The sequence below is a fragment of the Paraburkholderia sp. CNPSo 3274 genome, from assembly GCF_024206475.1.
GTDB lineage: Bacteria > Pseudomonadota > Gammaproteobacteria > Burkholderiales > Burkholderiaceae > Paraburkholderia.
Genome location: NZ_JAMBPR010000058.1, coordinates 1 through 56,397 on the forward strand (window position 1 = coordinate 1; position 56,397 = coordinate 56,397).

Below are 56,397 nucleotides of genomic sequence, written 5' to 3' on the forward strand. Positions count from 1 at the left end.
CTGTGAGAAGTCCGCAGAGCAACGGGATGGCCGAAAGCTTCGTCAAAACGATAAAGCGTGACTACGTCTCATGGATGCCCAAGCCTGATGTCAGAACCGCACTGCAAAACCTGGCTATCGCGTTTGACCACTACAACGAATCGCATCCGCACAGCGCCTTGAAATACTGCTCGCCACGCGAATTCCGCCAGCGCGCAACTTCACCAACCGAAGCGTGACCGCGTGTCCGGTCATGCAGGGGCAAGTCCATTTTGAGGGGCGATCATGCACCAGTAGCCACAGGTGAATCGAGCTTCCGGAAAGCGTTTACGGTCGTCACGCTTGGACCGGAGTTCGGTTTCGACCGTTCGAGCGGATTCTTCGAACTGGTGAAGACGAACCCATTTGCGCCGCAACTCGCGACTGTTCATAACGTGATGGCGCTGCCCGGTGCTGTTGCTTTCAAGGCGAATGGGGAGATCGTCGGAGCTTTGGGAATAGGTGGCGCGCCGGGTGGCGATAAAGACGAAGTCTGTGCGGCCGCTGGTGTCGCCAAGGTCGCGGATCAGTTGCCACATTGAACGCGGGCAAGGTTGCGCCTGCCTCACCACCTGGCAAACGATAGTCATCGTTGTTGGTGCATCGTGCAGCACCGGTGCGAAAAGTCCTGGCAGAATTTCAAGCATTCACCCGCAACTTTGATTCGAATGCACATTCGCGAGTACCTTGGAACGACGCGACCGACCGCGCACGAGAAGGTTACTTTTAGGCTGCGTGCTGTCCGACGCGTCGTTTGAGCTTGTTCGACGCGTGCGATCGTCCATGGGAATGTGAGTGCGTGACAGTAAGTCTCTGCCGACTGGTGATTGGGACTTGATGGAGGGAACCGTCGAGTGCGACTATGCGGTCGGAGTCCTGCAGGCTATGGCGATCGAGAGGCACGAATATCAAACGATATTGAGTGGTACGGGGCAACCTGGGATGTCGGATGCACGGTGTGTTGACTGCCGAATGTCGCGATTCTCGTTCTGCCCCGATCGGCTGAGCGGAAAGGCTGTTTGGAGGCAATTGCCCTCATTTAGCACACGACTTGATGATCGTAACGAGCCGAATAAAAATACGGCTCGCGCAGAGGTAGGCCCAGCGCAAACGTTCACTGGCGGCTCGCTGCCACTACGGTTGCGCTGCACAGTGAAATTAGGAGGCCGCAATGCGGAACTTTATTTGCATTTCTGTCGTTGTGACAGCGTGCGCAGTTTCAACCACGGTGTTTGCGCAGAGCAGTGGGACGTCGGATCCAGGCGACGGGCGTATTGAGCGACTGGAGTACGGCGGCTATGCGAATGCTTCGAGCTACGGCGAATCGGAAGAAAGGCCCTCTCAGGGTGGATCGCAGCAACACGTGCTTTTCGTTTCTCAACGTGGCCGCGGGAATGCTTACCACGGCGAGAACTGCCTCGGCCCAGTCAGCTTTTGCAATACCTTCTTTGGCCACTGAGAGCGCTCGGGAGTTGCCGTGCCGTACGATCCTTATTCACGGTCTTCAGCATGTCGTCGCTTTATAGAAGCTGCAGCGACAACGGCAATAACAGGCTCGTTGACCCGATTCGCATTTTCCGAAGGTAGCGCACCCGACATGCAGGTTGTGCAACCGGTGAACGGCGACAAGACTGCAATACGTATGCTTCGGGTTCATGTTCCGGACTCTCTGCTCACTGATCTGCGAAGACGTATCAACGCGACCCGCTGGCCAGAACGCGAAACGATTACTGACGCTTCGCAGGGTATGCGACTCGTGACGATGCAAAGCCTTGCGCAGTACTGGGCAACGTATTATGGCTGGCGCAAGGTCGACGCACGCCTCAATGCACTGCCTCAATACGTGACCGAGATCGACGGACTGGACCTTCACTTCATTCACGTTCGTTCAAAGGAGCGCGACGAAGCACGTCGCAATTCCGGTCGCGGTGAGTGTGTTTCTGGATGCAATTTACGCGGCCCCAAAGAGTTGGACTGAAAAAGCGTATCCAAAGCTGATTCACTATAACCGGCTGCCGAAAGGAGGACACTTTGCGGCTTGGGAGCAGACCCAAGCGTTTGTGGAAGAGGTTCGGGGCAGTTTCCGGCCGTTACGTTGAAACAGGCGTTAGAGATTTTCTGGGTTCCATCGCAGTTTTGCGCAGTCTAGCGCATGTTCGAGATTATTCGATTTATCAGGAGTTCTGTTATGAAATTTAAGCCATACATGATCGCGTTATTGACTTTGGGGGCCTTGACAGGGATCGCGCCCGTATTTGCACAAACGGATGCACCTGGATCCGGCGCGGCTGTGCCCAGCAAGAAAGAGATGCGAAAGGAGAATCACCAGCTCGAAGCAAAGGTAAGGCATGAACTCACGCAAACGAAGCACCTCGACTCTTCCGGGATCACTATATTGGCGCGCGGTGGGAAGATCACGCTCGAAGGCGATGCGCCCGACGACCAGCAGATAAATCTGGCTGCGACCCGTGCTGCTGGCGTCGCCGGCGTGACGGGCGTGAAGAATAACCTGCATGTTAGAGCAGCAGGTAATTAGCGAGGAGCGCGGACAACTCGCAGCGGGCCGGTTAACGGACGGCGTCGGCCAAGGCCAATTTGAAGCGAAGGCGGGCGCCGCCGTGCCTTGAGAAATTGTCAGCATGCGATGCATCCGTCATGGGCGTCGGTGATTGACCGGCAGATGGGCACGCCCATTCCGATGCCGTTATCTTTCGTTGTAAAAAAGCTCTCAAAGAGGCGGTTCATATGCATCTGCGCGACACCCGGGCCACTATCCTCGATCGAACATTGAAGCGTGTCGGCATCCGTTGTATCGGTTCCGATCGTGATCTTTCGCTTCGGGCTTTGCGACTGTTCCATTTGCTGCATCGCGTTGACAGGGATATTGACGATGATGGATCGTGAAGAACGGATTGCAACCCGTCTTCTCATGCACCATTTGTGCGAGCGGCTCTGCGGTCGCGCTGTCGCAGCGAATGGAATCGACCACTAGTAGCGTGACGCTATCGGGCGCAGGCGATGCATAAGCTCAATGCTCGGTCGGTGGCCGAACTCGTCAAGAAGTTGCAGCAGGTGCAGGGGACCCCGCAGAACGCCATCCAGGTCCAGGTACATCCCCGTCAATACGAACTGTCACAAGAATCATCCGAAGGTGTGATTGATCCCCCTTTGGCGGGCCTGTATTTTGCTGAAAAATTCTACCTTTCTGCATCATTTCGATGACCACCGGACCCCAGATAAAACCAGCGCGCTCGAGTGCAACGATCGCAATGGTAGACGACGATGAATCCGTCCGAATGGCGCTGTCCAGTTCGCTGCGTTCGACGAGCTGGAACGTCATTGCCTACGCGTCCGCCAATCATCTTCTGGACGATGCGCACCGGTCCAAACTGAATCTCGTCGTTGCCGATATCCAGATGCCGGGCATGGACGGCTTTGCGCTGCTTGAATCGATCAAGCTGTGGAAGCGCCCAATTCCTGTCATTTTCATTGCGGCGTACGCGAGCCGGGAAGTGCTGGAGCGCGCAAAACGTAACGGCGCGGCAGGCTTCTTGTCGAAGCCCGTGGATGACGCACGACTTCTCGCACTGGTCGGCGAAGTGCTGAAGAAGTGACACGGCCGAACGGCGCCGCTATGCCGGCCACCCGCTCTCGCCATCCGAATGTATTAGACGCGCACGCGCCTGCATAAGACACACACCTGATCGGACGATACCATCGCGCGGCTGACGCGCTTACGCTTGGATCGTCGGCCAGCAAAACACTTGTGAGGTGCGAGATGGGTCAGCTTTATATGTGACGACAGGGGCTGTGTCGAAAGCGATCGCCAAGCTTGAGGAATGCGTTCAGACCCGCGTCTTGCTGTGGACAACGAGATCCGTCTCTTTGACCGAAGCCGCGCAGTCGCACTACGTGACGTGTTGCCGCTTGCTCGAAGAACTCGACGAAGCGAACCGGCAGATCGCACTCGAGCATGAGGTCAATGGCGGCAAGCTGCGGTTGGTCGTGCACCCCATGCTGGTGAGCGGAACGTTTTCGCGACTGTTGCGGCGCTATCGCGCCATCGCGCCTCATGTGAGTCTGGTGGTGTCCGTCCAGGACCACGCCACGAACCTGTTCGACGGACTGATTAGGCGCTGCGAACGATCGCTATGTAGGGCAGGGTTGGCATAAAAGGGTCGCCTGTTATTCGCGGAAGGAGAACCACCATGACCAACGTTGGCATTGACGTTGCCGATGCAGTTCGCCAGGCGCTGGAACGACGAACGCTTGCCGCAACATCGGGAAACGGGGAGTGTAAGCCTCCTTCAAATCAGCGCGAGGTTGCAATTCAATGCTAGGTGGCCCGGCAGCTCCAATTTCGGGCTTCACTCCTTGGCGCCACAGGTGGACTTACCGAACATACAATCGAAGGTGTTCTGGGGTTCTCGACAACGAATCGGTCGAAGCGACTTCTGAAAACGTGCTTCGCGGCGGCATTGCACGAATCGTGGAAGCCAGGGAGACTTCTCTGTTTGAACTTGACAATATCGTGCGCGGCTACGGCGAAAGCCTCTATCGCAAGCGACTTCGCTGACAGCGGGCGTGTCTTCCGCCGAAAGGGGTGGTCAGCCTGCCGTCAACTGACAATCGCAAATCGAACTCGTCGAATTTTTTGGAGGCGAAGAATGATGACCCGAAGTGAAGACGAAGACACTGTCCGCACGGCAATCAAGGAGTTCTACCGTGCATTTGCCACAAAAGACGTTGCGCTGTTACGATCGGTCGTAACCGAGGACTGGGAGTACATCCCGGGGCCACCCGGCGCGGCGCCGGGAGCCGATCAAATGGCAAGCGCGTTCGCACGCCTGGCTATCGCACTTCCCGATATGAAAATCGTAGTTCTCGATCTGCTGCTCCATGGGGATCGTGTCGGCGTTCGCGCTGAAGTCAGCGGTACGCAATCTGGAGAACTACTCGGCATGACGCCGAGCGCGAAGCAGGTCAAATTTGCCATCCACTCTTTTCATCAGATGCGGGGCTCTTTGATCGCGAAGACATGGCATCTCGAAGATTGGCTTACCGTGTTCCGGCAACTTGGGCAGTTACCCACGAACCTCGATTCGCATTTGATCTGACGATCCCCTGAACTTCGCACTAAGCAAGCCCTCTATTCGCATCGCGGCCATATCGCCCGAAACTGGCTCCAAATCGTATCGCATCAAACGGTCAAGTCATGACTACATTCTGCCGCGCTCCGCGCGCGTCCCGAGACAAAGCGAGGCCGGTCTTCGCGAGTGACGTGCTCGAACCGAAACTGGCCGGCAAGGCCGCAAGCGATCATCCCCGACGAAAGTCTAGCTGAAGCGACGGCGGCGTTCGTTGATCGCGCAGCGACTGCAGAAGCTGAACCGGCGCGGCCTTCGCATTGCAGCCTGAACAGGGCGAGCCCTTCCCTCGGGTCTCGATCAGCAGCCCACCGACACGCCAATCGTTGTTTGCGGGGTCTGCGCGAGCCTCGGCCCCAATTTCAGCGTTAGCAGACTGCTTGTGCCTGCCGCCATTCATCTAATTCCCAACCCGGAGGAATTTGGGTGCCAGGCCCGGGTCAGGCAGGCGCGGCCGGCCGGCCGGGAAATCGTCAGTTGCCCGAGGGCATGGCGCGCCGCGCGTTGGCTGTCCTTCGCGAGCGCTATGCCCTCGGGCCGACGCTGGCGTGCGAGAAACTGCGCGAATGCCGCGGTATCGCTCTGTCGGCCGAGACGATACGCGCGCTGATGATTGCCGCCGGTCTGTGGATTCCCCGCAAGGTCAATAGGGCGGCAGCCAGGGGCGCCAGTTTGTACCTCCAGTGAATGCCAGAGATGAAATCAGCGGAGGACGACACCAGAATGGCAAACGGCGATGCACGCGATGAGACGCGCGTCGCGTATGCAGCCCGAGGCGCGGATGCTGGCACAAATGTCTCACGATCGTTCAGAAGCCCCGCACCCGTCACCGACTTCGCCGCAGTCTGTGCACCGTATCTGACACCGTGCGCAAGCGTGTCTGCGAGATAATCACCCTCAATGATGGACAGTACGCCCGTACTCGCGGCTGTCCTGTCAAACATTGCAAGCACGGGAACGCCGGGCTGGTGCCGAGTCTGCGCGAGAAGGCTTCTTGTCACACCGCCAGTCACGAACAAATAGGCCGACAAGGTGAACGTCGATCGCTCCGAGTGCGGAAGAGCAGTAAAGACGGCCGTCTGATACGAGCACGACTGCACGTACACAACGCAGTTGCGTCTCCAACTCTGGCAGCGAAGCCCCGACTTGCTGGCACGATTTGCCGGCGAGCGCCGCAAGCTCGGTCTGACGCCGCGAACTGACGCTATCCAGAATCCGGTCAATCGATGCAACCAGATCATTGCCGATCAGCTCCTCGCGACCGGTTATCGCAACCTTCGCCGCGTCCAGTTCGACAAAAAATGGCTCGGGCACGCGTGATCCGGAAATGCAATCAACGCAGAAGGGTGGCAACTGGTACTTCGGGATGAAGATGCATATCGGCGTGGACGCCGACTCGGGCCTGGTCCATACGGTCATTGGAACCGCGGCCAATGTTCACGACATTAACGTAGCCCAGGCGTTGCTACATCGTAAAGGAACCGACGTGGTAATTATTCAGCCCGGCATCGGCGAAGGCGCGTTGCCAGCGAAGGCGTGAGCAAGCGCCTCGCAGAGAGCGCGAGCGTGCTTGCGGCTTGCGCCGCGCGGCGTCAGTGACCGGCCTATCGTATGAAGAAGTACTCAACCCCGCAACCATCACAGGGTCGATTTAAATCTGCCGCCTGCCGGGCACGGTGAGTGTCACCATCCTTTGCCCGCTGACGATCCTCGACCGGATCGGGATCGGCAACCTGGTGCGCGAGAAGTACCAGTTTTCGTAAGCTCTTCACCGCGGCTCACGGAAGGGGAAACGCAATGGATATGTCAGCCATCACCGCCATGAAGGCAGCTTCCGCGTCGGCTGAAGACGCGCATTAGGAGTAACCCGCCTTGCGCCGCGTGCTTCGCGAGGACGCCCGCACTCACGGATTATTGAATAGCGGTCCGCCTCGCGGTTCCGGGTACCACTCGACCGCCATACTTGGCAGAGTACTTGCACTCTTCGCAATGCAGATATCGCCTGTTCGCCAGATAGCGAGAACCCTTGCGGAGTCCGCGGGAAGGGAGAGCGATTATAGGCTGATGTCACTCGTATCTTCGAAGGCCCCACCATGTTCAATATCCCCCTTGTTCCCCTGGACGGCTCGCCCCAGAGTTCCCACGTCATTGATCTGGCAATCCGCGTGGCAGCGTCAGGTACGGCGACCGTACACCTTCTATGCATTGTCGACCCATCCGAACAGCAGGTGCGTCTGAAGCGCAACGCCCAGGTGATCTACCAGGACCTCGTCGACCAGCATGGCTTCACGGCCAGCTACGAGAGCGTCAAACGCTTCGTGTGAGCCCTGCGCCACGTTGATTCTGAACAGTTCGATCGTCTCGAATGCGCCGCTGGCGAAGAGGCGCAGGTGGACTACGGCGAAGGCGCCCCCACTCGAGATCCGAAGACGGGCCGCTACCGCCGGCCACGCCTGTTCGTCATGACGTTGAGGTATTCGCGACGCAGCTTGAGGCGCGTGGTCTGGAAGTCCAGCGCAGCTACCGGCTCAAGGAAACCGCCGAGGCGCTTGCGCAGAAAACGAAAGAGGAATAAAACTCGACCTCATCCTGCTTCACCCGGTGGGGGATTTTACGCGACCACAACCGGGGGAGTTTCAACTGACCGTCCGGGGAATCTCGCCGTTGTACAGCACTTCTGCGCTGGAAATCCGGCCGACGTTGTCGTCGAACAGGCCCGGCTGCTGAACGCCGAGGTCATTGTGATGGGACACCATCACTTATCGCGCCTACGGCGTTTGACCAACCCGTCGACATGAGGGATTGTCATCAACAAGTCGCCATGCTCAGCTCTGGTTGAAGCTCGTGAGAATTGATAACCCCATTTTCCCCAAAATCCGAAATGCAGTCGCTAGACATCAGATTTCGCTGTTTCCGCTCGGCTTGCGCTTATGGATCCTGGATCTTCTGGCGCAGACCAGGCGGACATTCACAGCAGGCAAACACGCCGCAGATCCACCGTGCGGCGATGGACCTTTCTGTTGAGCCATGAAACAAAGGTGTATTCGTCATAGGCAGTACTGCCTATGAAGATCCAGTTGTGCGAAAACGTAAGACATAGCCACCTCCACAAATCATGCCCGCCATTGCGGGCCTGGCCTCTGCCTGTTTATTTGGCGTGGCGCGCCCTTTTCGCAAATACGGCGCGAGGGGGCGGGGTACGAACACGCCATCACGAAATCATCGTGAGATCTGCGTCTCGCACGACCGGTTGCGGGAGACGTATCACGTCACCGGCACCCGCCTTCGCTGGCGCCCGAAAGAACTCCGTACAAAAGTCGACGAACATCCTGAGCCGCGCCGGGATCAGTTCCCGGTGAGCATAGAAAAGGCATATTTCAACGGTGCTATCCGATGCCGTGCATTCCGGCAGGACGTGCACGAGATGTCCCATATCGATATCTTCGCGAACCATGGTTTCAGGCAGCGTGGCAATGCCGGTTCCGTTGAGCGCCGCCGCGCGCAGCACCACCTCGTTGCCCTCCATCGACGACATGGGCGTAATGCTCACTTTCCGGCCGCCCTCACGCAGAACGATGAATTCTCCACCCTTCCTTCTCGTTTCCGGATCGATCAGCAGAAAATGATTGGCGAGATTCGCAGCGGATTCCGGTGCACCGTATTGCTCGAGATACCCGGGAGCGGCCACGAGAATGCGAGGCGACCGCGATAGCGTCCGGCGAATCACGGTGGACTGCTCGACCAGCTGAGGCGGAAGAATGGCGATATCGAAACGGCCGTCGAACAGGTTCGTGACGTGATCCTGAACGGAAACCACCAGACTCACATGAGGCGCGATGGCGCGACAGCGCCGTACCAACCGTGAGAACGCCCCGTTCACCAGCATGGGGTGCACGACAAGGCGCAGCTTTCCGCCATTGACCTCATGCTCCAGCGCGATGCGCCGGTTCTCCTCGTCGAGTTCTTCGAGCAAACGGCAGCAGATCAGGTAGTACGATCGCGCGGCGTCCGTCAAGGAAACGGACCGCGTTGTCCTGAGCAGGACTCTCGTCTGGACGCATTCTTCGAGTCTCGCGATCGCTTTCGACACGGATCCGGTGGTCACATTCAACGATTCGGCGGCCTTGCTGAAGCTCTGATACCGCGCAGCGGCGACGAATGCACGCAACATGTAAAGCTGATCCATCTCACCTCGCGAGTGTTTTGCCCTGGCCGACGATTCAAGCGTAAGCGAGTAAGCCGCGCGGCGGTATCGTTCGATATGATGTGATGCCTTATGCAGGCGCGTGCGCGTCTAATCCATTCGGATGGCCTGAACGAGCGGCCGGCATAGCGGCAGATTCGTCAGGCCATACACCGCCCGATTTTAGGGCGTTCGGCCACGTCACCCCTTCGGCAGCTCACTAACCAGTGCGAGAAGTCCCGCGTCATCCACGGGCTTCGAGAAGAAGCCTGCCGCGCCGTTACGTTTTGCGCGCTCCAGCACTTCCCGGCTTCGCGTACGCGGTAATGAAAATGACGGGGATTGGACGCTTCCATAGCTTGATCGACTCGAGCAGCGCAAAGCCGTCCATGCCCGGCATCTGGACATCGGCAACGACGAGTTTCAGTTTCGAGCGGCGCGTATCGCCCAGAAGATGGTTGGCGGACGCGTAGTCGATGACGTTCCAATTTGCCGAACGCAGCAAACTGGACAGCGCCATCCTGACGGACTCATAGTCGTCCACCATGACGATCATTGCGGACGAACGCGCTGGTTTTATCTGGGGTCCGGTGGCCATCGAAATGATGCGGAAAGATTGAATCTTTCTGCAAAATACAAGCCCGCCGAATGGGCAGCAGCAATCACACCTTCGAATGATTCTTGTGCCAGTCCGCATTAACCGGGCGAGATCCGCGCGCTGACGCAGGCAGCCATCGCGCAGCGAATGGGCAAGTGCCTATCTGGCGGTCCGAGGAGCAGGCTGCACCTGCTGCAACTTCCTGATGAGCTCGGCGACAGAGCGCGCATTGAGTTTGTGCATGGCCTGCGCCCGATGGATCTTGACCGTGACCTCGCTTAGGCACAGGAGGTCAGCAATCTGTTTGTTCAACAGACCCTCCGCCACCATCCCGATCACTTCGCGCTCGCGGGCGGTCAGTGAATCGTAGGCTTGACGAATACCCGCAACGAGCCTCGCCTGGCGCCGCAATTCGCCATCGCGCTTGAGCGCCGCGGCGATCGTATCGAGCAAATCCTGATCCTTGAATGGCTTTGTCATGAAATCGAAAGCGCCCGCTTTCATCGCCTTGACAGTCATGCCGATATCGCCATGTCCCGTCAGGAAGACGATGGGAAATCGAATGCTTTCTTTGAAGGCTTCCTGCTGAAGCGTGAGACCGCTCTCGCCTCGTAGTCGAATGTCGAGAATGAGACAGCTCGGCACGTCTGGCATTTTCACGGCGAGGAATTCGTCAGCCGATTCGAACGCCCGAACCTCGATGCCCACTGACATGAGCAAACTGGTTAGCGCACCTCGAATAGACTCGTCGTCGTCGATCACGTACACGAGCGAGTCCGGTAGTTGTTCACTTCGCGTCCCAACGCTATCGTGTTTCATCGCTCGATCTTCGAAAAGTTCGTGATGGCGAAAAAGTGCCGATGCTCGCCATATGGTAAGCAATAGCGAGGCTTGTCGCTACCGCTGGCACACTGTGAGCACTGCTTTCCTTTGAAGCAGGCGCCCCCATAAATCATGCTTGTCAGATCGACCCCTTATGGCACACCACGCGTGAGAGCTACACGGGTTATACCGGCGTATGAGGGACCGCATGCCGGCAAGATGCAGCTTCAGCCATTCGGAGAATGGTCAGCCTCGCGCTGCACGCCTAACCTAAATTACCAGCGGGTCATCGCGCTATCGGCATCATCGGTCAGAGCGGGTGCGCAAAATGAAATTCGCTATTGTGGTGCTTGATGGTGTACAGGCCACGGACGTGGCAGGCCTGCTCGACGTGTTCTCCGAAGCGAACCGTTTGCTCAGCGAGTCACGTCAGAATGGACCGAACCCGCTTCCCGATAACTGGAGGATAGATTCCTGATGTCGATTATTGAGGCCGCTCAGCTTTCGCACTGCGTAGTCGCCCCAGTCTTGCTTCCTGCTTCCGAACGATAGCGGCCGGGACTCTGACCAAACACCCTTTTGAAAGTCGAACTGAAAGTTGTTTCGGAGCTGACACATGTTGAGTGAAGAGAACAATTGAATTGCCTCGGGCCATGATGTCTTCGCGTCGAAACTCGTCCAGAATAAAATGCATCCCCGCTCGGCCTGCTTCCGTGGCCAGTTTTCAACGAGTGTCGACAAACCGCACTTTCACGCCATCGAAAACATCGATCGTGAAGCGCACAGACGGAGAATCCAAATGAGTCTGATCGATCACGCAATCACTTCAAGTCAAGCAAGCGCTAAGCACCACGATCCATCGTTGGCGGATAAGCCGGCTCCGAAGGTTGCGATCATAACGTGCATGGACCCTCGTCTGAATGAACTGCTACAACGCCTCGATATCAAACCCGCCGACGCGGACCTGATTCGAAATGTTGGGACAGTTGTTACGGACGATGTCGTCCGGTCGCTCATGTTTTCAATTCACGTTCTGGGCGTGAAGGAAATCATGATTGTTGGCCACACGGGATGTGGGAGCGAGATGTTTACGGACGAGTCGTTCGAGAAGCATCTTCACGAACGCACGGGTGTGTTGGCGGTGTCACCCGCAAAATTCCACTTCTATACCGACGTAAATGAAGCAACAAGGAAGCAGATGATGAAGCTTCGTTCTCATCCGTGGGTGCCGTCGGAGATCGTCATTCGGGGCTTCGTCCTGAATCTCGCAACAGGGGAACTGAAAGAAGTTGCCACGAAAGATTCGACTCTCTAAATACACGAGTCTCGGATGTCCCCGTGATGGCCAGAAATGAGCACGAGATGTCCCGAACCCGTCGTAAGTAGACCGTCAGCGAAAACCCGCGAAACGTTGAGTGTGCATATCAGCGCTCACAAGATTGCTGATCCTGGAGTCGCACGAAGCTGGTGGCAGGAGCGAGCGGGTTTTGCACAAGTTGACGCGCTATTTTATTGGAGAGATGTATGAGCGAAGCAGATCATGGCGTCGCGCGTGTGCGCGAGCTGAGTCATTTCATCAATGGTCAACGTGCCGCTGGAACGAGCGGGCGGTTTGCCGACGTATTCGACCCCGCCGCGCCGGCTCCGGCGTGATGCAACTGGTAGCGTGAACGGAGATATCACATGGTGAATTTTAGGGACGACATAAGTCGACTTTTTCGACAAAAAGATATTGAGGCGATGCGAAAGCGAATTGATTTATCGAGCTTTGAGTCGGTTAGCCTGCATGCCACCGACATTCTCGATCGATTGATCCAAGGCGACATGCCTTGTGATGGCCAATGGGCCGCCGAAAAGATCGCCCTTTTTAGGCAGTGGATCGATGAGGGTAAGAACGCTTGATGCAATTGCGGAGCGGCGTCGAGACGCCATGTCCACGGTGGCGCGCGGGGGACGAACCGGAAGGGCCGCCGTCGCTCTCGTTCACGATGATCACGGTCAACGCCGCCGAACATCCGCTGATGAAGCGTTTTCACAAGCCTGGCGACGAGAAGCGCTCTGTCGTGATCATCCCACCGACCGCGTACGAGGACTGGTTGTCGTGCCGGAATCCTGATGAGGCTCGTTCGTTCTAAACCTGTTCCCCCCGCCGATTTGATGGTGGCCGAGGCGCACCCACTGCCACCGTGCAAATCAACCGCGAAGCCTGCGGACGACGCGCAACACTAGCGACAGGCGGCCGTCGCAGTTCGACCCTCCGGCGACATTCGGTCTGTCCGCTTTCCGGCATGCCGGCTGCGTGAGGCGTATTCAGGCTCGTCAGCTTAGCTACGATCGGACCGATCGAAGAGCGCAAGGCGCCGCCTCTTCGGACGGTGCAACAGTCAGTGCGCCCCGGTCGGACCGCTCGCTCGCGATTCGGCAGTTGAGGGCCGGAGCGCTTCGCGCCAATCAGCTAGCGCTAGGCGGGCATCCGTAAACGTTTAAGGCATCCAATCCGGGCCGAGCGTCAGCCGTAGACCAACTCGGTGCTCTGTCCGACCTCGATAATATATCCATCCGGATCGCGGATGTAGCAGCGCGTCTCGCCGTACTTGGGGATCGGCTCCGAGATGAACTCCGCTCCTCGACTTTTCCATAATTCATAGCACGCTTGAATATCTGCAACGCGGAAATTCAAAAAGCTGTTGAGGTGATTCGGGTCGGGGACGCTGAGCGTTACCGTCGGCTTATCCGGGGTCGGCCCGCCTCCAACATTCAGAATCATCCAGATATTCGCAAGCTGAAGGTACCCAGGCGCGTTGCCGTCACCGAGGCTCAGAATACGAGCGCCGAAGACCTTTTCGTAGTATCGAGCCGATCGCTCGATGTCGGCGACGGTGAGAAAATGCGCGATGCTGATCCCTTCTCGCGGGGGCATCTCATAGCTCTTCTGCTCGATTTGTACGCTGTTCATTGAGGACTCCGATTCCGATATAGTGCTCTCGAGTATGCGCCTCAAGTCTCCCGCCTATGAAATTGAACGGGAATTCCGGCATTTCTAGCTCACTAGGTGGTGCAAGTCCCTTCGGCCACAAACCGCCGTTCACGTGCGTCGTCGGTCGGACGTTCACGCGTCGGCTTCACCCCGTAAACGGCCATGCAGAAGAGATATGACGCCACAGCGCGGGTCGACTCCTGGTCATCCTGATTGAGTAGCGGCCCGCTTACGAGGCCGGGAGGTACATCTGGTCGGCGGTTCCCGCTGGGATGCCAAGTTCGGTGGCGACCGCGGCGACCCCCTGCTGGGCGACTTTGAGGTCCACCCGACCGTCGGAAGTGAAATACGGGCGGACGTACCGCTCGTAGTATTGCTCCGCTTCCTCGTTGGTCAGTCGGCCCAACATCGAAGTGATGTATTTGACGGCCAGACCGGGTTGTTCGGCGATCGTCTTGAGCGCCCGCTTGTTGGCCCGCACCAATGCCTGCAGGGCCGGATCGTCAAGTGAGATGCGCGCAGGATCCACGGCGAGTCCCACGGTGGGGATCTGGAAGTGGTCACCCACCCAGCACAGCACCGAAAAACCCTCCTCGAGGGCGACCTGTTCGGGCGCTAACGTGCTGCCCACGTAGGCGGCGTCAATCGAGCCGTCGCGAAGGCGTCGCAGGTCCATCTGGTAGTCCCCCGGGATCCGTTCCACGCATTCCAAGTCGCGATCGGGGTCCATCCCGTGCTTGCGCAGCACGATCCGCGCGAAAACCCCGGGGGCGGTGCGAGCCCCGTGGACCGCCAGTCGGCGGCCTCGAAGACCGTCCATGGATTGCACCCCGTTGGCGCCAAGGAACCAAAAGAGCGGACGATGGGTGTTGACCGCGAGGGCCGTCCATTGGATACCGTCGGTCAGCCGCGACAATAGAGTTCGGCCCAGACCGATGGTTGCGCCGGCGCGCACGCGTTCAATCTTCCACACGGCTCCGTCGCGGAGGGCGACGTGGATACCTTCATCTTCGAAATATCCCTCTTGATCGGCCACATGCGCGATCAGCTCTTCGTGAGTACCACTCCCCATATGAGTCAGGTCAATCGAGTGCATGGCAATTAACACCTCTGTCAGGTCAATCAATCGCATTGGCAAAATAACTGCTCTCCGAGTCTCGGACGATTCGCGTGCTCGTTGTGTTCACTCCATGCCAAATCCCCCACTCACCGGAATGTAGTGGCCGGTGGTGAAACCCGAAGCGTCACTTGCCAGGAACGCCACCGTATTGGCCACCTCGTCGGGACGGGCGAGCCGTCGCATCGGTATGGACGCCGCGATCGCCTCCAGCCGTTCGGGCGAGACCAGCCCAGTCGAAGTAGCGCCCTCCACGGTGGTCGGTGCGACGAGGTTGGCGGTGATTCCGTGCGGTGCCAGTTCCAAAGCGACGTACCGCACGAACTGGTCCAGGGCAGCCTTGGCGGTGCCCAGGGTAATCATCCCATCACGCGGATGACGCGACAGCAGGGTACTCATATAGATCAGCCGCCCATGGCCACGAGAAATCATTCCCGGCACAACAGCCTTCGTTGCCAGGAAGGCGGCACGCAGCTCAGTGTCGAGCTTGCCACCGAGTTGCTCCCAGCTCAGGTTGGCGAACGAGGTAACGTCATACGGCGTCAACGCGTTGTGCACGAGAACGTCGACTTCGCCCCACCGCTGCTCGATTTCATCGACCATGGTCGCGACATCGTCAGGCTCGGTGACGTTGGCTTTAATCGCCACGGCTTCTCCACCGGCTGCGACGATAGTCGCGACCACGTCCTCGGCTTGGGATGCGCTGGCGCGATGGTTGACGACCACCTTGTACCCGTGTTCGGCCAGAACCACCGCAACAGCCGCGCCAATGCCCCGGCTGGCTCCCGTGATTAGCGCGACTGCCATGAGATCACCTCCACCTTAACGCTGGCCTGGTACTTTTTCCCGGAGCGTATACGCCGCCCCACATCGAGTAGCTGAATTCTAGGATATTCCTAAAGTGAAGCCCAACACCAACCATGGATAAACTGTCTTGTCCATCTAGAAAATATCGGGTTTGCCGCGATGCGTTACGGGCCAACCCCAATCTCTTCGCGCCTGCCTTGCTCGGGAAGTAGCGCAGCCTGAATAAATCGTTTGCGCGGCGCTACTCTTCTCCTCAACTAATTCCCGCTGCTTCCAGGACAGCTGAACGGGGCGTCAATGCCAGGACCTTTGCAGACTTTCCTTAACACCTCTTAAACTCTGCGCCGGAATCCGTTTCGAGTCATACGTGCGTACAGACAGCGAGCGCATGCAGCGATGCCTGATTAGCGGGCAGGGAATGATTTCTTGTTTTCGAGAAGATGATATTTTCGGCTCTTTTGAATTTGGAGTGGGTGATGCGACTCACGAGGCATGCGGGTTGAAGCCGGAGAAGTCGAGCTTGCCGGCAACGAGAAAGAGGACCGTGCGCATTGTCGTGAAGCGCGTGTAACCGCGAGCCTTTCGCTTGGCCGCTTGAAACAAGCCGTTGATGGCTTCAATGAAGCCGTTGGTCTGGCGGGTCTGAGTCCAGGCGACGATGCCGTCGAAGTGCCGACGTATCAGACGCGCAACGTCCTTCATTGGCTCGACTTTTGAGCGCATGACATTGGTGCACCACTGCCGCAACATCTCGGAGACAACATGGATTTGCTTGCGTTCGAGAATCTCGCGCAGTTGCTCGCGATACAGCCATGCGCGGGCGGTGCGCCTGGTGGCGTACTGCCTGACAAGCGCCTCGAGGTCGGTCAATTGCGCAAGATTCAGTTTGTTGGCGTCCTTGAGCAGCGTCCAGCGCATCCCTTTGAGTTCCGGGTCGGCTTTCTGTTGTTGGCGGCGCACCATATCAAGCGCCTTGGACGCATGGGCGACGACGTGAAACTTGTCGAATGTCACTCGCGCATTGGGCAGATGTTCGCTCACGCCCTTAATGAACGCGGGCGACATGTCGATGCTTGCGGAGGTGACTTGCTCGGGCGTGCCGTTGTGCTGGCTAAGGTACGCCGCAAAGCGCTCAATCGTCTTCGCGTCGCGGCCGGGCGTGACGAACACGACGCGGCGCGCCTGCATATCGGCGACCAGCGTCAGATACTCGTGGCCGCGCCGGTACGAGGTCTCGTCAATAGCTACCGTGCTCACGTCCGACAGGTTCGCCGACGCGAGCGCGAGTTCCACATAGCGCGAACAGATGGCATGCACCCGGTGCCACGACAGATTGACGATGCGCGCCACAGCGGCAAACGGCATCTGCTGCGCCAGCATCAGCACCAGCGCTTCGAACAGCAACGTGAAGCCGTCGAGTTGGCCAACCCAATTCGGCTGCGCGAGCCGTACCGAGCCGTCTGGCAAGCGCACGCGCGGCACCCGCACTTCCAGATAGCACTCGTGCTGGAAGAAATTCAGGTGGCGCAACCGCTTGATTTGCGTGTCATGCACTGGGTGCTCACCGGCAACCCCGGGGTAAGCGAAGCGGCTGCCAGCGACAAAGTCCACGGCAATCGTGAGTTGTCGTTTGGCCGTATCAAAGTCGACACCTTGCACGTACCACGGTGCCTTGATTCCCAAGGCGGCTTCAAAGAGTTGATTCGTCACTCGCATCGTCCCGCATGTCTGATTGCAGCATTCTGCCGCAACCAGCCATGCGCCAGCTTGTCGATTCAAAGCCCCTCAAGGGTTCCCTGCGCCGGGCTCACGCCCGCCCTTGACCCGCCAAACCGCCCACTCGGATTTCAAAAGAGGCATATTTTCGATTCAGTCACAAACAATATCTGCACGTGGCATTTCGAACGGAGATAGCATACCCAGGTATGTGGCGGTGATGCGCTAGTCTGTCGCGGGTCACCCTTTCGTAGGATGGTGTATTGCATAACCACGCGCTATGCTTTTCGTAAATGATTGATGGGTGATATGGGTTAATCGTATTGTTACGACGTCGCATGCATGGATGTGCTGTTCGTCTTGCGCGATGTTTTTTGTGGTGCACCAAGCGCGGTCTTCCATGTTATCCGATCGAGACATGGGGCTGACTCGTCGCCTTAACTGTTGCGCTACATTGTGAGATTAGGAGGCCGCGATGTGGAAGATTATTTGCATCTCTGTCGTTGCGACTGCGTGTGCCGTTTCAAACACGGTGTTTGCGCAGAACAGTGGGGCGTCGGATCCAGGCGGTGGGCGTAATGAGCAGCTGGAGTACGGTGGCTATGCGACTGATTCGAGCCATGGAGGATCGGTGGAGAGGCCCTCTCAGGGTGGATCGCAGCAACATACATCTTCCCTTTTTCGGCATGGCGGCGGGGATGCTTACCACGGCGAGAACTGTGCCGGCCCAGTCAGCTTTTGCAATATTTTCTTTGGCCACTGATCGCGGTCAGGAGTTGCCATGCCGTACGATACTTATTCACGGTCGTCACCAAGCCGCCACTTTATAGGGTAGCGTTATGATAAACGGCATCAACGATGAGCTCACTCTTGTGGCCCGTCTTCTTCTCGCGACACTATTTCTGATTTTCGGCTGGAGAAAGCTGAGGGACTATTCGGGCACGGTAAGTCAAATGGTGCAGCTTGGCGCTCCGATGCCAGTACTGGCTGCTGCCATAGCGACCTTCATGGAGCTTCCGGTTGCGTTCGCGGTCGCTGTTGGCGCGTTCACGCGTCTCGCGGCTCTACTCATGGCTTTATACACGCTGGGAACTGCGTTGATAGGGCATCGCTATTGGACAGTGAAAGGTGCGGATAAAGTCGACAGCATGGATGGCTTTTACAAAGACCTCAGCATAATGGGAGGCTTCTTGCTGTTGCACATTAATGGTGCGGGAAAATATTCCCTCGATATGATATATGGCATCGCCGCGCCATAACCTGTGTGCTATAGGGCCGAGGATGCAACGTCACGTCGCGTTTGTCCGGTGCCAGACAGATGATCGACGAGTTCATATCGACAGCCGTCCCAACGAAGCATAACCTCTTCTTCAACGGTCATGCGGCGCCACCAGTCCTGCGCTTCCGCTGCGCGCTCGTCCATAAAGCCCGACGCGGACCCAAAGGACGAATCCGAGAATTCTTGGCCGGCGGCAATAACTCGATTACTCTTTTCATTGCCATCGCGCGGACGGCCAGAATGCCCAGTCATTCCCCCTGTGCACCGGTGACTGTCGAAGAAGGCGAGCGAAAATATTCAGCCGCCGCTCCATTTATTGATGTGTCGAAGCGATCGTCCGCCGGCAGCGGCGACAGTCGGCGCGGCGATGGCGGCGCCGATCAGCCGTTGGGGGAGAATCCGCGATGAGCAATGAGTCAGGGCTGGGAGGCGGTACGTCCTCCCGTCAGTCGACAGGGGATGGCAGCCGTCTCGACGACGGCGCGCTCGCCGATGACCCGACCGTGCGCGACCATCCGCGTTACCACCAGATGTTTCCGGCCCTCACGGGTGCCGAAGTCGACAGGGTGCGTCGCTTCGGCAGCCTGTCCCGCTACGTCAAAGGCGAATTGCTCTATCGTGCGGGAAGTCTCTGCCCGGGAATGTTCGTCCTGCTGTCGGGCAAAGTCCGGATAGTCGGGCGCGACGGCCTCGGCCACGAACGGATCATTCACACCTATACGCAGCGCGGCGAGTTCACCTCGGATGTTACCCAGCTCTCGAGCAAGCCCGCCGTTGTGGACGCGCATGTCGTCGAAGATGTCGAAGCGGTGTTGGTGCGGCCCAACGAACTTAGCGCCCTAATGATCGCTGAAGCCGATCTTGGCGAAAAGATCATGCGCGCCCTGATTTTGAGGCGTGTCCTCGTGATCGAGCGCGGACAAGGGGTCGTTCTTGTCGGCTCGTCCAATCACCCACAACTCCTCGCGTTGCAGAATTTCCTTCGCCGCAACGCTTTTCCGAATTTGACGCTCGATGCGGAGCAGGACGCCGAAGCCATCGCGCTACTCGAGCGCCTGACGCCGCAGCCCCACGACTTTCCACTCGTCGTTTGTCCGAACGGCACTGTGCTGCGAAACCCCGATGAGGGGCAGCTCGCCTCTTGCCTCGGACTGATTCCCGAGTTCGATCCGACGCACGTCTACGATGTGGCGATTGTCGGCGCAGGCCCGGCGGGACTCGCGGCGGCCGTCTATGCGGCATCCGAGGGATTGTCGGTCGCGGCGTTCGACTGCCGCGCACCCGGTGGCCAGGCCGGTACGAGTGCGCGCATCGAGAACTATCTGGGTTTCCCCACCGGCATCACGGGTCAAGCTCTCGCCGGCCGCGCGTTCGTCCAGGCGCAGAAGTTCGGCGCACATATCGGCATCCCGTGCGAGGTCAAGGCGTTATATTGCGACAAGCAACCGCCTGTCGTGGAGCTTGCCGATGGCCGCCGCATTAACACGCGCACTGTGGTCATCGCCAGTGGCGCAGAGTATCGGCGACCTGTCGTCGAGGACCTCCCGCGCTTCGAACGCTGTGGCGTTTATTATTGGGCGACGCCGATCGAGGCGAGGCTGTGCCGCAAGGAGCCGGTGTTGCTGATCGGTGGCGGCAATTCCGCGGGGCAGGCGGCGGTGTTTTTGGCATCACACGCCGAGCATGTGCATATGTTCATTCGAGGGGCGAGCCTCGAGCACAGCATGTCGCACTACCTGGCCGAACGCGTCGCATCGCTGCCGAATGTGACGCTTCATACGCGTATCGAACTGACCGTGCTTGAGGGGGATGCGCGTCTCGAGCGCGTGTACTACCGCGGTGCCGACGGCATTGGGGGAAGCATGACGGGACATCACCTGTTCATATTCATTGGCGCGGAACCGAATACTGGCTGGCTCAAGACATGCGGCGTGTCGCTCGACAGCAAAGGGTTCGTATTGACAGGGACTGATCTTGCGGAAGCTGGCGTGCATTCGATGCCTTTGCAGACGAGCGTCGAGGGTGTTTTCGCGATCGGCGACGTTCGTTCAGGATCGACCAAGCGTGTTGCGTCGGCAGTGGGTGAGGGCGCGGCGGTGGTGGCGCAGATTCATGGTTTCCTGGCCGGTGCGCGCTGCAGACTTGAGGTTGTTTAAAAGCTGGAGCGCCCGTTCGCGTAAATCCTGGACACCGGTCGTGAGTCAGCCTGGGGGTGACCGGTTTCGGTGGACGGTTATCCAGTTGAATTCTGCCTGGGTGAGTTTGCTCCATTTGGATGTCGCGGCTCACACGCGCCGGATGCCGGTAACTCCATGCGACTATCTCGGTCACGTAGTCGGCCAATTCCAATCAGTCCGATGAACAGAGCGAATGTCGTCTATCGGGGCACATTGCAGATGTGACCTATGATGGCCTCAAACGAAGCCTGAATGCCAAGGCCTGTGTTAGCGCCCACTTAACGGAGGGGACGAATACGGAGGCTAAAGAACAGGTAGCGAGCTACATATTTTGGACCAAGATGTCCAAGGCTGACGGAGAGTGAGGCAGCTATCTCGCGACTTTTGAAATTGTCGACAACCCGACCTACGATGAGCAGCTCTTGGCGAAGGACGTTGTCCTCCTGGATCACCGTTCATTGCGCCTTTTTGGCCCAGCTGGAGTGGATCAGCTCGCCGCACCGGCTGACAGGCAATCTACCCTGAGACTTTCGCAACATGAGTTCACCTACCACTGCACAACGCATCGGACAGTTCGCTTTTGACGCGCACGCCAGTCATCTCACGCCGCGGTCCCGGACTGTATTCAAGCGAAACATCCTCGATAGTCTGGGCTGCGCGATCGGCGCGCTGCCAGGCAAGCCGTTCAAGGCGCTTCGCGAGCAGTTTGACGAGTACGGGCGCTCCGGTTCGTGCACTCTGATTGGCGGTGGTACCTCGTCGCCCGATCAGGCCGCGTTGTACAACTCGGGCCTCGTGCGCTATGTTGATCTGCTCGACAGCTACATGTCGCCGGGCGGCCTCTGTCACCCCAGTGACAATTTCGGCACGATCCTCGCTGCCGCCGATCATGCGTCGGCAAGTGGCGAGGAATTCATGCTCGCACTCGCCGTGGCGTACGAGATCGGCTGCCGCATCACCGCGATCGTTCCGGTCATGGCGAAAGGGTTCAATCACGCGATCCAGCTGGCGATCTCGTCGGCCGCGGGTTCGGGCAAGCTATTCGGGCTCAATGCTGAGCAGATCGGGCATGCGGTTGCGATTGCGACGGTCGACAACATCTCGCTGACCTGCGTCCATTCAGAACCCGTATCGCAATGGAAGGGATTCTCACCGGGCATCACCGGCATGCGCGCGATCTATTCGGCCTCCCTTGCCAAGCGTGGCTTCACGGGCCCGCTTCGTCTGTTCGAAGGGCCCAACGGGCTGGTGCGCATGTTCGATCAGCAGCTCGAAGTGGACTGGGGTGACCACAGGCTGGAGGTCATTCATGAGACGGTGATGAAAAAGTATTGCTCGCTGATTCATGGTCAGCCGGTGCTCGAGGCGACGCTCGATCTGAAGCGCCGCAATGGGGTGAAGAGCGAAGAGGTCGAGGAGGTCGTGTGCGACATCTTCCAGACCGGCTTCGATATTGCGGGAGGGGGCGGCTTCGGCCCGAAGGACGATCCGCAGACCAAGGAGCAGGCCGACTACAACCTCAAGTACCTGATCGCGGCGGCGCTGCTCGATGACGAGGTGGGGCCGGCCCAGCTTGAAACGGAACGCGTCCAGGCGGCTGACGCGCAGGACCTGCTCAAGAAAGTAACGGTGCGGCCGGACGCCGCATTCAGCGCTCAATATCCGCACGCGTTGAACACCAGGGTGACGATCCGGTGCAAGGATGGGCGGATCTTCTCAAAGGAACATGTCGGCTTCGAAGGTGGGCTGGAGAATCCGCTCACATGGGAGCGGACGGTCGAGAAATTCCACTGGCTGAGCGAGCCCTATGCGGATGAAGCGCTTCGAGGCCAGATTATCGAGCTGGTCTCCACACTGGATGAACACCCGATTAAGGAGTTGATGCAACTCCTGGCGAAGGTCGGTCCAGAATCACGATATCCGGCGAAACATCCAGGGATTCAGTAGCCACGAAGGTCCTTGGGATGAGGGTGTATCGCGCATCCGATTGAACGACTAGCGATGGTGCGCAACATTGGATACCTTACCGTAACGCAGCGGCGGCTGCCCCAGGGCGCTTGAGTCATGGCGCACCCGTTCGGCGCGCCTAACGTATTGTTACCGACGTGGCGTCCTGTCCAGCGAAGGTGAAACGTCATGTTTCGATTCGTAAGGAGCGCGGCCGTGCTGGTTAGCCAGGTTGATCCGTGGGTTCAGACGATATGACTGTTATCGTCGGGATCACGATACCCGGATGCCAGAGCTAATACGACGCCCGTGGCAAATCGCGCAAGCCGTTATAGACAAGCCAAGTGTAGATATTCGCCTGGAAAGCGCGACTGCTAGCGCGGATCGACGAGATCCTGGGGCCCCCCGCGGGTCATCTTCTCCTTCTATAACCAAACGATGGCACCGCAGGACCACGGCTGCGCGAACGCCCCTATTTCAACCCTCGCTGCTTGCGATATACGTCAGTCGGTAGGCCGCCCCAGCCCCAGTTCTCCGTTTCCACCTCCTGGATGATCACAAAGGTTGCTTCGAGCGGCTTTTTCGGCACGTCGAGCAGCAGGCGGCTGACACCCTTGATGAGTTCGGTTTTTTCTTCTGCGGTGACCGAGTCGCCGCCCGGCTTGGTGCCCTCGCGGGTCACCTGGATCGTGACGATTGGCATGGCGTTCTCCTTGATCGTAGTTGACGAACCGGTCGCCAGCTGGCGGCGGCGTCCGGTCGTGCGGGATGGTGCCTGGTATTGCCTGATCGCGCTTAGTGCCCGGCGCTCTGGCCGCCGTCGACGTGCAGGATCTCGCCGGTGACGAACGGGGCGGAGTCGAGATACACGATCGCGTTGACGATATCGCTCATTTCGCCCATATGACCCATCGGATGGAGCGCGCCGAGTGCGGCGTGGGTTTCCTCCGGATGCATCGGCGACTTGATGATGCCCGGCGCGACTGCGTTGGCGCGAATGCCGCGTTTTGCGTATTCGATCGCGAGGGACCGGGTGGCTGCGTTCAGGCCGCCCTTGGTGAGCGAGACGAGTACCGAAGGCACGCCGTCGATCGCGTGGTCGGCCAGGGTGGTGGTGATGCTGACGACGTGGCCGCTGGAATGCTTCTCCATTTCAGCGATGGCAAGCTGCGTGATGTAGAAGAAGCCGTTCAGGTTCACGCCCATGACTGCCGCATAGTCTTCGGCGGTGTAGCTGGTAAAAGGCTTGGCGACGAAGATGCCGGCGTTGTTGACGAGCGTGTCGATGCGGCCAAAGCGGTCCACGGCCTCGCTGATCACGCGGCGTGCGGTTTCGGGGTCGGCGATGTCGCCGGCCACGGTCAGGATGTTGGGATCCTCCGATGGCTTGATGCTGCGCGCGGTGGCGACCACGCGATAGTCGAGTTTGCGGAAAGCCTTGACGACTTCTGCGCCGATGCCTCGCGACGCGCCGGTAACGACGATGACCTTTTGTGATGCGCTCATATACAACCTCCGAATCAATTAAGTGGGCTCTGGTGCCGCTCGGGCCCGTGGCTCCGATAGGGAGCTAAACTAGGCGCTTTGGCGTCGAGTTCGAATACCCGCCAGGGACAGACACTTGTGATTCGGAGGAACAAATCAGGCGCGACGGGCGCGGACGCCTGCTTTCCCTCGCGAAGCAGCTGTGGTCTGACGCGCGTCGCGATCCGCGTCGTTATGCCGAGGCGGCGCGTCCGGCCTTTCGCGTTTTTCGCGCGAGCCGTTCCATCCGGTAAAGAATGTTTTTCGCGCCAGTCGATTGACCATCTGTTCTCGCAAGTTGAACATTCCTGCGAGGCAAATCCGAGCGGGAAGCCGCGCGGGTTGCCTTTCCAGCTTAGGCGACAAACCCAATTTGAAAAAGGGAAGTGACAAAGGCCGCCGCCCTGACGAGATCGTTGCCTGTTGCAGCGCTGTTCGCCCAGCTAGAGACGCTGTCGTCGGTGCATGGCATCTCGACACAGTCTTTTAGCGCATCGCGTCAACGCAGCGATGGCTAGATAAGTCGACGCGACGGATTTGTTCGCGACCGACACAACTGTTGTTCTAGCCTGGCCGTTTACCCGGAGGGCTTCTTTCCGCACAATCGCTACCACTATTGCGAACTGCGGTGCGCGGTCGGTCGAGGCGGCAACGATGCGAGGCTTGCAGCGGGCTGCCTCCATAGACGGCTCAATTGGACAATCGTGAAAGTGTTTGCCCAGGATATTGCATTGCTGCCGCAGTCATCGCTCCGCCACGTCGTACTCATTGCCAACAGGAGCTTGTATGGCCGACGATATCCTTCCCCAGACCCCATCGCGCCGTCGCTTTAGTGCCGTGGCAACGGCAGCCGCTGTTGCGGCCTCGGTGAGTCGAGTCGCATTCGCGGAGACGAACCAAACCATCAGCAGGTAACGAAGTCGAGTGGTGCTGACAAAACCGCTATTCGTCCACTTCATGTGCACGCGTCGGAAGCGCAACTCATCGATTTGAACAGGCGTATCAAGGCGACCCGGTGGCCTGAGCGCGAAACCGTGACGGATGCGTCGCAAGGCGTACAGCTCGCAACCATGCAAAAGCTCGCGCGTTACTGGGCAACGGACTACGACTGGCGCAAAGTGGAAGCGAGGCTGAACGCGCTGCCACAGTTCGTCACCGAGATCGATGGGGTCGACATTCACTTCGTCCACGTTCGCTCGAAGGATGCCAATGCGTTGCCGCTTATCGTCACGCACGGGTGGCCCGGCTCGATCATCGAGCAGTTGAAGATCATCGGTCCGTTGACGGATCCGGCGGCGCATGGCGGGCCTGCGTCCGATGCATTCGATATAGTGATTCCGTCGCTTCCGGGTTATGGGTTCTCGGGCAAACCGACCGCGACCGGCTGGGATCCTGTTCGCATCGCACGGGCGTGGGTCATACTGATGAAGCGTCTCGGATACACGCGATATGTAGCGCAAGGCGGCGATTGGGGGAACGCCGTCACGGAGCAGATGGCCCTGTTGGCACCGCCCGAACTGATCGGCATTCACACCAACATGCCGGCGACTGTGCCGGACGACATCGCACAGGCACTCAAGCTGGGAGAGCCGGCGCCAGCGGGTCTCTCAGCCGACGAGAAGCATGCGTTCGATCAGCTCGACTATTTCTACAAGCACGGCCTAGGCTACGCACTGGAGATGGCGAACCGCCCGCAGACGCTGTACGGAATTGAAGATTCGCCCGTCGGACTCGCCGCGTGGATGCTCGACCACGACGCCGCCAGCCAGGCACTTATCGCGCGCGTGTTTGACGGTCAGTCCGAGGGGCTTACGCGCGACGACGTGCTCGACAACGTGACGCTCTATTGGCTCACGAACGCGGCAATCTCCTCGAGCCGCTTGTATTGGGAAAACAAACTCAACTTCTTTGCTCCCAAGCACGTTGCCATTCCGGTTGCCGTCAGCGTCTTTCCGGATGAAATCTACGCTGCCCCGCAGATCTGGACAGCGAAAGCGTATCCCAAGCTGATTCACTATAACCGCCTTCCCAAAGGGGGACACTTCGCGGCATGGGAGCGACCGCAAGCGTTCTCGGAAGAGGTTCGCGTGAGCTTTCGGTCGCTGCGTTGATCGCAAAGATACGGGCGACGCCTTCGGGCGTCGTTGAAACGGCTGACGGGTCGTCAGATCGACGCCTCGTCGGCCGCCGAAGGGGGAGTGCGTAGAATCGGCACGCGAAATCAGTGACGCTGATGAGTCGATAGCTCCCGCCTTATTCAGCCGTTGTTGAATGGAGAAGTGACAAATGAAATTTTTTATGAAAAGCGAAATCCGCTCGGACGATGTGCCAACGATCGAGCATGCGATGAAGACTGTCGACGCCGACGCGCAGGTCAAAGTCGACGTTAATGCGAAGATCGTGAGCGTCGATTCATGGCTGATGCCAGAAGAGTTTCTCGTCGCTTTCGAAGACGAGGACTATGACGTGACGATTGAGGAAGCCTAGAGTGGACGAATTGGCGTCGAAGGTCGGCATGTCACGCATCGCGTTCATTAATCGCTTTCTCTCCGACGCGCCGACGATGCGATTCTCTATACCATCAGATACCGCGACCAGATCAAACAATATCCCACATATACGAAAGTACGGCTGTTATAGGCGGTCCATCGTCATAGCCTGTCACAGAGGTCCTACTGGAGAACCGGACATGGACGACTCAGTCAGCTTGCAGCGCCGCCGGGCCCTCGGCGCCGCAATAGCGATTATCGGCATGGACGAGTGGGGCATCGTCGGTCGCGCCAGAGCACAACCGACGTCGCCCGCCAAGCCGTCGAGCGGCGGTGCGACTTTCACCTCAATTCGGCAGATCGACGCCGGCCCGCTGAATATCGCTTATGCACAAAGTGGCCCGGCCGATGGTCCTGTCGTGATGCTCCTGCATGGCTGGCCGTACGATATCCACAGCTATATCGAAGTGGCGCCGCTGCTCGCGTCGGCGGGTTATCGCGTGATCATTCCATACCTGCGAGGCTACGGGTCCACGCGTTTTCTTTCCGCCGATACGCCACGCAATGGCCAGCAAGTCGTCACCGCGGTCGACACCGTCGCGCTGATGGAGGCGCTCAAGATTCAGCAGGCCGTGTTCGGCGGATACGACTGGGGTGCGCGCCCTGCCGATATCATCGCCGCGCTTTGGCCCGAGCGCGTGAAAGCGCTGGTCTCCGTGAGCGGCTATCTGATCGGCAGTCAGGCGGCGAACAGGAAGCCGCTGCCACCTGCTTCCGAACTGCAGTGGCGGTACCAGTACTACTTCGCCACAGAACGCGGCGCGCTCGGTTACGCGGCAAATCTCGATGCCTTCAACAAGCTTATCTGGCAACTCGCCTCGCCGAAATGGCAGTTCGATGAGGAGACGTTTCGACGTTCCGCCGCCTCCTTCCGAAATCCGGATCATGTGGCGATCGTGATCCACAACTACCGCTGGCGTCTCGGTCTCGCGCAAGGGGAGACGCAGTACGATGCGCTCGAACAGCGCCTCGCCGAAGCTCCGGCGATTTCAGTGCCGACCATCACGCTCGAAGGCGACGCGAACGGCGCACCGCATCCCGATCCCGCGGCGTACGCCAAAAAATTCAACGGCAAGTACCTGCATCGGACGATCGCTGGCGGTATCGGCCACAATCTGCCACAGGAGGCGCCCAGGGCTTTCGCCGATGCGGTACTTCAGGCGGCGAATCTTTGACGGATATCGCAGCCGTCACAAGCTCGCGTTCATCCAAAGGAGTCAGGTCGCGTCTCACAATCTAAAGCCCGGAGCCCTCTTCGCAGGACACTGAGATGATGCATGGACGGACCCGTACCGTCACTTCGTCACACATGTTGTCTCCGGCGACGCGCGATCCTGCCGTCACGAGCGCCAATGCGTTCTATCGCGCGTTTCCGGCTAGCGTGGTCGAACGGCCGCGTCGACGACCGCCACGATCGGCTGGCGCGACGCGACCCGCTCTTGCCACATCACGCGAGACTGTCTCAGGCGCTCGAACAAAGGCTGATTCGCGGGGGGGCTGTCGTTTGGTTTATGAAAAGCATACCAGGAGACTATTGAAGCAATACACACGAGGTCCTGTAATCAAGCTTGCTATGCGACGTACCGTCCATTGTTCGTGACTTCATTACCGACAGGAGCCAGGCATGCAACCCCGAGCGTTGACCCTTACTATGGCCGCCGTGGCGGCGTTCGCCACGGCTTCGCTTGCCGGCGTAGGGAGTGCGTCGGCCGCCGATTCATCGTCCGCCAGCACTGACGCCTCCGGCAAGAAGCAAATTCGAGCCAATAATCGCGCTCTGAGTCATGCAGTGCGCCAGTCTCTTGCGAAAGTGAAGGGGCTGGATTCCTCGCGCATTAACGTGCTGGCGCGCGGCAGCACCATCACGCTTGCAGGCAGCGCGCATGATCAATCGCAGATCGAGTCGGCGGGAACGGCAGCAGGGAAGGTGAGGGGCGTCAGTCACGTGGACAACCGGCTTACTGTCTCCGAGCCGGGAAACTGAACAGAGATTTTATACCAGCCGCCCGACCTCGTTCGCTCCTCGCCTGGGCCGTGCAGCGCCCGGGTCGGCTTATCTGGCCACGGGCATCGCGAATTCCGCACCTTTGGAGATGCTATCGGGCCAGCGCTGCATGACACTCTTATAGCGCGTGTAAAAGCGCACAGCTTGCTCGCCGTACGCGTGATGATCGCCGAACAGCGATCGCTTCCAGCCCCCGAACGAATGCCACGCCGACGGCACCGGACTCGGCACGTTGATGCCCACCATGCCCACCTGAATCTGCCGGGAGAATGCGCGCGCCGCACTGCCGTCGGATGTGAAAAGCGATACTCAGTTCCCCAGTTCGTGCGCGTTGACGAGCGCTATCGCACTCGCGAGATCAGGCACGCGGACAACCGACAGGGTAGCCCCCCCGAGAGTTAACGGGTGTTCAAGGTAGAATTTTCTAGCAGCAGGATCTACAGGAAATTTTGCATGAAGACGTCCCGATTCACGGAAAGCCAGATCATCGCGATCTTGAAGCAGTTCACGAATTCGTTCACCGGGAATTCGCTGTGAAGCGGTTAGCCGACTCGAATACGTCGACGTTTTTCTGTTCATGGACCTCTGGCGCCTCAATTGCAGCCCGAGGCGTCGGTGCTTCGTCGCAGGACATGAAGTAGTGCGGAGGTGTCGCCATGATTGATTCTTTCGATTTCCGGAGCAAAAAGTTACAGCTTAATCACGGAGGCGGGCGTATGCCCGCGCTCGGATTTGGCACGCTGATTCCCGATGGAGCTACTACTGTCAGTGCTACCAAAGCGGCGCTGGAGACCGGATATCGTCACATCGATTGTGCCGAGCGATATCGGAACGAACGTGAGGTGGGCGAGTCTCTGCGGGGAGGACTTGCTGCGGGAAGGATTGCGCGCGAAGACGTCTTTGTGACCACAAAAATGTGGAATAACAATCATCGGCCCGAGCGTGTCGAACCGGCTTTCGGGGCGAGTCTTGGCAGGCTTGGACTCGACTATCTTGATCTCTATTTAATACACACTCCGTTCGCGTTTCAGCCAGGGGATGAGCAAGACCCGCGCGATGAAAACGGCGATGTCATCTACGATGAAGGTGTGACTTTGCTCGACACGTGGAAGGCGATGGAAGATCTCGTCGATCAAGGTAAATGCCGCGCCATTGGACTGTCTGACATCCTCCTGGACGAATTGCGGCCCCTCTACGAAGCGGCGAGAATCAAGCCTTCGGTGGTGCAGGTCGAAGCACATCCGTATCTTCCAGAAACGGAACTTCTGGAATTCTGCAAGGAGAAAGACATCGTGTTTCTGGCCTTTGCACCGCTGGGTCATGGAATCAGGCCCGGGCCGCTTGACGACCCAGTCGTCTCCCGGATTGCCGAGGAAATTGGCAAGACGCCAGCACAGGTACTGCTTGCCTGGGCGGTGCAGCGTGGCGGGGCGTTACTTACTACCCCCAAGACTGCGGCACGCGCGCGGGAGAATTTCGACATCTCTGCCCTTCCGGTTGACGCGTTTGACGAGATCAATCGGATTCAGATCAGGCGGAGATTCAACGACGTCGTCAAAACCGGCAGCGGGGGCTTCCTCTCCGCAACGTAAGCGATGGTGAAACGTGAACCGTGTGAGGACGTAGGTGACGCCGGAAGCCAAAATCCGCGAAGCCCTGGATGCACACTGGCACGCGTCGGCGGCCGGGGATCTCGACGTGGAACATGACACCTACGATGACAATACCATCTGCGACTATCCCCAATCAGGCGAGCGAATCATTGGACGGAGCAATTTGCAGGCGTTGCGGAGTCATCATCCGGATAAGCCATCGGGTTTCAATGTCCGGCGGATTCAAGGGGAAGGTGATCTCTGGATCACGGAATATACGATGGACTATAAGGGACGAGTGACGTGTGTGGTGAGCGTCATGGAGTTCCGCGCCGGCAAGGTTATTCACGAGACTCAGTATTTTTCGGATCCCTTTGAGGAACCGGGTTGGCGGAGTCAATGGGTTCGGCAGATCGTGTGATTTCGCGTTGCGGCGAGATATACCTCAGGAAGGGTAGAAAGGGGACCCGAAATTCAAGACTGCGGGCTGGCAAACGGAAGCGAGTCCACTAATCTCGGCGCGGTGCCCCACACACGGGACGACAGTTACGACACCTCGGACCCGTCTCAGGATGACGACAAGGAACCACGCCAGAGAAGAACCACTAGGCGGAAGGGATGCGTGCATAACTGAGCGTTTCCGACCGCGCTCGGGTAGGGCTGCGAGCGAGCTAGACGTAGCGAACCGGAGCGAAGTCGTACCGTCTGATCTGCTCGTCATGGGTCAGAAGGACGATACCTTCGGCGATCGCCTGACCGATGAGCAGTCGGTCAAACGGGTCACGATGCAGCCCAGGGAGCGTAGCCACCTCGAATGCGTGCTGCGATTCGATTGAGAGTTCCTCATAGCCGGCATCAAGAAGGTTGCGGCGAAGCACGCGTGCGTCGACCTGGAAGTCGTCCCGGCCAAGGCCGCTCTTGATGACAATCTCCCACATGCTTGCCACGCTGAAGTACAGCGTGTTGTCTTCGTCTTCGATGACCGCGCGTGCGTCGTCGGGCAGCGACGGATGGTCCGCCGCAGCCCAGATCAGCAAATGCGTGTCGAGTAAGAGCTTCACTCGCCTTTTCCTTCGAACAGATCCGCCACGGCTTCGCCGCCCATCGTGTCGAAGTCATCGGGAACCTTGATCAGGCCCTTCATGAAGCCTATGCGCCGTACGGGCTTGGCGGTCTCCGCCTCAAGGCGGACGACTTTGACCAGTGGCTTGCCGGCCTTCGCAATCACGAAGGGCTCGCCACCGTTGACAATCTCTTCGATCAGCCGCGACAGGTTCGTCTTGGCGTCGTGAATGTTGTAGATGTGCATGATCACCCCATGAACTTAGTTTAATGGACTTAGTTTATTTTAAATGTGCCAAGATTGCCAGATCTACGTAATTCGGGTACACGTCGCCATTCGTAATTTAACATAATACTAATTATCAATCTTTTAGGGTCGCAGTTAATTACTATCAAGCGTCGCATGCTGCCCAGATCGCACAAAGTGTGCGCTGCCGCCCCTAATTCAATCCGGCCTCGCGCTAATGTCAAAGCACACATCCTGTACCGGGCAGCCAGGGGCAACGATGGAACATTTGGTCAGAGTACGCAACGAGAGGGACCGGCAAACGCTGGACTGGTTGCGCCGGCATATCGGCGACCCAGCCATCGCGGCCGCCATCCAGCGATGTGACGGGTCAGGCAAACCATTTCTTTCCTCCGTCTGCAAACAACTCGGCGTCCGCGTCCCCGAGTTTCTTCTACCAACGGGGCATAGCCCGAGCGCGGCCGCCGAACAGTCCCTGGCGACCATCCGACGCATCCTCGCCGCGCGCAATGCGTTGGTAATCGCTAGCGCGGTCGCTTCGCGCTAGCTAACACTCCGGCTTGATTCTGGTCGGCCACATGAACATTCCATCAAGGGCTACTCACGCAATCCGGTCGCGCCAGTGAACTATGGCTTGCTGGAAGAATCCCAACTCCGTCAATCGCGGAAGGGGCCTGCCGCCCTGCACGTGTCACGACGCCCACATGTGCCGCAGGTCGTGGAACCGGAAGTCCTCAATGTCCGCCCGCCCGTCCGGCTTGCCCTTGCGCATGAACAGCTACCCCGAGCTGGCAGCGGATCACGTCCACCGCTTGGCCGTTCAGCGGCACGCCAATTGGCCGCCGCCCCTGGAGCGGCGCGGTCACGCCACGCCGCTCCAGATCAGTCGGCCGCCAGATCCGGGATCAGCGAGGAACCGCGCTCAAAGGCATCTTCGAACCGGTCCAGCCCGTTCGTGCCGCCGTTGACCAGTTGCCGTGCCATAGCCATGTTGCCAGCCAGCAAGGCTTTCTTGATTGCGAGTTCGCGGTCTGCAAGAAACAGCGCGAGCAGCTCCGCGGCGACGGTGGGATCGGAAGCACGATCCGGATCGCTCACGAGGTCAATGGGCGTAGAGAGTTTCGGACCGTAGGTCTGGTAGTTGACCCGCCCCGTCAGCTGAATGTAGCCACGGCCCTTGAAGGCGGCGCCATCCGGTGCGCCGCGGTTTCCGAGGTCTTTGCGATTGTCGTAGAGGTCGAAGAGGCGTCCGGACGGTGAAGTGTTGAATCTCGACGCTCCCTCGGCAATGGGCTCGAAGCACTCCACTTCGGCGCGCACTGTCGCGAGCGCCATCAAGACCATAGGCTTGTCGGATATCCGCGACTGGACCAGCGCTGAGAGCACCGAGGGCAAGTTCGATTTGATGTTGCCTATCGGCGTGACGGGGAAAATCTGGCTGACGATCTGGACGCTCACCGCAGGAATGGCGCTCGGCAGCGTAGTCGAATCGGCGAGACTGAGCGCTGAGAGCGTGCGCGGACCGGCTATGCCGTCGGGTAGCAGGCCCTCGCTCTTCTGGAATGCCATCACCGCGGCTACCGTACCCTGCCCGAACATGCCGTCGATCGCGCCTGGACTGAACCCGCGTGTCGCCAGGGCTTGCTGTAACGTCTTCACATCATCGTTGTTGTCTCCCTGCTTCAATGGGCCCGCGATCATGACTGTCTCCTCGACATGGTTGCCATTCCTGGCGATACGAAAATCGATGCTCGAGCCTCGCACTCATTCGCTCGCGCCTCATTCAGAGAGAAGGAATCGAGAGGCGTGATTCTTGCGAGCATGACGGTGAATTCTTCCGCGGCGATCTGGCGGAACTTCATCTTGACCACCGCAATGCGCTGCTGGGGCGGCTCGTCTGGGAGGAGCCGGTTCGCGGCATCTTCGATCACGCTCCCGCCGTCGTCGATCTTCGGCATGTTCGCGGACGTTTCGCCATCCTCAGCTTTTATCAGTAGCCAGATCGGCACGACGTCGGCGAGTCCGATGGGAATCAGCGACGCCGCGCTTTCGCCAAAGTGGCGGCGCACGATCGCCTGGGAACAGAGCCGAATCCAGAGAAAGACGCTACCAGCGATGTTGATGCCCACCAGTACCGCGCTCAATAAAAGCGCCCGCGAAAGCACCCTGAGATGCCCGTCATTCGGCATTTGCGCGATACGTCCGGGTAGTGTTCCGGCGGCTGTGACCATGGCAAGACAAGCCTCCGCTAACGGTATCGGAGCCGGCTTTGAACAGAACGCTCGTGTGAAACGCGCCGATCGTCTTCGCAAACGGGATCAAACGATATCTAACCCGAATTCTGGAAAAATATAATTAAGCGATTTTATTATTGATTTTTTAGGCTCAAAAATCGTCGTCGAACGAATTCGATTTCTGAATATTTACTTTTAATGTATAGCGGACCGAGGCGAGGAAACAACCGCATAGGGTTAACAAACACGACTAACCAATTAAACAAAAATATCCGCCCGACTCGATTAACACATGCGATTTTCCTTTGATGCGTCTGTGCGCTAGCAAACACAACCCGCCGATTCTCCATGCGATAAAAACCGCACTGAATTTCGCGAAATTTGATCTAATTTAAGGGCAGGCAGGCAAACCTTGAGGAGGTGATACATGAGCGACGAAAAGAGCCCTCAAGGCTGGTGGACCACGCTGCCCGGAGTCTTGACCGCCTCAGCAACGGCGATTACCGCTATTGGCGGTCTGATCGCGATCCTTGGCCAGCAAGGTCTCTTTCACAAGCCAGCGCCCGCAACGCCTCCGGTCGTGGCCTCGGTGGCTTCGGCGCCGGACATCGCGTCAGCGCCGGAAATAGCGGCGCCGGTGCAGGACGTTGCGGCAACTACCGTTGCGCACCCACAGACTGAAAGCGCTCCGCCACTGGCTTCTGCAGTGCCGGCTTCCGTCTCTTCGACGCACGGCGAGATCGGCAGCAACATGGCTTACTTCGCTGGTAGCTGGCAGAACATCCATCCCGCGACGGCGGGAATCCTCAAAATCCAGATTCGTATAGCGGATTCCACGATGTTCGTGCACGCGTGGGGCAAGTGCCGCCCCACCAACTGCGATTTTGGCGAGGTGCAAGCGCAAGGAATCGGGAGCAACATGGACTCGCAGCCGGGCGCGGGCGCACGCGAGGTCACAGCGCAATTCAAGAACAATATCCGCCAGCTCGCGCTCACCATCCACCCGGCGCCGAACGATCATATCCGCGTGGAAGCCCTCACGAGCTTTATCGATCAAAGCGGACGCGCGCCGCTAGCGAAAGTACTCGTGTTTCAGCGCATGTGATGCCGACGGCTCGACGAGAACGATGCAGCGTCCCCACCGAGCCGCATGCCGCGTGAGCGCTTATAGCTCGATCTGGATGTTGGCTGCCGGGCCTGTCCAATCAAGATTGATATAGCTGGTGAAAAGATTGGCGGGTCGATAAAGGCCCGGCGCCCCGCTCTCCACCGGCACCGCATTCGCAGCAAGACGTTGCATCACGTGCTGGCTCAGTCCGAGCGCCGCCGGAAATTTGCGCAGGCCAGTCGCGAAAAGCGCGCCTGCCCATCGGCGATGCGAGATATCGCACGCGTTCGGCTGCCACGGCGCCGGGCGTTCGAACACGACCCCGGCCGCCGCGAGACGGTTCGACATCCACACGAGCGGGCCATTCGAAAGCCCCGATTCGCCGAGACCGTAGCCGCCGCCAACATCGGCATGCGCGCCCGGGAACAGAACCTGAACGACATCGGCACGGGCATTCCAGAGCGTGGGTGTGAAGTCGACGCGTTCCTCGTCCACCGCGAGCGCCTGTAATCCGTACTTAACGTGCACGCCCAGGTCGTTGTTGCAGAACTGGAACTCATCGAGCCGCACGGGCGTCCCGTCGTCGTTGCGAATGGTCGGTATCCCGAGCGCTCCGACCGTGTCCCACACCGCAACTGAGTCCCATCGTGGTCCAGTCGAGCAGCCCCTTGTTCGTCACGAAACCTGCTAGCGAGCGCGCCGTGTAGGCGCCGCGGCTGAATCCGACGATATAGATCTTGTCGCCCGGCTGATATTGCCGCGACAGGTACGTGTAACCGCGAACGATGCGCGCAATGAGTCCGAGCCCGACAGCGCCGCCCGCCACTTTATCGAGCGGGTTGTCCCCGTTTCCCACGCCGTGAATATATTTGGCGACCTGCGCGGGCTCGCCTGCGGATTCGGGGGCCGCGATTTCAAGTTCGTTGTCGTTCGGTCCGAGCGGCGCCGAGCCCTTCAGGTTTTCAAACAACTTTTCCACGTTCGTGGGAGTCAAACCGCCCGTTCGGTTCTGAGGGTTGGGACCGTTCCATGTACCGTCGAGACACAACACAATGTTCTTGCTCATCAGGGGACTCCTCATCGACTCAAGCGCGTTCGGATCGGTCCTTGAATTTAAGGTATCCCAAATGACAATCCAGCAATAATTGAAAACCGATTGTGTGCCACCGAACATTTGTGCGCATGCACATAGGCTCAAGCCGCATCGACCCGCGGCTCGCGCCTATAGAGCCTAGGCCTCGCCGCCCGAGACCGTCACGCTCGTGGTGTAAATCGGTAGAACGTCCTCGCCTTCATAGCGTTCAAGCAGGGACGCAGAGGGGTGCTATCAATTGTGACATGGTGCGGTCCTTCGAAAGTAGTCCTGTTCACGTCAGATTGTCCGAAAAGAGAAATCGACGATACAACAAGAAGGAATCGTCTGTGCTCGAAGTCGATTGCCACTGCAGAAATTCAGGTCAGCCGTACAGCGGTTCAATACAAGGCTGCACCATTGCTGGATACCAGCCGCTCAAGATCCCAGACCGAAACGCCTGGTTCAGGTTGCCTCGAGGGCCGTATCGAGGTGGCAGTCCCAAGCGTCGTCGCTCAGGCGGCGCACGGCCTGCAACATCACTTCTTTGTGCGCTCCAGATGGCAACTTCAATTGCCCCGGGCTCTCTTCGAAAATCCTGTGAACTATTTTCGGCGGGTTCCCCGTGGCCGGATAATCAAACATTGAAATGGTGGTATTCCGGGTTGGAATACTCAAAAAGGCACGCCAGAGCAGATTTTGGCGTGCAACAATTCAGATAACTGATTGTTGAGCCCCGAGGTCACGCTTAAGAATGCCTGCGGCGTGCGCGTGACGCTGCCCGGAGGTCGCACCTCCTGGGCTTGTGATACATCGAATGGAAATTAGTCACCACCATCTCTCTCTTTGGAGGCATCTACCGATGATGCTGACCGCCGGCTGTCCATAGCGCCCCCCAGTCGGTGGTCATTTTTTGCCTGCATTCCCTTTCCTGCTGTCCAGGCGGCCTGCCTTCGTTGCGGGCTCATGGCCTACGCTGGAAGGCCCTCAGCATCAGAAAAGGGCCAAACTGCTCAACCTCACAATTTGAGCAGCTTGCCCCTCGGTACCGCTCTCTCAACGATGCCCGGTCTTGCCGATGCTTCCTCGTTTGAGGGCTTACGCCACCTATCAGGAAGCGAGTTTCGACGCCAACTCGGCGACGTGCTTGCCCTGGTAGCGCGCGATGTCCAACTCATTCGCGCTCGGCTGACGGCTGCCGTCCGCGCCCGCCAGCGTCGTCGCGCCGTACGGCGTGCCGCCGGTGATTTCGTCCATCTTCGTGAGGCCCGCGCAAGCGTACGGGACACCGACGATGACCATACCGTGGTGGAGCAGCGTCGAGTGGAAAGACGAAATCGTGGTCTCCTGTCCGCCGTGCTGCGTGCCGGTCGAAGCGAACACGCTGCCAATCTTGCCGACCAGCGCGCCCTTCATCCACAGCCCGCCGGTTTGGTCGAGGAAGTTGCGCATTTGCGCAGCCATGTTGCCGAAGCGGGTCGGTGTGCCGAAGATGATGGCGTCGTAGTCGGCGAGTTCGTCGACCGTAGCAACGGGTGCAGCCTGGTCCAGCTTGATGCCAGCCGCCTTCGCCTGCTCGGAGGGAATCGTCTCGGGCACACGCTTGAGCGTCACGGTCGCGCCTGCGACCGACTTTGCACCTTCAGCGATAGCGCTTGCCATCGTTTCGATGTGACCATACGAGGAGTAATACAGCACTAGAATTTTGGCCATTTGAGTTATCCAGGTTTACATGGCGACCTAAAAGGTCGATTAGGACTGCTGTCCGGCGCGCCGCAATGACGTGCGAAACTCTATGCGCGACGCACAAACGGACCCTTCTCACCGGCAACATCGAGTTGGTGATTCTCAGGACTCGAGAGAGTCAAAACCTCTGACTTCGGTGTTGCACTGAGGACTTGCTGCAGCGGGTTAGTACGGCAACACCCGCGTCGTTACGCAGCCTCGTCGTCATGCATGCATGACGACGACAGCAAGCGATAGCCACAAAGCTTACGCGAACACCATGTGGAGTCAATCGCGTTTCGCGGTACTCTCTGTCGCGTTTTGGTTGACGAAGGCTGGGTGGCGATGACTGGTGATCATTTAGAAATGGCATGACTAAATATGGTTCAGTTCAAGCAATGCGTGACCTTCCTGTAACACAACGTTTTATAACAAAAATGGCACACATTTAAGCGCAATGCATTAATACTTGTCTCGCGAGAATCGTTTCCTGACCCAGAAACGCAATGCCCAGATCACGCGGAAACGCGCTTGGAAATCGTGGAAAACGCAGTAGACTTTAACTGGAGGTAGACGTGGAGAAGCCAGAACAATATCCCGGGTTAAGCTGGGATGTCAGTTGCACCGGAAAGGAATTTCCGCAAGGCAGACAATCCATTCTTCCCGATGACTTGATAGATACCGATGGATGCAGTCGGTGGCAGGCGGCTGGAGAACATAACTTCCATGGAGTATGTGATGGTAACCAGATCACAATGGCGAACGTTGCTTTCCCTGACTGTCCTGTTGCTGGCCATGATGGGCAATGTTGTGCGCGCGGAAGGCATTCCGATTGTCACAGGTCAGCAATGGATGGCGTCCTCGGAGGCGGAGAAGAAGGCGTATCTCGTGGGTATTGCCAATCTGCTTGACGTCGAGCGCGCCTACGCCAGCGCCGCGGCGAACAGCAACGATATTGCCCTGAGTTTCGGCAAGGGCATGCAGGGCCAGACACTCGATAGCGTGCGTCAGGGGCTGGATACCTATTACGCGGCCAATCCCATGATGGTTCAGCACCCGGTGATTGAGACCCTCTGGTTTCAGATGGTTGCCCCCGGTCTGAAGAAGAACCAGTAAGGAAGACGATCATGAAGCGACTTGGATGGATCGTTAGCGTAAGCGCTCTGATTGCCGTGACTGGCTGCACGGATATGACCCCCCGGCAGCAGGGAACGGTGAGCGGCGGTGCGATAGGCGCGGCCGGCGGCGCGGGCATCGCAGCGATCGCGGGCGGCGATGCGTGGACCGGTGCAATCATCGGCGGCGCGGCTGGCGCCGTGGCCGGCAATATCCGGGGTGGTCATCAGTAACCCTCCCAGCGTGCACGCGAGGCAAACCACGTGCCATCCCTTGCTTGATGCGCTGGTTAGCCACGTGGCCCGTCCCGGGTTTTCCAGGCTCTGCCACCGCAGAGGCGTAGCGAGTGCTCCGCGCGGCGCGACTCATCTATCGTCTCCGGCTGAGACGGTGCGCCGTGTCTGTTGCAGCGCCACTTCAGAAGCGAGCGTCCGTCAATCAGCGAACATCTCCGACTACCCGAACACCCTACCGCCATTTCTGTCCAGGTACCCCCATGCATCGTTGCCATCTTTAGTATTGATCCGGAACTCCGGCCCGATTTGCCCGATGCACAGGGGCATTGACCAGCCCTGATGATTGGACGATTACCCGATCGTGGGGACTGCAATGACGCCCTGGTCTGCCAGGGCGTGCGCGCCGTCCTGATCCGCATCTATCTACCCGCGCTGCCCATCCCGCAGACTGCCGCTTCGCTTCAGCAACCAGTTCATTGAGCGCCTCGATGCCAGCATCCGTGAACGCATCCCGGAAGTCGCCGGTGGCCGCATGGGGACTCCTTCCGGCGGGTGGGCGCCGGCCACGAGGACCGGCGGGGGCTCGACACCCTGGACAAGCGCAAGAAGGCGCACCGCGGCGGTATCCGGTGGCTGTTGCAGGCGCGGCGCCGCTACCGCCTCGCTCCGGCCTGAGCCCCACGCCCGCCCGAAGGGCTACCGTCCGTCCTGCCGCCCAGGGGCCTGCGGCGGGACCCGTCGCGCTCGACCTCCACGATGCGCTCAAGGTCATCTTCGCGGGCGCCGCGGCGTGGCCGCGCTCGCGGGAACCTGGGAGTCTGGCAGCATGGCTGCCGCCGGTTCATTCCCTGGGGTGCTTCATGTTTTCCGATTCGATGGCCGCATGCCATTCCTCGCTCGCCTCATCGGGTTCCAGCGCGTCGTCGATGGACGCGCTCGCGCGCTCGGCGGCCGCCCTCGCTTCGTCTGCCTCGACTTCAGGCCCCCCGTCGGTGACCTCGGGGGGCCGGATCATCTCCTTGAGCATCGCGTCCAGCTCTGGCGTGTCCCATGGAAGGTGACGCTGCATTTGCACCTTGATGTAGTGCCTCACTTCCGCATCCTGCTCAGCAGTCAGAGGCAATCCCCGGAACGTGCTTTCCGGGCCGAGCTCAATCATGGCGTCCTCCTGTTGCTAAGGCCTGCTATGTCGCAGTGTAACCCCGGTGTCATGGCCCCGCTACCTGAGCGAACGCACCCAGCAGCGCGACAGGGATGAAGTGCGGACGGAGACAAACACTAAAGCGGCAACTTTGTCGCATTAATGGTCCGGCTGTGGCGAAGGTGCTCAAGCGCCTGCACTATCCGCTTGATGTAATCCTTCTCTGCGTGCGCTGCTACGTTGCGTATCCACTGAGCGTGAGACGCCGATCAGGATCCGCCAGAAGAAGTACCTGAACAACGGTGTCGAACAGGATCACCGTGCCATCAAGCGTCGTACCCGGCCGATGCTGGGCTTCAAGAGCTTTCGTTGTGCGCGCATCATTATCGGCGGCATCGAGTTCATGCACATGATCGTCAAAGGCCAGATGAAAGACCGTGGCATCGCGCAAACCGTCGCCCAGCAGTTCTACTCGTTGGTCGTATAAGTATTCCTCACCATATCGACATTTGTTTGACTCGTCTTCCTTAACGCGACAAAACCCTTTCCAGTTAGGTAAACAAAGTGGCGTGCCGTCGAATGAAAGCCTCGACTGTCATAGGTGGCGCTCCAGTGAGGTCCTCTACAACCGTATTCGTGCCTGCAAACACGCCCTTCTGGTAATCGACCGCGACAGACATCAGATGCTGGGAAAACGTGTCGCTGAACTTTGCGTCGCTGTCCAGGCGCTTCTTGAACAGTTCCAGATCGATCGGCCGATATGTCACTTCGCGCCCTAACGCTCTGCTCATCTCCGCGGCAATCTCATGGTGGTTCATCTCTACCGGGCCATACAATGGATAAACTTGCCCGGCATGTGGGACGGGGTCTCTGAGGATGGCGGCAATCACGCGGCCCTGGTCTTCCGCCGCAATAGGCGCATGTCGCCCCTCACCGAAAGGAAGTTGCAGCACGCCATCATTCCTGATGCTTGCCACCTGTCCGGGATAGGTCAGCCATTGCGCGAAGAAGGTAGGGCGAAGGTGTTTGACCGGCGTGCCGGACCAGTCAAAGATCCTCTCAGAAATCCAGTGATCGCGTGCGGCATGGCTCTTCGCCTCGCGGCGCGCGGAAATCTGTGACATGTTGACGATTGCGCTGATCCCCGTCTCGCGCGCAGCCTGCGCAAAGTAGGCGGTGGCCGAGACGCCGCCTGACTCGATAGGAAACACAAAATAGGCTGAATAGATTCCTTCAAGCGCGCCGCAGACGTCGTCGATATCAGAAAGGTCTCCAACGACCACCTCGACACCCCGCGCCTTCAGCCGCTCGGACCGGTCGTCCTCCTTACGGGCCAGTGTCCGAACCCGCTCACCTGCATGCAGAAGCGCATCTGTCGCGGCTCCGCCGGTATCGCCTGTCGCGCCGGCTACAAAGATTATCCGATCAGTGATCTCCCAAAGGGCAGGCTTCACGCAGATCCTCGACGGCTCGGACCTATAGCCCTTTCGCCTCGAGCCACGAACGGATCGACTGGACAAGCTCGATCTTGCGCTCGAGTGGAAGCCAATGGCGAGCGGGAAGGTTCGCGACGGAAAGGTCATCGCAACTGGCGTGCATCGGTTCTCCGAGGCGGCCGCGGTTAATGTCGCAGATCGCATCCCAATCGCCGTTCACGAACAGCACGGACTGGCGCAGACGGCCGTTGTCAGGTGCAGCCGAGGCGTACGCGATATTGACCGCGTCGTTCAGGTACCACGCATTGGCTGGGCGGAATCCACTGCCGCGAAACGACTCGACCAAAGCATCGAAGTCAGCAGGTGGCCACATCGTCGGGTCAGGGGACGTGGCCGGGGCGCGATGAGCCGAGCCATAGCGGCCTCCGTTATGCGTGATCAAAGCCGACGGAGAGATCATGCCTGCGGACGCAGGATTTCCTGGCCGATAGAGCGACGCGAGCGCCGCTGGAATGTCTGCCTCGAAGTCGCTCACCGTCTGTTCAAAGTGGGGCAGGTAAAAACGGTAGTAGATACTATGGAGGGGCCGCGGAAGTAAGCCTCCTGGAGTAAAACGAGGATTCCGACACCCGTTTTCCGAGAGGAGTACGCAAATGAATGCGCCTCGCACAGCCCCTCACGGGCAAGATACAACCATCACCGGATCGCTGTATGTCGCCTTTGAACTGGGTGACAGGAGCTGGAAGCTTTCGCTGGGCGATGGGGTGCGCGCGCTCAGTTCAGTCATGGATGGTCAGCGGAAAGGTTTGAGGACTTACACGTTCCGGGTCCGGCCCGCCACGTTCTCCGGTGTCGAGCGCGCTGATTGCCTGGAACTCGTCAGCCGCGAGCGCGAAGTCGAAAATATCGATGTTCTCGGCGATTCGTTCCGGACGCACGGATTTCGGAATCGGACAGGTGCCTAGCTGGATCTGCCAGCGCAGGATGATCTGCGCGGGACTCTTGCCGTATTTCGTGGCGAGTTGAAGCACGCCCGGATGGGAGAGCGGATCGTGCACCTTCCCCGACGCCTTGGCTTTCTCCCCGTCACGCTTGATACCGCCTATGGGAGACCACGCCTGCGTAACGATCCCCAGCTTTTCGTCAGCTTCGCGAAGCTCACTTTGAATGAAGAACGAGTGCACTTCTATCTGATTCACATCCGGGATATGTCCGGTTTGCTCAATGAGATTGCGCAGGTGAGCGGAGCCGAAGTTGCACACCCCGATCGCCCGGACGCGCCCCTCCGCCAGAAGCTTCATCGCGGCTCTGTAGGAAGCGACAGTGTCGTCAAAGGCGGAAGGGACAGGCCAATGAGTCAGATACAGATCCAGATAATCGAGTCCGAGCTTGCGCAGACTTCTGTCGAAGGCATGGAGCGTCTGATCGTAACCATAATCCGTGATCCACACCTTGGTCGTAACGAAAATGTCTTCGCGAATGACGCCAGAAGCACGAATGCCCTCTCCCACCTGCTGCTCGTTCATGTAGGCCGCAGCCGTATCGATCAGCCGGTATCCGTTAGCGACTGCCGACTGCACGGCAGCAACGGTTTCTTCCGGACCACTGCGAAACACCCCTAGTCCGAAGCCAGGCATCTCGATTCCATTGTTCAACTTGTACCCAGGGCCTTTAGATGTCGCCATCGTCGATTCCATTTCAATTGAAGGTCGTTTCCGCCGCTGTGATCATCTGAAGGACCGTAGGTCTACCCGACCCTACGCCACGGCACATGTCCGCAGCAAGAGCGTAGGTTGAAGTCACGTGGGGCTTACGGTGCGTAGAAACTTGACGAGCTGGTCATTGACCACGTCCGTGGTTTCGTGTTGTACCCAATGGCCCACATTGTCGAGATCAAGGCTTCCGACGAGACCGGGAAGACCGGCACGCATCTGGTTCGCCGTAAGCGGATAAAGCTCCTGCAATCCATCCGCTTTCCCCCAGATGAAAAATGAGGGTTGATTGATCCTGGCGCCCTTCCACGGAGCGGACAAATAGAAATACGGCTCGGCGGCGCGGTAGTAGTTCAGGGCACCATGGAAGCCGGTGCGCTGAAACTCTGCGATGTTGTAAGCGACATAATCAGGCTGCGCCCACGACGGTATCGGTGTGGGGGCCGCGCGGTGGAGGCTTCGGGCAGGATCCATTGGACTCCAACGCTTGTCGGACGGAGCAGAAGCTGAGGCCCAATACAGAATTGCGGGAATGGTCACTGCGGCGTCAGCCCAAATCTGATCGGCGTCGGGACGGATCTGTTCGAACATATAGAAGTCGTTTTGATGGCCCGCTTTCCGCATGCGCTCAAACACGCTGACATCCCCGCGCGGAACATAGGGCACGCTCAGGCAAAACACGGCTGCAAATCGATCAGGACGCAGCAGCGCGGCATTCCATGCATGGGTCGCCCCCCAGTCATGGCCCACCAGGATTGCACTGGAGATATTCAGCGCGTCGAGCAGCCCAATCAGGTCGCCTGTCGTGTGCAGCGGCGTGTATAACGTGGCGTCCGCGGGAGCCGAGCTGCGCCCATAGCCGCGCATGTCCGGAGCAATTGCCCGGTATCCGGCTGCCGATACCGCTTCCATCTGTCGGCGCCACGTATAAGACGTATCCGGAAATCCGTGGACAAAAAGAACGGCTGGTCCGTCCCCTTGCTCGGTTACGTGCAAGGAGATGCCGTTGGTGCTGATGTCATACTCCTTCAACGGATGACCTCCGCCGGTTGGGGGACTTTGCGCCTGCGCCTTGCGATCCAGTAGCCAACTCGCGCCCAACGCAGTCCCACTGGCGAGGAACGTGCGGCGAGCAATGGAGGGTGGCGGTGTTAAAGCACATGCAGGTGCGGTGATATTGCTATCCATAGAGCAGTCTCGAATAGTCATGCGTTGGCTCGGGAACCCGCTCATAGTAGAAGCCGGGAAACGGTCCGGCGCGTCATATATCCGACAATTCCGGCCATACTTGCGCAGGGACGTGCATCACGCCAGGATCGCCGTCCAAAGGACTTGTCATGCTACGTATCGGCTATATCGTCGTTCCAAACTTCCAGGTGATGATCTTCGGTGGCCTGACGGTGTTTGAAATGGCGAACCGGCTGACGAAAGAACCGCACTACGAAATACGCTTGATATCCGAAAGCGGTGGCCCAGTCCAAAGTTCCCTCGGGTACTCCGTCATGACAGACCGTTTCGATGAGGGTAGCTTTGATACGGTGATCATTGGCGGCGTTATCGACGGTGTGTACGAGCCAAGTCCGGCACTGGTCGATTATTTGAAGAGAGCGGTGAAGACCACTCGCCGTGTGGCCTCAATGTGCACAGGAGCATTCTTCCTTGCGGAAGCCGGCGTTCTTGACGATCGGCGCGCCACGACCCACTGGGCGCACGCACGCGCATTGCAGACTGGCTACCCGAGAATCAACGTCGAAGAAGATCGTATCTTTATCGTCGATGGTCCCGTATGGACATCTGCGGGCATGACAGCGGGGACCGACCTTGCGATATCCATGGTAGAACGGGACCTCGGTGTCAAGGTGGCGCGCACCATCGCCAAGCGGATGGTCATGTTTCACCGGCGTGCCGGTGGACAGCTACAACATTCGACGCTGCTGGATCTCGATGCCAAAAGTGATCGAATCCAGACCGCGCTGGTATTCGCAAAAAGTAATTTGCACACTCAGTTGACGGTGGACAGACTCGCTGAAGCCGCTAATTTGAGCGTGCGACAGTTCACTCGAGCGTTCCGGGAAGAGACGGGGCAATCGCCCGCGAAGGCTGTAGAAAATTTGCGGCTAGAAGCAGCGCGTCTCATGGTTGAGCAAGGCCGGTTGCCTATTGACGTCGTTGCACGCGAGACCGGTTTTGCTGATCCGGACAGAATGCGTCGTGCGTTTCTGCGGGCGTTCGGTCAACCGCCTCAAGCGATTCGACGTGATGCACGAGGTCAAGCGAACGACTAAGGGGACAACCGGTTCTCGTCGCCGCCGCAGCCGAGCTTCAGCATCGAGTCAAGTGAGGTCGTCACCCGATATAGGCGAACTCCAGCTTGGGAAAATGTGCAGGCGTGCCCTTGTTGGCCGTCTGGTGCCCGATGGGATCGGCTGTAGCTGGCCTCGAACCGCCGCTCGCCTTGGTGAAGGAAACCAGCAGTTTGCGCCTGTCGAAACACTGTCAGCGCGCGCAGTGGCGGCGAACGAATGAACGTGTCAAACCGCAGTTTCTAACGGCTTGCCACGGCCTCAGGATCGCTGGGCTGCCAACCACCACCAAGTGCCTCGAAGGCAGCAACCGCTGCCTTTGCCGATTCCGTTTGCGCCTGCACCCGATCATCGGATGCGCGCAGCAAGTTTTCGTCGGCCTGCAGGACTTCAATCAGGCTGACGACACCTTTTTGATATGCCGCAAACGAGGCGGCTCGCGCCCGGCCGAGTGAATTCACTCCCTGATTGAGCACTGCGGCCTCTTCTTCCCGCTTGACGAGTGCTGAAAAGGCGTTTTCCACATCTTCCGTTGCATGTAATGCGGCAAGCCGATACGCGGCCAACATTTCGGCGTCCTGGCCCCTGGCCTGCGCGATCTGTGCATTAATGCGGCCGAAATCGAACAGACGCCAGCGCAGTCCCAGCACCCCGGCCGCCTGACTGGCGCCGCCAGTGAACAGATTGCCCGCGGCCATTGATGTTGCGCTCCCGATCAGTCCACTCAGGGAGAATTTCGGATAATACTCGGAGATGGCCACCCCGATGCGCGCGTTCGACGCAGCGAGGCGACGCTCGGCCACGATCAGGTCGGGGCGGCGCCTGAGCAACTCTCCCGGCGTTCCCGTGCCCGCGATCCGCGGGGCGGCCGGGATGTCGCCAGTATCGACCAGCTCGGCTTGATGCGTGCCGGGCTGTGAGCCCAGCATCACATCCAGTGCGTTCATGGCCGCATCCAGTGTCGTCTCCAGGACAGGGACGGATGCCTGTACCTGCGCCAGCGCACCCTCAGCCTGGCTCACCTGGAGATCGGCCGCCAGTCCTTTTCCATACAGAAGTTTGATGGTCGAGAGCAGATCCTGTTGCGTCTGCACCTGCTGCCGGGCAACCTTCAGACGGGCCTGCAATCCACGAATCGTGATGTAAATATCGGCGGTCTGTGCCGCCACAGCCAGGCGCGTGGCCACAGCGCCGGCTTCCGAAGCCTGATACTCGGCAAGTGCCGCTTCCCGCCCGCGACGCAGGCCACCGAACACATCCACTTCCCAGCTCGCGCTGAAATTGGCCTCGTAGTCGTTGCCGTAGCGGTCGAATCCGGGCGTCGAATTCAGGACCCGCCCCAGGGGCGTTTCGACAGATTGGTAGACTCGCGCCGCCTGGCCGCTGACATTGCCTGAAGGCAGCAGCGCGGCATTCGCTGCCCCGAGTCCTGCGCGCGCCTGCGAGACGCGCGCGGCGGCCTGCGCGAGGTCCAGGTTCTGTTCCAGCGCGAGCGTGACGAATCGTGTGAGTTGCGGATCACCGAAACCCATCCACCACGTGACCAGGTCAGCACTGGCCACCGCGTGCCGGTGATCCACTGCGTCCTGGCCCTGGAACTGCCCGGGCATGGCTACATTGGGCCGGACATAATCAGGGCCCACTGCGCAGGCTGTCGAGAAGCTGGCAACAATGATCGCGGCAAGGATGTGATTGGGTAGCATGACCGTCTGCGCAGGGTTACTGTTGTGACCATAATACCAAATGGTCACTAGTTGTCTATTGCTGTATGCTATCCCCATGAAAAAAGCCACCACTCCTCCCATCACGACTCGCGGCCCCGCTGACCACGAGATACGAGATCAGATTGTTGTCGCCGCCACCGAGCACTTCAGCCGGTATGGCTACGAGAAAACGACGGTCTCCGATCTCGCCAGGGCGATCGGGTTCTCCAAGGCCTACATCTACAAGTTCTTCGAGTCCAAGCAGGCCATTGGCGAGATGATTTGCGCGAACTGCCTGCACGAGATCGAAACCGAGGTCAGGGCGGCCGTCGCCCAGACCGATCTGCCGCCGGAGAAGTTGCGGCGAATGTTCAGCGTCTTCACCGAGGCGAGCCTCCGTCTGTTTTTCCAGGACCGCAAGCTCTACGAGATTGCAGCATCTGCGGCCACGGAGAATTGGCAGGCCGTGCTTTCGTATGAAGCGCGCGTCCAGAAACTGCTTCAGGACATCCTGCAGGAGGGTCGGCAGAGCGGGGACTTCGAGCGCAAAACACCGCTTGATGAGACCGCGATGGCGATCTATCTGGTAATGCGCCCCTACCTCAACCCGATGCTCCTGCAGTACAGCTTCGATTACACGAAGGTCGCGCCTGCGCAATTGTCCAGCCTCGTGCTCCGCAGTCTGTCCCCTTGACGGGAATTTTGTTTGTGACCATTGACTAAATTGGTCACTTGAACCACAATGAAAGCCCCGATTCCTCCATCAATGGGACTTTCATGCTCCAGCGTCGCCTCGCTACCTCTGCAGTCGTCTGTGCACTGCCACTTGCGCTAGCCGCCTGCGACGGAAAAGCACCGTCCGATCCGCGCACCGAGACGCCCCTGGTGCGCACCGCCATCGCCCAGGCGGCGATCCCCGCGTCCCGTTCGTTTAGCGGAACCGTCGCCGCACGCGTGCAAAGCGACCTGGGATTTCGCGTCTCCGGCAAGGTGCTGGAGCGGCTGGTGGATGCCGGGCAAACCGTCAAACGTGGCCAGCCACTGATGCGCATCGATCCCGTCGATCTGAGGCTTGCCGCGCAAGCCCGGCAGGACGCGGTCACCGCAGCGCGAGCACGGGCGCTGCAGACCGCGCAGGATGAGGAGCGCTACCGCGACCTGCGCGGCACGGGTGCGATCTCGGCTTCGGCCTACGACCAGGCGAAGGCGGCCGCCGATGCCGCCAGCGCGCAGCTCAGTGCGGCCAAGGCGGACGCCGACGTTGCGCGCAATGCGACCGGCTATGCCGAGCTGGTTGCGGACGGGGATGGTGTCGTGATGGAAACGTTGGCCGAACCGGGTCAGGTCGTCAGCGCCGGACAACCCGTGGTGCGCCTGGCCCACGCCGGGCGGCGCGAGGCTGTCATCCAGCTACCCGAAACCCTGCGGCCCGCCATCGGTTCGGTCGCCGAGGCCACGCTGTTCGGCAACGGCGGCGTCAGCGTGCCGGCCACGCTGCGCCAGCTCTCGGATACGGCGGAGCCTCGTACCCGGACCTTCGAAGCGCGGTATGTGCTGCAGGGAGCGCTGGCCGATGCCCCGCTGGGCGCCACGGTGACGGTCCAGATTCCGGACGCGCGTTCTGCGGTGCAAGGCAATTTGCAGGTGCCGATCGGCGCGCTGCTGGACGCCGGAAAGGGGCCCGGGGTATGGATCATCGACGGCGAGCCGGCAAAGGTTTTCTGGCGGCCGGTTACCGTCGAACATCTGGACGACGACAGCGCCCGCGTGTCCGGTGATATCAGGCAAGGCGACCGGATCGTCGCGCTTGGCGCGCAGTTGCTGCGCGAAGGCGAGCAGGTCCGGGTGACAAGTCAGGCCGTGGCCATGACGGCCGAGGGAGCCCGTCCGTGAGCGAAGGCCGTTTCAACCTGTCGGCGCTTGCCGTGCGCGAGCGCTCCATCACCCTCTTCCTGATCTGTCTGATCTCGCTGGCCGGGCTCGTTTCGTTCTTCAAGCTGGGTCGCGCCGAAGACCCGGCGTTCACAATCAAGGTGATGACCATCGTCACCGCGTGGCCCGGCGCCACCGCGCAGGAGATGCACGATCAGGTCGCGGAGAAAATCGAAAAGCGCATGCAGGAGCTGCGCTGGTACGACCGGACCGAGACCTATACGCGACCCGGGCTGGCCTTTACGACCTTGACCCTGCTCGACAGCACACCGCCGTCGGACGTGCAGGAGCAGTTTTACCAGGCCCGGAAAAAAATCAGCGACGAGACAGCCAACCTTCCGGCTGGCGTGATCGGGCCGATGGTCAATGATGAATACGCGGACGTCACGTTTGCTCTTTTCGCACTGAAAGCGAGGGGTGAGCCGCAGCGCCTGCTGGTGCGCGATGCGGAGACGCTGCGCCAACGGCTGCTGCATGTGCCGGGCGTGAAGAAGGTCGACATCATCGGCGAGCAGTCGGAAAGAATCTACGTCGAGCTCTCACATGACCGGCTGGCAACGCTGGGCGTCAGCCCGCAGGACGTATTCGCCGCGCTCAATGGCCAGAACGCCCTGACGCCGGCCGGCTCCGTGGAGACGAAAGGTCCGGAGATGTTCATTCGCCTGGACGGTGCCTTCGACAACCTGCAGAAGATCCGCGACACGCCAGTCGTGGCACAAGGTCGCACACTGAAGCTGTCGGACATTGCCACCGTCACGCGTGGTTATGAAGATCCGGCGACGTTCATGATCCGCAACAACGGCGAGCCGGCACTGCTGCTGGGCATCGTCATGCGCGACGGCTGGAACGGGCTCGATCTCGGCAAGGCGCTGGACAGCGAGGTCGGCGCAATTAACGCCGGGCTGCCGCTGGGAATGAGCCTGACCAAGGTCACGGATCAGGCCGTCAACATTCATTCGGCGGTCGACGAGTTCATGCTCAAGTTTTTCGCCGCGCTACTGGTGGTCATGCTCGTGAGTTTCGTGAGCATGGGCTGGCGCGCGGGCCTGGTGGTTGCCGCCGCAGTGCCGTTGACGCTGGCCATCGTGTTCGTGGTGATGGCCGCGACAGGCAAGAACTTCGACCGCATTACCCTCGGATCCCTGATCCTCGCGCTCGGCCTGCTGGTGGACGACGCGATTATCGCCATCGAAATGATGGTGGTGAAGATGGAGGAAGGCTACAGCCGTGTGGCCGCCTCTGCCTATGCCTGGAGCCATACTGCCGCCCCCATGCTCTCGGGCACGCTGGTGACTGCGGTCGGCTTCATGCCCAACGGCTTCGCCCGGTCCACCGCGGGCGAGTACACCAGCAACATGTTCTGGATCGTCGGCATTGCCCTGATCGCATCCTGGGTCGTCGCCGTGGTCTTCACGCCCTACCTCGGCGTGAAGATGCTGCACGACTTCAAAAAGGTCGAAGGGGGTCACGACGCGATTTACGACACGCCGCGCTACAACCGCTTCCGTCAGCTGCTCACGCGCGTCATCGCGCGCAAATGGCTGGTCGCCAGTTCGGTCGTTGGCCTCTTCGCCCTGGCCATCCTCGGTATGGGCGTGGTCAAGAAACAGTTCTTCCCGATCTCCGACCGCCCCGAAGTGCTGGTCGAGGTGCAGATGCCCTATGGCACGTCCATCTCCCAAACCAGCGCCGCCGCGGCGAAGGTGGAAGCCTGGCTCGCAAAGCAGAAGGAAGCCAGGATCGTCACCGCCTACATCGGACAGGGTGCGCCCCGCTTTTACCTGGCCATGGGACCGGAATTGCCCGACCCGTCGTTTGCCAAGATCGTGGCGCGCACGGACAGCCAGGACGAGCGCGATGCGTTGAAGGAGCGACTGCGTCAGGCGATCGCCAACGGTCTCGCCCCCGAAGCGCGCGTGCGCGTCACTCAACTCGTTTTCGGCCCCTATTCGCCGTTCCCGGTTGCCTACCGGGTCACCGGCCCGGACCCGGACACGCTTCGCGGCATCGCGGCTAAAGTTCAGCAGGTGATGGAAAGCAGTCCGATGATGCGCACGGTCAACACCGATTGGGGCACGCGCGCGCCCACGCTGCACTTCACGTTGCAGCAGGACCGTCTGCAGGCGGTGGGGCTCACGTCCAGCGCGGTGGCGCAGCAGTTGCAATTCCTGCTCACCGGCGTGCCTGTCACCGCCGTGCGTGAGGATATTCGAACCGTGCAGGTCATGGCGCGTTCGGCCGGCGACGTTCGGCTCGACCCCGCCAGGCTCGGGGACTTTACGCTGGCTGGCGCCAACGGGCAACGCATCCCGCTATCGCAGGTGGGCACGGTCGACGTGCGCATGGAGGAACCGATCATGCGCTGGCGCGACCGCGTGCCGACTATCACAGTGCGCGGCGACATTGCCGACAACCTGCAGCCGCCGGACGTATCAACGGCGATTACCAGCCAGCTCCAGCCGATCATCGCGAAGCTGCCCAGCGGCTATCGCATCGAGCAGGCGGGCTCCATCGAGGAATCGGCCAAGGCGACGACCGCCATGTTGCCGCTGTTCCCGATCATGCTGGCGATCACGCTGGTCATCATCATTCTCCAGGTCCGCTCGATTTCCGCGATGGTGATGGTGTTCATGACCAGCCCGCTCGGCTTGATCGGCGTGGTGCCGACGCTGATCCTGTTCCGGCAGCCGTTCGGCATCAATGCGCTGGTCGGCCTCATTGCGCTGTCGGGCATCCTGATGCGCAACACGCTGATTCTGATCGGGCAGATCCACCAGAACCAGCGGGCGGGGCTGGCCCCATTCCGCGCGATCGTCGAGGCCACCGTGCAGCGCGCCCGCCCCGTGATCCTGACGGCCATGGCGGCGATCCTCGCCTTCATCCCGCTGACCCATTCGGTGTTCTGGGGAACACTCGCCTACACGCTCATCGGCGGTACGTTCGCCGGGACGATTCTCACGCTGGTGTTCCTGCCGGCCATGTATTCCATCTGGTTCAAGATCAGGCCCGATAGTACCGCTGGCTTGCGCAAAGATCGGCATGGGCAGGCGCAGCCTTCCGGGCAAACGCTGCAGGACGCGCTCGACGCGCGCAGTTAAAACATCATCAACTTCACCTGAAGGGAGCTGTTCATGTCGAAATCCACCGTTGTCGTTGTGACCGGGGTGTCATCGGGTATCGGACGCGCCACCGCCGAGAAGTTTGCCAGCCGGGGTTGCCGCGTATTTGGCACCGTGCGCAGCATTGCGAAAACAGCGTCATTGTCCGGCGTCGAGCTGGTCGAGATGGACGTTCGAAACGATGCTTCGGTTCAATCAGGAATCCAGTCCATCATCGATCGTGCCAGGCGAATCGACGTGCTCGTCAACAATGCAGGAACGAGCATGATTGGCGCAGTGGAGGAAACTTCGACTGCCGAAGCTGCGGCCCTGTTCGACACCAATGTATTCGGCATCCTGCGCACGACACAGGCAGTACTCCCTCACATGCGAGAGCAACGTGGCGGAAGGATCGTCAATGTCAGTTCGGTGCTTGGCTTCTTGCCCGCCCCCTACATGGGCCTCTATTCGGCGTCCAAGCATGCGGTCGAAGGGCTGACTGAAACCCTGGACCATGAGGTGCGCCAGTTCGGCATACGCGCAACGCTGGTCGAACCGACTTTTACCAGGACCAGGCTCGACGTCAATGCGCCCCAGGCGGGTTTGAAAATCGCCGACTATGACCGCGAGCGTGCCCTTGCATCGAGCGCAGTCGTGAACAGTGTCAAAGGTGCCCCCGAGCCCGGTAGCGTGGCAAACACAATTGTCGAAGCAGCGCTTGGGAGCTGGCGCATGCGTCGTACCCCGGCGGGTGAGGCCTCTCTGTTGAGCAAATTGCGGCGCTTCATGCCCTCCGGCCCCGTCGATTCAAGCTTGAGGAAAACATTCGGGCTTGCGTGAAGCCTTACCTCGCGATGTAGCGCGGGCATGTCCGTCGCCCTCGCGCAATGACGAGCGTCCACCCTTACCCGGCTGGGCGGCCAGTCACGCCATGCATGCCGTTGCGAACAGGCTGCCTGCGCTTGCGCGCATATTCGCGCACCGCGCGTTCGTAAAACGGGGCAGACGTGTGCCTGCCCGATCCTGTTTAGTGAATGGCCATCTGCACGACCTTCACGATGACGAGACCCACTGCGACGACGAGGTAGGTGCGCAGCACGCCCATCCACACGCGTGTCGACAGCTTCAGGTGCTGCGGCGCCGGCAGGTCTTCGAGCGGCGACATGCGCCACGTGTTGCGCAACGCCTTGAGGGCAGGCTTGTTGAGCGGCAACGCATCATCGGTGACAGCCCTGCCGCGCGATTTGCGCGAGAGTTCCACCGCGGCGTACACGGCCGCGGCCAGCCCGCATCCGCCCACGAGAATCTTGAGAATCGCTGCACCGCTGATATCCGGATACACGGTGGCCGCCGTCAGGATGATCGAGAGAACGACAAGGACAGCTATCACGGCGCCCGTGAAAATGTTCAGCTTCTTCGAGTTCACCCACGGGCCGAGGACAGCCTTGTCATTGCACAACAGCAGCAGGAACACAGTTGCGCTCGGGAGCAGCACGCCCGCGAGCGTCTGCACGGCTTCGGTCAGGAGGCCAAGCGGGCTGCCCGGCATCAGCACGAGGGCGGCAGCGAGCGCAATAATGCCGAAGTAGACGAGATAGAAGCCCTTCGCGTCGAGCACGCTGCGATGCAGTGAGTGTTTGACCTTGAACACATCGCCGATCGCGTAGGCGGTCGAGAGCGAAACAGCGGCAGCGCCGATGATCGACGCGTCGAGGAGCGCGACGGCGAAGATCGTGGCCGAGGTCTGGCCGACGTATTTGTGCAGACCCGCAATCACGCCACCCGCATCGGTGAAGTTGCCGAACTCGGGCTTGCTGTCAAAGAGCGCGGCCGTGAAGGCCATCATCGCCACAGCGCCGATGATCACGAACGCGATGCCGATCCAGAGGTCAGCCTTTTCGTACTTCATGAAGCGCGGCGTAATGCGCTTGTCGATCACATAGCTTTGCTGGAAGAACAGCTGCCACGGTGCGACGGTCGTGCCGACGATGCCGATGACGAGCAGCATCACATCGGAGAGCCTGGAATTCTTCGGCCAGGTCGGCACGAAGAAGTCGCGCGCGATGACGCCGACAGGCGGGTGGATCGACACGAGTACCGGGATCAGCAAAAGGCTCAACAGGCACAGCACGATCGCGAAGCGTTCGAAGCGCCGGAAATCACCGGTACTGACCGCGGCCATCGTCAGGACTGCGGCGATGCAGACGCCGAGAACCTTCGAGACACCGAGGAAGTCGAGTGCAAACGTAATGCCGATGAACTCGGTGACGATCGTGAGGGCGTTGAGCAGAAAGAGGTCAATGACGCTGAAGGCGCCCCAGAACTTGCCGAAGCGTTCGAAGATAAGGCGTGCGTGACCAACGCCGGTCACGGCGCCCAGGCGCAGGACCATTTCCTGATTGACGTAGAGAACGGGGATCAGGAGGGCGAGCGTCCAGAGCAGCGACGTGCCGTAGTTCTGGCCGGCTTGCGTATAGGTACCGAACGCGCCGGCGTCGTTATCGCCGACCATGACGATGAGGCCGGGGCCAAGGATGGCCAGCAGCGTGCGCAGACGCGCCATCCAGTTGCTGCGCGGAGCGGTGTCGTGGTGGGCGATCGTGCCGAAGGCGCCCTTGATATCGCCGACGTGCGCGTCGTCGAGCACAGCGGCACGGCGCGGCGCGATGTTTGCAGGTGTAGTGGACATTTGAAGTTATTCCTTATCGGTAACGCTCTAAATCGTTGCTGAAAAGCGTGGCCCTGCCCTGCCCTATGCCGGTGTTCGAGCCTGTGTCTGATCGAATGTGCAGGCAGGCGGCCACGCCAGGCAGTGTTAGTAAGCGAGCTTCCTGAGCGCCGCCCGGACGGCGGCGACCACGCGGGCCGATAGGTACGAACGGCCGTCGAGCGCCAGCATGTCGTTGTAGTGCCTGCGAGCATCTTCGACGCGCGGGAGTTGCGAAACGAGGAGTGCGAAGTGCATGGTGATTCCTCCAATAGCTTGAAACGTGGCGCCTTCGACCGGGCCTTTCGTTTCAGTTCACACGGACCGAAGTGCTCGAGCGTGTGGGAGGAACGTGTGCGGCCAGGATGTCAGGCGGAGAAAGCGGCGTTCAGCGAGAACGCACAGCGAGTCGTACAGGAACAAGGCTCAGGGTCGGGCATCGTGAACTCCTCTGTCGTTTGCGTCCGATTCACGTCGAATGGACGTGGGTAACCGCACGCCGGCTCCGCGCGACATTCGGTGCGCGAAATCGGCGTGATCATGCGGCGCCACGAGCCAAAGGCTCGACGCGCCGGGCCATCTGGACGCATGCGCGATACAACGCACGCGTCAATGACGGCGGACAATCGAAAAGATGCGCGGGGGAAATACTGTGGAAGCTACTGCGGCGCGCACCGTCTGCCTGCTGGCAGGACGGCGGCTAGGGAAGAATCCAGGCGGGCGTCGTGCCGGTCAGGCAGAAAAACTGTTCGAAGGTCGACTACTGCAACTGTCCAAGGCATATGCCCCTTTCGTGGAAACAGGCGAATTCTAGTGACGACGCGCGAGCCGAGTCAACGAGTATTTCGAAGATTTTTCTTTCGACTCCGTTACTGCCAGTGGATGCAAATCATTCGCAGACCTCTTCGTTTCAGGATAGACGGTTGCCCGCGAGTGTATGTTGTACATGTGCGACGCGGAGCGCGCTCCTGTTCCTCACTGAATGCCACCGACCGGGCACGAGCTGTTGTGCTCTGCATCCATCTTCAATCTACTAAGCACACTGCGACTTCAAAACCCGCGATCAGGCACGAGCCAGTCTGTTCGAATATATGGAGGTGTTCTTCT

55 protein-coding genes and 8 pseudogenes are annotated in these 56,397 nt (G+C 59.4%); 36 read left to right on the forward strand and 27 right to left on the reverse strand.

The window, feature by feature from the left end; all coding sequences use genetic code 11:
- From M3I54_RS31205 to M3I54_RS31220, 4 genes and pseudogenes are all read left to right on the forward strand, one after another.
- A partial coding sequence (locus tag M3I54_RS31205) for an integrase core domain-containing protein (RefSeq protein ID WP_254342964.1) occupies positions 1-218 on the forward strand: 218 nt, incomplete at its 5' end.
- A gap of 33 nt (positions 219-251) precedes the next feature.
- Positions 252-560: a heme-binding protein gene (locus M3I54_RS31210; protein WP_254342966.1), complete on the forward strand. Its 309-nt coding sequence runs from the start codon at positions 252-254 to the stop codon at positions 558-560.
- Between the two features lie 935 nt (positions 561-1,495).
- Positions 1,496-2,117, forward strand: a pseudogene (locus M3I54_RS31215) (epoxide hydrolase N-terminal domain-containing protein).
- 53 nt (positions 2,118-2,170) lie between these two features.
- Positions 2,171-2,554: a BON domain-containing protein gene (locus M3I54_RS31220; protein ID WP_254342968.1), complete on the forward strand. Its 384-nt coding sequence runs from the start codon at positions 2,171-2,173 to the stop codon at positions 2,552-2,554.
- Positions 2,555-2,652: 98 nt separating this feature from the next.
- Here the strand turns inward: M3I54_RS31220 and M3I54_RS31225 are convergent, their stop codons facing one another.
- Positions 2,653-2,877, reverse strand: coding sequence for an ATP-binding protein (locus tag M3I54_RS31225; protein ID WP_254342970.1), 225 nt, complete (start codon positions 2,875-2,877; stop codon positions 2,653-2,655).
- 159 nt (positions 2,878-3,036) lie between these two features.
- Here M3I54_RS31225 and M3I54_RS31230 point away from each other — a divergent pair, with 159 nt between their 5' ends.
- From M3I54_RS31230 to M3I54_RS31250, 5 genes are all read left to right on the forward strand, one after another.
- Entirely contained in the window at positions 3,037-3,240 is a 204-nt protein-coding gene (locus M3I54_RS31230; protein ID WP_254342972.1) for a hypothetical protein, read from the forward strand.
- 47 nt (positions 3,241-3,287) lie between these two features.
- Positions 3,288-3,632, forward strand: a complete 345-nt coding sequence (locus M3I54_RS31235) for a response regulator (RefSeq protein WP_302059217.1) — start codon at positions 3,288-3,290, stop codon at positions 3,630-3,632.
- 181 nt (positions 3,633-3,813) lie between these two features.
- Positions 3,814-4,191 (forward strand): LysR family transcriptional regulator, encoded by a 378-nt coding sequence (locus tag M3I54_RS31240; protein WP_309249655.1) that lies wholly within the window; start codon positions 3,814-3,816, stop codon positions 4,189-4,191.
- A gap of 494 nt (positions 4,192-4,685) precedes the next feature.
- Positions 4,686-5,135 (forward strand): ester cyclase, encoded by a 450-nt coding sequence (locus M3I54_RS31245; protein ID WP_309249656.1) that lies wholly within the window; start codon positions 4,686-4,688, stop codon positions 5,133-5,135.
- A gap of 507 nt (positions 5,136-5,642) precedes the next feature.
- Complete coding sequence (locus M3I54_RS31250) at positions 5,643-5,852, forward strand: hypothetical protein (RefSeq protein ID WP_375542250.1); 210 nt, start codon at positions 5,643-5,645, stop codon at positions 5,850-5,852.
- A 50-nt stretch (positions 5,853-5,902) separates the two neighbouring features.
- Here M3I54_RS31250 and M3I54_RS31255 read toward each other — a convergent pair.
- Positions 5,903-6,109: pseudogene (locus M3I54_RS31255) on the reverse strand (cyclic diguanylate phosphodiesterase); the annotation flags it as partial.
- Positions 6,102-6,479 carry a CSS-motif domain-containing protein gene (locus M3I54_RS31260; RefSeq protein WP_254342978.1) on the reverse strand — a complete coding sequence of 126 codons (378 nt, stop codon included), beginning with the start codon at positions 6,477-6,479 and terminating at the stop codon, positions 6,102-6,104. The gene M3I54_RS31260 and the pseudogene M3I54_RS31255, both read right to left, overlap by 8 nt.
- Here M3I54_RS31260 and M3I54_RS31265 point away from each other — a divergent pair.
- The 3 genes and pseudogenes from M3I54_RS31265 to M3I54_RS31280 form a co-directional block, all read left to right on the forward strand.
- A pseudogene (locus M3I54_RS31265) lies at positions 6,430-6,654 on the forward strand (transposase); the annotation flags it as partial. The gene M3I54_RS31260 and the pseudogene M3I54_RS31265 overlap by 50 nt on opposite strands.
- A gap of 604 nt (positions 6,655-7,258) precedes the next feature.
- Positions 7,259-7,681, forward strand: a pseudogene (locus M3I54_RS31275) (universal stress protein); the annotation flags it as partial.
- A complete protein-coding gene (locus M3I54_RS31280) occupies positions 7,664-7,963 on the forward strand; it encodes a universal stress protein (protein WP_254343042.1) in 300 nt (99 codons plus the stop codon). The pseudogene M3I54_RS31275 and the gene M3I54_RS31280, both read left to right, overlap by 18 nt.
- Positions 7,964-8,376: 413 nt before the next feature.
- On the opposite strand, the gene M3I54_RS31285 is transcribed toward M3I54_RS31280, so the two are convergent.
- The 3 genes from M3I54_RS31285 to M3I54_RS31295 all read right to left on the reverse strand — a co-directional run bounded on the left by M3I54_RS31285 (position 8,377) and on the right by M3I54_RS31295 (position 10,765).
- Positions 8,377-9,351 (reverse strand): LysR family transcriptional regulator, encoded by a 975-nt coding sequence (locus M3I54_RS31285; RefSeq protein WP_254342980.1) that lies wholly within the window; start codon positions 9,349-9,351, stop codon positions 8,377-8,379.
- A 277-nt stretch (positions 9,352-9,628) separates the two neighbouring features.
- The gene (locus tag M3I54_RS31290) at positions 9,629-9,946 is read right to left on the reverse strand and encodes a response regulator (RefSeq protein ID WP_254342982.1); all 318 of its coding nucleotides are present in this window, start codon (positions 9,944-9,946) and stop codon (positions 9,629-9,631) included.
- A gap of 159 nt (positions 9,947-10,105) precedes the next feature.
- Positions 10,106-10,765, reverse strand: coding sequence for a response regulator transcription factor (locus M3I54_RS31295; RefSeq protein WP_254342984.1), 660 nt, complete (start codon positions 10,763-10,765; stop codon positions 10,106-10,108).
- 331 nt (positions 10,766-11,096) lie between these two features.
- Between M3I54_RS31295 and M3I54_RS31300 the strand changes: the two genes are divergently transcribed.
- The 5 genes from M3I54_RS31300 to M3I54_RS45435 all read left to right on the forward strand — a co-directional run bounded on the left by M3I54_RS31300 (position 11,097) and on the right by M3I54_RS45435 (position 12,903).
- Positions 11,097-11,246 (forward strand): hypothetical protein, encoded by a 150-nt coding sequence (locus M3I54_RS31300; protein WP_254343044.1) that lies wholly within the window; start codon positions 11,097-11,099, stop codon positions 11,244-11,246.
- 321 nt (positions 11,247-11,567) lie between these two features.
- Positions 11,568-12,083, forward strand: coding sequence for a carbonic anhydrase (locus M3I54_RS31305; protein ID WP_254342986.1), 516 nt, complete (start codon positions 11,568-11,570; stop codon positions 12,081-12,083).
- A gap of 209 nt (positions 12,084-12,292) precedes the next feature.
- Positions 12,293-12,421, forward strand: coding sequence for a hypothetical protein (locus M3I54_RS44945; RefSeq protein WP_302059219.1), 129 nt, complete (start codon positions 12,293-12,295; stop codon positions 12,419-12,421).
- A 30-nt stretch (positions 12,422-12,451) separates the two neighbouring features.
- Complete coding sequence (locus M3I54_RS31310) at positions 12,452-12,670, forward strand: hypothetical protein (protein ID WP_254343000.1); 219 nt, start codon at positions 12,452-12,454, stop codon at positions 12,668-12,670.
- Positions 12,670-12,903, forward strand: coding sequence for a hypothetical protein (locus tag M3I54_RS45435; protein WP_375542248.1), 234 nt, complete (start codon positions 12,670-12,672; stop codon positions 12,901-12,903). Before M3I54_RS31310 ends, M3I54_RS45435 begins: the two co-directional genes overlap by 1 nt.
- 374 nt (positions 12,904-13,277) lie before the next feature.
- Here the strand turns inward: M3I54_RS45435 and M3I54_RS31320 are convergent, their stop codons facing one another.
- The 4 genes from M3I54_RS31320 to M3I54_RS31335 all read right to left on the reverse strand — a co-directional run bounded on the left by M3I54_RS31320 (position 13,278) and on the right by M3I54_RS31335 (position 17,379).
- On the reverse strand, positions 13,278-13,724 hold the full coding sequence (locus tag M3I54_RS31320; RefSeq protein ID WP_254343001.1) for a VOC family protein: 447 nt from the start codon (positions 13,722-13,724) through the stop codon (positions 13,278-13,280).
- 250 nt (positions 13,725-13,974) lie between these two features.
- A complete protein-coding gene (locus M3I54_RS31325; protein ID WP_254343002.1) occupies positions 13,975-14,877 on the reverse strand; it encodes an ABC transporter substrate-binding protein in 903 nt (300 codons plus the stop codon).
- 51 nt (positions 14,878-14,928) lie between these two features.
- A complete protein-coding gene (locus tag M3I54_RS31330; RefSeq protein WP_254343003.1) occupies positions 14,929-15,669 on the reverse strand; it encodes an SDR family NAD(P)-dependent oxidoreductase in 741 nt (246 codons plus the stop codon).
- 483 nt (positions 15,670-16,152) lie between these two features.
- Positions 16,153-17,379: an ISL3 family transposase gene (locus M3I54_RS31335; protein WP_028209167.1), complete on the reverse strand. Its 1,227-nt coding sequence runs from the start codon at positions 17,377-17,379 to the stop codon at positions 16,153-16,155.
- A gap of 845 nt (positions 17,380-18,224) precedes the next feature.
- On the opposite strand from M3I54_RS31335, the gene M3I54_RS31340 reads away from it, so the two are divergent.
- The 4 genes from M3I54_RS31340 to M3I54_RS31355 all read left to right on the forward strand — a co-directional run bounded on the left by M3I54_RS31340 (position 18,225) and on the right by M3I54_RS31355 (position 22,788).
- On the forward strand, positions 18,225-18,644 hold the full coding sequence (locus M3I54_RS31340) for a DoxX family protein (RefSeq protein WP_254343004.1): 420 nt from the start codon (positions 18,225-18,227) through the stop codon (positions 18,642-18,644).
- 59 nt (positions 18,645-18,703) lie between these two features.
- Positions 18,704-19,072, forward strand: a complete 369-nt coding sequence (locus M3I54_RS31345) for a hypothetical protein (RefSeq protein ID WP_254343005.1) — start codon at positions 18,704-18,706, stop codon at positions 19,070-19,072.
- Entirely contained in the window at positions 19,069-20,820 is a 1,752-nt protein-coding gene (locus M3I54_RS31350; protein WP_254343006.1) for an FAD-dependent oxidoreductase, read from the forward strand. The genes M3I54_RS31345 and M3I54_RS31350 overlap by 4 nt, the downstream gene beginning before the upstream one ends.
- A gap of 558 nt (positions 20,821-21,378) precedes the next feature.
- Positions 21,379-22,788, forward strand: coding sequence for an MmgE/PrpD family protein (locus M3I54_RS31355; protein WP_254343007.1), 1,410 nt, complete (start codon positions 21,379-21,381; stop codon positions 22,786-22,788).
- A gap of 472 nt (positions 22,789-23,260) precedes the next feature.
- Here M3I54_RS31355 and M3I54_RS31360 read toward each other — a convergent pair whose 3' ends face one another.
- Both M3I54_RS31360 and M3I54_RS31365 read right to left on the reverse strand, forming a co-directional pair.
- On the reverse strand, positions 23,261-23,491 hold the full coding sequence (locus M3I54_RS31360) for a 4-oxalocrotonate tautomerase family protein (protein WP_254343008.1): 231 nt from the start codon (positions 23,489-23,491) through the stop codon (positions 23,261-23,263).
- A 92-nt stretch (positions 23,492-23,583) separates the two neighbouring features.
- Complete coding sequence (locus M3I54_RS31365) at positions 23,584-24,294, reverse strand: SDR family NAD(P)-dependent oxidoreductase (protein WP_254343009.1); 711 nt, start codon at positions 24,292-24,294, stop codon at positions 23,584-23,586.
- An 804-nt stretch (positions 24,295-25,098) separates the two neighbouring features.
- Here M3I54_RS31365 and M3I54_RS31370 point away from each other — a divergent pair.
- The 4 genes and pseudogenes from M3I54_RS31370 (at position 25,099) to M3I54_RS31385 (ending at position 28,845) form a co-directional block, all read left to right on the forward strand.
- Positions 25,099-26,423, forward strand: a pseudogene (locus M3I54_RS31370) (epoxide hydrolase family protein).
- 175 nt (positions 26,424-26,598) lie between these two features.
- Complete coding sequence (locus M3I54_RS31375) at positions 26,599-26,799, forward strand: copper chaperone (RefSeq protein WP_254343010.1); 201 nt, start codon at positions 26,599-26,601, stop codon at positions 26,797-26,799.
- 202 nt (positions 26,800-27,001) lie between these two features.
- The gene (locus M3I54_RS31380) at positions 27,002-28,036 is read left to right on the forward strand and encodes an alpha/beta fold hydrolase (protein WP_254343043.1); all 1,035 of its coding nucleotides are present in this window, start codon (positions 27,002-27,004) and stop codon (positions 28,034-28,036) included.
- 449 nt (positions 28,037-28,485) lie between these two features.
- Positions 28,486-28,845 (forward strand): BON domain-containing protein, encoded by a 360-nt coding sequence (locus M3I54_RS31385; RefSeq protein WP_254343011.1) that lies wholly within the window; start codon positions 28,486-28,488, stop codon positions 28,843-28,845.
- 69 nt (positions 28,846-28,914) lie between these two features.
- Here the strand turns inward: M3I54_RS31385 and M3I54_RS31390 are convergent.
- A pseudogene (locus M3I54_RS31390) lies at positions 28,915-29,256 on the reverse strand (aldehyde dehydrogenase family protein); the annotation flags it as partial.
- Between the two features lie 266 nt (positions 29,257-29,522).
- On the opposite strand from M3I54_RS31390, the gene M3I54_RS31395 reads away from it, so the two are divergent.
- Together M3I54_RS31395 and M3I54_RS31400 are read left to right on the forward strand one after the other, a co-directional pair.
- Positions 29,523-30,458: an aldo/keto reductase gene (locus M3I54_RS31395; protein ID WP_254343012.1), complete on the forward strand. Its 936-nt coding sequence runs from the start codon at positions 29,523-29,525 to the stop codon at positions 30,456-30,458.
- Between the two features lie 34 nt (positions 30,459-30,492).
- Positions 30,493-30,879, forward strand: coding sequence for a nuclear transport factor 2 family protein (locus tag M3I54_RS31400; RefSeq protein ID WP_254343013.1), 387 nt, complete (start codon positions 30,493-30,495; stop codon positions 30,877-30,879).
- Positions 30,880-31,129: 250 nt separating this feature from the next.
- Here the strand turns inward: M3I54_RS31400 and M3I54_RS31405 are convergent, their stop codons facing one another.
- From M3I54_RS31405 to M3I54_RS31425, 4 genes are all read right to left on the reverse strand, one after another.
- Positions 31,130-31,519, reverse strand: a complete 390-nt coding sequence (locus M3I54_RS31405) for a type II toxin-antitoxin system VapC family toxin (RefSeq protein ID WP_254343014.1) — start codon at positions 31,517-31,519, stop codon at positions 31,130-31,132.
- Positions 31,516-31,767, reverse strand: a complete 252-nt coding sequence (locus M3I54_RS31410; protein ID WP_254343015.1) for a type II toxin-antitoxin system Phd/YefM family antitoxin — start codon at positions 31,765-31,767, stop codon at positions 31,516-31,518. The genes M3I54_RS31405 and M3I54_RS31410 overlap by 4 nt, the downstream gene beginning before the upstream one ends.
- A gap of 882 nt (positions 31,768-32,649) precedes the next feature.
- A complete protein-coding gene (locus M3I54_RS31420; RefSeq protein WP_254343017.1) occupies positions 32,650-33,468 on the reverse strand; it encodes a peptidoglycan-binding protein in 819 nt (272 codons plus the stop codon).
- Positions 33,465-33,998 carry a hypothetical protein gene (locus tag M3I54_RS31425; protein ID WP_254343018.1) on the reverse strand — a complete coding sequence of 178 codons (534 nt, stop codon included), beginning with the start codon at positions 33,996-33,998 and terminating at the stop codon, positions 33,465-33,467. The genes M3I54_RS31420 and M3I54_RS31425 overlap by 4 nt, the downstream gene beginning before the upstream one ends.
- A 430-nt stretch (positions 33,999-34,428) precedes the next feature.
- On the opposite strand from M3I54_RS31425, the gene M3I54_RS31430 reads away from it, so the two are divergent.
- Complete coding sequence (locus M3I54_RS31430; RefSeq protein WP_254343019.1) at positions 34,429-35,106, forward strand: hypothetical protein; 678 nt, start codon at positions 34,429-34,431, stop codon at positions 35,104-35,106.
- Positions 35,107-35,166: 60 nt separating this feature from the next.
- On the opposite strand, the pseudogene M3I54_RS45440 reads toward M3I54_RS31430, so the two are convergent.
- Both M3I54_RS45440 and wrbA read right to left on the reverse strand, forming a co-directional pair.
- Positions 35,167-36,283 (reverse strand): annotated as a pseudogene (locus M3I54_RS45440) (phospholipase effector Tle1 domain-containing protein).
- A 1,008-nt stretch (positions 36,284-37,291) separates the two neighbouring features.
- Positions 37,292-37,894, reverse strand: coding sequence for an NAD(P)H:quinone oxidoreductase (gene wrbA / locus M3I54_RS31445; RefSeq protein WP_254343022.1), 603 nt, complete (start codon positions 37,892-37,894; stop codon positions 37,292-37,294).
- A gap of 750 nt (positions 37,895-38,644) precedes the next feature.
- Between wrbA and M3I54_RS31450 the strand changes: the two genes are divergently transcribed.
- Positions 38,645-39,022 (forward strand): hypothetical protein, encoded by a 378-nt coding sequence (locus M3I54_RS31450; RefSeq protein ID WP_375542249.1) that lies wholly within the window; start codon positions 38,645-38,647, stop codon positions 39,020-39,022.
- A gap of 11 nt (positions 39,023-39,033) precedes the next feature.
- Positions 39,034-39,255, forward strand: a complete 222-nt coding sequence (locus tag M3I54_RS31455) for a hypothetical protein (RefSeq protein ID WP_254343024.1) — start codon at positions 39,034-39,036, stop codon at positions 39,253-39,255.
- 844 nt (positions 39,256-40,099) lie between these two features.
- Here M3I54_RS31455 and M3I54_RS31460 read toward each other — a convergent pair.
- Positions 40,100-40,417 (reverse strand): hypothetical protein, encoded by a 318-nt coding sequence (locus M3I54_RS31460; protein WP_254343025.1) that lies wholly within the window; start codon positions 40,415-40,417, stop codon positions 40,100-40,102.
- Positions 40,418-40,652: 235 nt separating this feature from the next.
- Between M3I54_RS31460 and M3I54_RS31465 the strand changes: the two are divergent.
- Positions 40,653-40,886: pseudogene (locus tag M3I54_RS31465) on the forward strand (DDE-type integrase/transposase/recombinase); the annotation flags it as partial.
- Positions 40,887-40,950: 64 nt separating this feature from the next.
- Here M3I54_RS31465 and M3I54_RS31470 read toward each other — a convergent pair.
- The 4 genes from M3I54_RS31470 to M3I54_RS31485 form a co-directional block, all read right to left on the reverse strand.
- The gene (locus M3I54_RS31470; protein ID WP_254343026.1) at positions 40,951-41,853 is read right to left on the reverse strand and encodes an NmrA family NAD(P)-binding protein; all 903 of its coding nucleotides are present in this window, start codon (positions 41,851-41,853) and stop codon (positions 40,951-40,953) included.
- A gap of 22 nt (positions 41,854-41,875) precedes the next feature.
- The gene (locus M3I54_RS31475) at positions 41,876-42,370 is read right to left on the reverse strand and encodes a hypothetical protein (protein WP_254343027.1); all 495 of its coding nucleotides are present in this window, start codon (positions 42,368-42,370) and stop codon (positions 41,876-41,878) included.
- A gap of 244 nt (positions 42,371-42,614) precedes the next feature.
- Positions 42,615-43,520 carry an aldo/keto reductase gene (locus M3I54_RS31480; protein ID WP_254343028.1) on the reverse strand — a complete coding sequence of 302 codons (906 nt, stop codon included), beginning with the start codon at positions 43,518-43,520 and terminating at the stop codon, positions 42,615-42,617.
- A 114-nt stretch (positions 43,521-43,634) separates the two neighbouring features.
- A complete protein-coding gene (locus M3I54_RS31485; RefSeq protein ID WP_254343029.1) occupies positions 43,635-44,735 on the reverse strand; it encodes an alpha/beta fold hydrolase in 1,101 nt (366 codons plus the stop codon).
- A 149-nt stretch (positions 44,736-44,884) separates the two neighbouring features.
- Between M3I54_RS31485 and M3I54_RS31490 the strand changes: the two genes are divergently transcribed.
- Positions 44,885-45,832 (forward strand): GlxA family transcriptional regulator, encoded by a 948-nt coding sequence (locus M3I54_RS31490; RefSeq protein ID WP_254343030.1) that lies wholly within the window; start codon positions 44,885-44,887, stop codon positions 45,830-45,832.
- A 260-nt stretch (positions 45,833-46,092) separates the two neighbouring features.
- Here M3I54_RS31490 and M3I54_RS31495 read toward each other — a convergent pair whose 3' ends face one another.
- Positions 46,093-47,553, reverse strand: coding sequence for an efflux transporter outer membrane subunit (locus M3I54_RS31495; RefSeq protein ID WP_254343031.1), 1,461 nt, complete (start codon positions 47,551-47,553; stop codon positions 46,093-46,095).
- Between the two features lie 76 nt (positions 47,554-47,629).
- Between M3I54_RS31495 and M3I54_RS31500 the strand changes: the two genes are divergently transcribed.
- The 4 genes from M3I54_RS31500 to M3I54_RS31515 all read left to right on the forward strand — a co-directional run bounded on the left by M3I54_RS31500 (position 47,630) and on the right by M3I54_RS31515 (position 53,423).
- The gene (locus tag M3I54_RS31500) at positions 47,630-48,247 is read left to right on the forward strand and encodes a TetR/AcrR family transcriptional regulator (protein ID WP_254343032.1); all 618 of its coding nucleotides are present in this window, start codon (positions 47,630-47,632) and stop codon (positions 48,245-48,247) included.
- A gap of 83 nt (positions 48,248-48,330) precedes the next feature.
- Positions 48,331-49,446: an efflux RND transporter periplasmic adaptor subunit gene (locus tag M3I54_RS31505; RefSeq protein ID WP_254343033.1), complete on the forward strand. Its 1,116-nt coding sequence runs from the start codon at positions 48,331-48,333 to the stop codon at positions 49,444-49,446.
- Complete coding sequence (locus tag M3I54_RS31510) at positions 49,443-52,583, forward strand: efflux RND transporter permease subunit (protein WP_254343034.1); 3,141 nt, start codon at positions 49,443-49,445, stop codon at positions 52,581-52,583. Before M3I54_RS31505 ends, M3I54_RS31510 begins: the two co-directional genes overlap by 4 nt.
- A gap of 33 nt (positions 52,584-52,616) precedes the next feature.
- Positions 52,617-53,423 carry an oxidoreductase gene (locus tag M3I54_RS31515; RefSeq protein ID WP_254343035.1) on the forward strand — a complete coding sequence of 269 codons (807 nt, stop codon included), beginning with the start codon at positions 52,617-52,619 and terminating at the stop codon, positions 53,421-53,423.
- Positions 53,424-53,610: 187 nt separating this feature from the next.
- Here the strand turns inward: M3I54_RS31515 and M3I54_RS31520 are convergent, their stop codons facing one another.
- On the reverse strand, positions 53,611-55,272 hold the full coding sequence (locus tag M3I54_RS31520; RefSeq protein ID WP_254343036.1) for an Nramp family divalent metal transporter: 1,662 nt from the start codon (positions 55,270-55,272) through the stop codon (positions 53,611-53,613).
- 126 nt (positions 55,273-55,398) lie between these two features.
- Positions 55,399-55,548, reverse strand: a complete 150-nt coding sequence (locus tag M3I54_RS31525) for a hypothetical protein (protein WP_254343037.1) — start codon at positions 55,546-55,548, stop codon at positions 55,399-55,401.
- Between the last annotated feature and the right edge of the window lie 849 nt (positions 55,549-56,397).

Coding starts and splice junctions, on each gene's coding strand:
- M3I54_RS31220 (WP_254342968.1), top strand. CDS start 2,171: ATGTTCGAGATTATTCGATTTATCAGGAGTTCTGTTATGAAATTTAAG.
- M3I54_RS31225 (WP_254342970.1), bottom strand. CDS start 2,877: ATGGAACAGTCGCAAAGCCCGAAGCGAAAGATCACGATCGGAACCGAT.
- M3I54_RS31230 (WP_254342972.1), top strand. CDS start 3,037: ATGCATAAGCTCAATGCTCGGTCGGTGGCCGAACTCGTCAAGAAGTTG.
- M3I54_RS31235 (WP_302059217.1), top strand. CDS start 3,288: ATGGTAGACGACGATGAATCCGTCCGAATGGCGCTGTCCAGTTCGCTG.
- M3I54_RS31245 (WP_309249656.1), top strand. CDS start 4,686: ATGATGACCCGAAGTGAAGACGAAGACACTGTCCGCACGGCAATCAAG.
- M3I54_RS31285 (WP_254342980.1), bottom strand. CDS start 9,351: ATGGATCAGCTTTACATGTTGCGTGCATTCGTCGCCGCTGCGCGGTAT.
- M3I54_RS31290 (WP_254342982.1), bottom strand. CDS start 9,946: ATGGCCACCGGACCCCAGATAAAACCAGCGCGTTCGTCCGCAATGATC.
- M3I54_RS31295 (WP_254342984.1), bottom strand. CDS start 10,765: ATGAAACACGATAGCGTTGGGACGCGAAGTGAACAACTACCGGACTCG.
- M3I54_RS31300 (WP_254343044.1), top strand. CDS start 11,097: ATGAAATTCGCTATTGTGGTGCTTGATGGTGTACAGGCCACGGACGTG.
- M3I54_RS31305 (WP_254342986.1), top strand. CDS start 11,568: ATGAGTCTGATCGATCACGCAATCACTTCAAGTCAAGCAAGCGCTAAG.
- M3I54_RS44945 (WP_302059219.1), top strand. CDS start 12,293: ATGAGCGAAGCAGATCATGGCGTCGCGCGTGTGCGCGAGCTGAGTCAT.
- M3I54_RS31310 (WP_254343000.1), top strand. CDS start 12,452: ATGGTGAATTTTAGGGACGACATAAGTCGACTTTTTCGACAAAAAGAT.
- M3I54_RS45435 (WP_375542248.1), top strand. CDS start 12,670: ATGCAATTGCGGAGCGGCGTCGAGACGCCATGTCCACGGTGGCGCGCG.
- M3I54_RS31320 (WP_254343001.1), bottom strand. CDS start 13,724: ATGAACAGCGTACAAATCGAGCAGAAGAGCTATGAGATGCCCCCGCGA.
- M3I54_RS31325 (WP_254343002.1), bottom strand. CDS start 14,877: ATGCGATTGATTGACCTGACAGAGGTGTTAATTGCCATGCACTCGATT.
- M3I54_RS31330 (WP_254343003.1), bottom strand. CDS start 15,669: ATGGCAGTCGCGCTAATCACGGGAGCCAGCCGGGGCATTGGCGCGGCT.
- M3I54_RS31340 (WP_254343004.1), top strand. CDS start 18,225: ATGATAAACGGCATCAACGATGAGCTCACTCTTGTGGCCCGTCTTCTT.
- M3I54_RS31345 (WP_254343005.1), top strand. CDS start 18,704: ATGATCGACGAGTTCATATCGACAGCCGTCCCAACGAAGCATAACCTC.
- M3I54_RS31350 (WP_254343006.1), top strand. CDS start 19,069: ATGAGCAATGAGTCAGGGCTGGGAGGCGGTACGTCCTCCCGTCAGTCG.
- M3I54_RS31355 (WP_254343007.1), top strand. CDS start 21,379: ATGAGTTCACCTACCACTGCACAACGCATCGGACAGTTCGCTTTTGAC.
- M3I54_RS31360 (WP_254343008.1), bottom strand. CDS start 23,491: ATGCCAATCGTCACGATCCAGGTGACCCGCGAGGGCACCAAGCCGGGC.
- M3I54_RS31365 (WP_254343009.1), bottom strand. CDS start 24,294: ATGAGCGCATCACAAAAGGTCATCGTCGTTACCGGCGCGTCGCGAGGC.
- M3I54_RS31375 (WP_254343010.1), top strand. CDS start 26,599: ATGAAATTTTTTATGAAAAGCGAAATCCGCTCGGACGATGTGCCAACG.
- M3I54_RS31380 (WP_254343043.1), top strand. CDS start 27,002: ATGGACGACTCAGTCAGCTTGCAGCGCCGCCGGGCCCTCGGCGCCGCA.
- M3I54_RS31385 (WP_254343011.1), top strand. CDS start 28,486: ATGCAACCCCGAGCGTTGACCCTTACTATGGCCGCCGTGGCGGCGTTC.
- M3I54_RS31395 (WP_254343012.1), top strand. CDS start 29,523: ATGATTGATTCTTTCGATTTCCGGAGCAAAAAGTTACAGCTTAATCAC.
- M3I54_RS31410 (WP_254343015.1), bottom strand. CDS start 31,767: ATGCACATCTACAACATTCACGACGCCAAGACGAACCTGTCGCGGCTG.
- M3I54_RS31420 (WP_254343017.1), bottom strand. CDS start 33,468: ATGATCGCGGGCCCATTGAAGCAGGGAGACAACAACGATGATGTGAAG.
- M3I54_RS31425 (WP_254343018.1), bottom strand. CDS start 33,998: ATGGTCACAGCCGCCGGAACACTACCCGGACGTATCGCGCAAATGCCG.
- M3I54_RS31430 (WP_254343019.1), top strand. CDS start 34,429: ATGAGCGACGAAAAGAGCCCTCAAGGCTGGTGGACCACGCTGCCCGGA.
- wrbA (WP_254343022.1), bottom strand. CDS start 37,894: ATGGCCAAAATTCTAGTGCTGTATTACTCCTCGTATGGTCACATCGAA.
- M3I54_RS31450 (WP_375542249.1), top strand. CDS start 38,645: ATGGTAACCAGATCACAATGGCGAACGTTGCTTTCCCTGACTGTCCTG.
- M3I54_RS31455 (WP_254343024.1), top strand. CDS start 39,034: ATGAAGCGACTTGGATGGATCGTTAGCGTAAGCGCTCTGATTGCCGTG.
- M3I54_RS31460 (WP_254343025.1), bottom strand. CDS start 40,417: ATGATTGAGCTCGGCCCGGAAAGCACGTTCCGGGGATTGCCTCTGACT.
- M3I54_RS31480 (WP_254343028.1), bottom strand. CDS start 43,520: ATGGCGACATCTAAAGGCCCTGGGTACAAGTTGAACAATGGAATCGAG.
- M3I54_RS31485 (WP_254343029.1), bottom strand. CDS start 44,735: ATGGATAGCAATATCACCGCACCTGCATGTGCTTTAACACCGCCACCC.
- M3I54_RS31490 (WP_254343030.1), top strand. CDS start 44,885: ATGCTACGTATCGGCTATATCGTCGTTCCAAACTTCCAGGTGATGATC.
- M3I54_RS31495 (WP_254343031.1), bottom strand. CDS start 47,553: ATGCTACCCAATCACATCCTTGCCGCGATCATTGTTGCCAGCTTCTCG.
- M3I54_RS31500 (WP_254343032.1), top strand. CDS start 47,630: ATGAAAAAAGCCACCACTCCTCCCATCACGACTCGCGGCCCCGCTGAC.
- M3I54_RS31505 (WP_254343033.1), top strand. CDS start 48,331: ATGCTCCAGCGTCGCCTCGCTACCTCTGCAGTCGTCTGTGCACTGCCA.
- M3I54_RS31515 (WP_254343035.1), top strand. CDS start 52,617: ATGTCGAAATCCACCGTTGTCGTTGTGACCGGGGTGTCATCGGGTATC.
- M3I54_RS31520 (WP_254343036.1), bottom strand. CDS start 55,272: ATGTCCACTACACCTGCAAACATCGCGCCGCGCCGTGCCGCTGTGCTC.
- M3I54_RS31525 (WP_254343037.1), bottom strand. CDS start 55,548: ATGCACTTCGCACTCCTCGTTTCGCAACTCCCGCGCGTCGAAGATGCT.